Below are 43,021 nucleotides of genomic sequence, written 5' to 3' on the forward strand. Positions count from 1 at the left end.
CGGCGGAATGTCGACCGCCCGATCGACGACGGGGACTACGGCGAACAGGCCGAGGAGCAACCGGGGTTCACCGGCTCCGACCTGCCGGTCATGGACCGGGTCGTCCTGGACGAGCCATGGCGTGGGTTCGGCCCGGGGCCGGTTCCGGCCGCCTGGGCAAGGGACCGGTTGTACCCGGGCGCCCGGTCGATCGCCTGCATGCCAGGGATCTCCGATCGGGAGTCAGGGGGGTGTGTGAGCGGTCGTTGGTTGTGAGGTGTGAGATGCCCTGGGTCGTCACCTTCCGGACCGCGACCCGCGTGGGGTTGCAGGGAGCCGGAAGGACGAACCTGCTGACCGGCGATCCGCGTTCGGGCGTCCACCCACCGCCCCGATCGAGGCGGCACCGGGGGCGGTGTCCTTCGGAGAGCGCGTGCTCGGTTCCGGTTCCCGCGATCCGATTGCCCTTCCCCTTGCTCACCACCGCCTCGACACTCCCGCGCGGCACCTCCGGTTGGGGCCGACGTCGTGCAACCGCGCACCCCGGCATCCCTCACCGGCTCCGGCCGGGTACCCGGCCGCGCGGCCCACGTGCCGTGGCTGCGGGAGGGGGTCTCAGGCGGCGAGGGTGATGTGAAGGGCGTCGAGGCCGTCGCGGTAGATGGTGGTGAACAGGGCCACGGCCTCGGCCTCGGTGGCGCCGTCGGGGTTGAAGCGGCCGGACCACTGGACCTCGGCGGCATGCGCGGGCCAATGCAAATGCGGGCATTCGCTCACCGCCGATGATGGGCGAGGGCGGTGGACATGCGGACGCGGGTGGGATCCTGGATCGTGTCGGTCCGGATCCCACCCGCGCCGGTCGGGCGCCTCAGGCGGCGAAGCCGCCCTCGGGCCGGATGATCTCCAGGTTGGTGCCGTCCGGGTCGTTGAAGTAGGCGACCCTGGTGCCGAGCGCCGCCTCCGGCGTCACCTCGCCCGCGATGAACGTGTAGTCGTCGCCGAGGAAGCCGTAGCCGGCCTCCTTCATCCGCCGGTACACCGCGTCGAAGTCGTCCACCCGCAGGCACAGATGCATCGAGCCCGGACGGTTGGCGGCACCTCGGGTCGGCTCGCCCGGCGGGTTGCGGAACTCGATGAGGTCGATGCCGAGGCTGTTGTCGAGGTTGATCGTGGCGTAGCGCAGCTCCGCGGTGGACCGGATCGAGGCGCACATCGAGCGCGCCCTCCAGGCCGAGCACGACCTGAGCGTGCGCGAGTACTCGCTACTCGACGTGCTCAGCCGCCGGCACGACGGCGAGGGCGGCCACCTCCGGATGAAGCAGGTCGCCGACGCGGTCGTGCTCAGCCAGAGCGCCATCACCCGCCTCGTCACCCGCCTCGAGGAACGCGGCCTGCTCTCCCGCTACCTCTGCGCGACCGACCGCCGCGGCATCTACACCGACGTGACCGATTCCGGCCTGAAACTCCTGGAAGCGGCCAGGCCGACCAACGACGCCGCCCTCCGGGAGGCGCTGGACGAGGCCGCCAAGAACCCCGAGCCGGCACCGCTGGTCGCCACCGCCGAGGAGATGAACACGTCGCGACCGCTCCCGAAGCCCGCCGCCACGCGCCGAGTACGCCGAAGCCCCGGGACTCCGCCAGGCGGCCCCGGGGGCTTCGGCGGCGGACCACCGCCGCCCGTCCCCGATCGGGCCACACTCCTGCGGCGGACAGCCGACCTCGATGGCCAAGGGACGGACGCCCGACATCGGGAGGCAGCGCGGTCGCGCGACGCGCCGGACGCCCTCGGCGTGCCCCCGCGAGCCCCGAGGAACGCGCGGGAACAGCAACTGGTCCGGCCCGAGCACAGGTCCGGGCCACTCGCCGGCGCCCGGCGGCCACGACGACAAGGGGCAAGTCCGACCACCGGGCCGACTCGACGCTCGTATGGCGACGGTGGAGTCGCGGCTTTGTGTGGCCAATTCCCGGCGTGCAGGCGGTGACAGAAATCGATTGCACGGTTCGGAGTGTCCGCGTCGGTCCGCGCGTCCACGCGAAGGCGGGGGCGGGTTTTCGGCAGCGGCCGGCCAGGCAAGTGCAGTGGCGTCGGATCGAACCCGGCTGTTCGACGAATGGCGCGCCGACTGCGGCGTGAAGGGGCTTGTTCCGATTCCGTGGCCGTGTTCCCATCACACCGTGAACACCGTGAACATCGAGAACTCCGGGGTGCCCGACGAGCGGCCGGGCCATCGCGTCCGGTGGAGGGCGGATGGCGACATCGAGGAGTGCGTGCGCGTCCTCGCGGAGGTCCACGCCCGCGACGGCTATCCGGTGAACTGGCCCGATCAGCCCTGCGAGTGGCTGTCACTCGGTCCCTCGTTGGGCTCCTGGGTCACCGAACTCGATGGGCTCCTGGTCGGGCATGTCTGCTTGTCGCGGGCCGGCGACGGCGATCTGGCCCCAGGGCTGTGGAGCCGGCGAGAGGGGACGGCGCGGAGTACCACCGCCGTGGTCGGCAGACTCTTCGTCGCCCCGCGGGCGCGGGGACATCGGATCGGTGCGGCGCTGCTCGACCGGGCGGTGGAGGAGGCACGGCATCGCGGCCTGCACCCGGTGCTCGACGTCGTCACGTCCGACACCGCCGCGGCAGACCTGTACGAGCGACTGGGCTGGCAGCTGATGGACACGGTCGAGCAGCAGTGGAGCCCACACCAGACGGTGGCCATCCGCTGCTACGCGGCACCGACGTGACATGCGTCGGCCGGCCTCGAAGCGTCCACCCGGAGCACAGAGCGGGTCTCCGGCTGCTCGATCGGGTCGGGTGTACGCCGCCGGGTCCGCGGGCGTTCGGTCGTCGCGGTGCGGGATCCCTCGTATCGCGGCTGCGGGTCGTGGCGGCCGGCGCCGGGCGATGGGGTGTCATCGCCCGGTGGCCGGCGCGCCGGGGTTCAGGTCACCGGTTGGCACACGGCGTAGACCACGTAGGAGCCGGTGATCCCGGCCGAGTTGTTGAAGGACACGGTCCATGTGTCGGCGGCGGACGGGTAGGACTCGTACACCTGGGCGGTGAGGTTGTTGCCTCCGAGGGGCGTCTTGTATCCACCGCCCGTGATGGCCGTTCCCGAGGGGCAGGTCGCGGTTCCCGTGTTGAGCCCGGACGTCAGTGTGTGGGTCGTCTGGACGATCCGGGTCGGCCGGGTCGGCCCCGGGGGGCCGGCAGGACCCGCGGGCCCGGGAGGTCCCGGAGGGCCGGGTTCCCCGGCCGGGCAGTTGTGCGGGCAGTCCCCGCCTCCGCCGTGACCGTCCTCGTGGTCGGCCGCGGCAGGGTGCGCCACGACTCCCGTCACGGATGCCAGGGCTCCCAAGGCCCTCCCGGACCTCCCGGACCCCAAGGCCCTCCCGGCCAGAACGGCGTGTCCGGCCCCAGCATCACGGTGAACGGCCCATCCGTCCCCACCGACGGCACGAGCGTCGCCACGGCACTCTGCCCGACCGGCTACACCGTGGTCGGCGGCGGATACACCTCCGACGGCACGAACAGCTACCTCGGCCCCGGCGAAAAGGGACACCCCAACAGCACCAACACGGGCCGGCAGGTCCCCGCCCCGCTCGACAACACCCCCGGAGCCGCCATCCACGCCTGGGCGATCTGCCTACCGATCGGATAAGCCCCGGACCCACCCGGCCACGCCCCGGGATCCACACACACCGGGCCGGCGCCGTGCCTCGTACCGCGTGTCGCGCGAATCGAGTGGGGCGGTACCGCCCGACGACGGGTCGTGGACCCGGGGCGAGCGACTTTGGGAACCGTCCGGTGTGCGGGCTGTGCCCCACGACACGGACACCGAACGGCCCCGACCACACGTACGCGGTCGGGGCCGCGACCGTTGCCCGCGTGGGGGCCGCCGTCGCGGCGGCCGTGCGCTACGTCGAGGGTGGACAAGCCACCACACGAACCCGGTACCGGTGCCGACGACGGGTACTCGAGGCGGGTTCGGGGGAGCGATCTTCGCCTCGACGTGGGCTCGGTGAGTGTTGCGGGGCGGTCGGTATCACGGGCGGGTCACCGTCGGCGTAAGTGAACTCCGCGGCGGGGGCGATGGTCGGACGATGGGGGATGACGGCGAAGGCGCAGGCGTGGGTGGGCGGTGTGGTGGCGGGTGCGGCGCCGGCCGGACTGGCGGTGTCCCTAGCCGGGGCGCGACGCGAACGCCCTGCGTCGCGCGGGCAGTCGGTCCAAGGCAGCACGATCGGCGGCGGCATCGCACAGGTGTCCGGCGCTGGCGGCAACGTGCGAATCACCCGCCGCGGCACCGAACCGGTCGTCCCGCCGCCGATGATCCGGCCCGGGGCGTTGCCGCGGACTGCGCCGGCCGGATGGCTCGAGACGTCGGACGAAGCACGCGACGCCTGGGGGGCGGTGCCCGAGTGCGGGGCACCGTGCGGGCTTCGAGCGTTTCACCGTCGCCACAGCATCGGGCCGGACCCGACCACCGAGAACCGACGCACCGGCCTCGAACCACCCGGCTCCACACGTCGCACACCCCACCCGGCCCGCAAACCCATCCCGCTCACGACCGACGTCTACGCCCTGGACGCGGAATGGCAACGGGATGCAGTGGAGTACGGAAACGAACAGCGCTGCGACGGGGCACTCCAGGTCGAGGGTGGCGCGGAGGTCGCGGTGGTCGAGGAACTGCCGGATCCCGTGCTCGCGCGCCGGCATCCGGACCGCACGTCGTAGGAACGCGCGGTCGTTGAGCGCGAGGGCGCGGATGTGGGGGGCGACGCGCAGGAGTTTCGAGCAGGCGCGGCGGTCGGCGAGGTAGTTGTCGGTGCTGCCGAGGAGGTAGCCGTGCATGCGGGCGACGCTGGGGGTTTTCGTGTCGATCGGAAGTGGGCCGGAATCGGTGTCCTGGTCCAGGGTGTCCCCTCGACGTCCGCGCCACTCCCCCGCCGGGGTGACACGCCCCCAAGCTAGGGAACCGGGCATCCGGTGGTGGGCAACTCCTGTGGGTGAACGCGGGTTTCGGGGCCTGTTCGTGCGGCGCCGGCGCGGATTCGGGCGCACGAGGGCGCGCGGCGTCGCGTTCTCCGGTGATCGTCAGACCCGGTCGTGCAGGGTGCCTCGTGGTCGAAGGCAACGATGTGGCGCACGCGTTCGAGCCGGTCGACGTCGACCGGTACCGCCACCGCTCCGCCGATGAAAATATCACCCTTTCTTCTTAAAGAGGGCAACTCACAGGATGGATGGTGACAAGCTGATTTGGCATCGTAACGCCAGGTATTTCAGGGCGACTTGCATACTGCTCGTGCGCCCGGTGTTTCGTTGCGTTCGTGACGGGCCGGCCCGGTCCTCGTACAGCGGCGGCCCGCACGGACAGGACTTCGAGATGTCCCAGGGGAGGAACACCTTGCCCATCCGAATTCGACTGCCGCGCGGCTTCGCCGCCATAGGCACCGCCCTGCTCGCCACCCTGTTCGCCGCGGTCGCCGTTCCGCTGACGGCGTCAGACGCCGCAGCGGCATCCCCCATCTGCCTGAGTGGCAAACTCCAGTACGACTACCAGTCGGCCGAAGCCGGCACGAACAAGCCCACGATGACCAAGCCGGTCCGTAAGGCGAACGCCCAACTGTGGGGCAAGGAGAAGTCCACCGACGCCCCGCGCCAACTCACCCCCGACTACCAGTACACCGGCGTCGACGACGGCGGCTTCAACCTCTGCTACACCCCCACCTCCACCACCTCGATGAGCAGCATGTGGGTGCGGTTCCACACCGAGAGCACCAAGCTGTGGAAGGTCGGCAACACCACCGGAACCCCCTACACCCTGGACTCACCCACCCAGGCCGACATCTCCACCGGCGTCAACCTCGGCACCCTCAAGCCGACCGCCGGCACCGCGCGGGCCTGGCACGCGTTCGACACCGTCAACCTCCTGTGGTCGAGGCGCAACAACTCCGTCAGCGACTGCTGGTCCACCCACGAGGCGAACAACAACGCCTGCACCGAACTCAACATCCGGTGGACCGCCGACTCGGTCGACGGTCCGTTCTACGACCTGGCCAACACCGTCCACCTCTCCGCCGCCGACCCCGACTCCGAGCACACCGTGCTCCACGAGGGCGGCCACTTCCTCCTGCATCGCCTGTACGACGGGTGGTGGCCGAACGTAACCGGCTGCAACCCGCACTACATCGAGAAGGCCAGCTCCGGCACCTGCGCCTGGGTCGAGGGCTTCGCCGACTCCGCCGCCGCCTACCTCCTCGGGGACTACCGCTACGTGTGGCCCAACGGCGACAGCCGGAGCTTCACCTACTCCACCGGCTGGGACACCGGGGACCAGGTCCAGGGCAACGTGGACGGCTCGCTGCTCGACCTGTGGAACAACATCGACGGCGGCTGGAACGGCACGATCAGCGTGCTGACCACGCACACTCCCTCGACATTCGCCGACTACTTCAAGGCCGTTCGGCCCACCGCCAACCCCCCGCTCGCCACCACCGGAAGCGCGCTGACCCGCCTGGCCGCCCACGCCATCGACTACGGTCCCACGATCGTGGGCGACGGCCGAACCCACGCCCTCACCAACGGCGGCGGTCTGGCCATGGAACGCGTCGGGCAGTGCGGTGCGTCCGGCAGCGCCCCCGCCAACCTCTACACCTACGATCCCACCAGCACCAGACAGCAGTGGACGCTGAGGGCGAACGGGAACGGCACGGCGAAACTCATCGACGGCTGCCCGGACGCACTCGTGCTGACCGCGCCCTACAACGCCGGCGAACAGGCCACCCTGCGGGCCGTCAACTCCTCCAACGCCTGGCAGGAATGGCAGGTCACCCAGAACAGCAGCGGGACCTTCACGATCACCAACCCGGCCAGCGGATTCACCCTCGACAGCGCCTCCGTCACCATCGGCGCCGCCGTCATCACCAAGCCGACCGCCAACACCACCACCCAGAACTGGGCCGCGCTCAACTGACAGCCGACAACCCCCATGGCGCTCCTGCGGCCTCCGGCCGTCGGAGCGCCCCTCTTCGGTACGGCCCGACCCCGCCCACCGGCTCGACACGGCTCGCCCGGCAAGAGCGGAACCACGAGGTCTGGGCAGTCGCGCAACGGCGGCCAACTCCTCCGAGGCCCCCTCTCGGGTAAGTGCGCCTCGTGCACACCCGGTTGACCCGGCCGGGTCGCGTTCCGCCGGACGTCCCGGCAGGTCGACGCCCCGGGCGTCCCACGGTGTCCCAGCGGCGCGAACTTGGCGGGCCCGGCATCGAAATGGCCGGCCGGCTCCGTGGGGTGGGGGGAGCGGGACGGGGCAGACCTGAACGCATCGTCCTCCGCGCGAACGCACGAGGGGCGGGTCCGCCGCTCACGCGAACCGGAGCCGGAACCCCCACGCGGATGTCAGAGGCGAATCGCGGGATGGTCACCACGAGCACTCGAAGCCCGCCGAGATCGACCTCCCCGTCCTGCGGCCCGGGTCGGCGCAACTCGGGCACGGGAGGGTGACCGGTTCCGGGGTGACCGGGGCGTGTCTCGAGGCCCCGAGCGGATGGCGGCCGGCGGCAGCGCGCGTTCGGCCATGACCAGGTGCAGGGCGGCGGCGGGTACGTCCAGGCCCATCAGGCCGGCGGTGGTCAGCGTCATGCCCAGGCGGTAGTGCAGCACGACGGCGTCGGCCTGGTCGGGCGGCAGGGCCCGGTGCAGCGCGTCGCGGACGGCGTCGGGGGCGACGGCGGCGGCAAGGGTGGTGTGTGCAGGACGCGCCAGGCGCGTCCTGCCGGGTCGGCGGCGCGCAGGATCTCATCCCAGCACTCTCGGGCGACGGGGAGGATTCGGCCATCGCATGGCGAAATATCGCTTTGTGGTACCGGGTGATTGCGAAGTGTGATCTGATCGGGACCTGGCAGAGCCGTAAGCAGTGTCAGGTCACGCGCGTAGAGGGCGAGGGGCGTCTCGTGCCGTTGTCCGGGGTGGATCCGCTCGTCGGTCATGCGATGCGGAGGGGAATTCGTCCCGCGCCCGGATAGGGCCCGACTCCCGAGGCGCGCCCGGCCGTCGTGACCCGAGCCGCACTGCCCGGCCGCCGGGTCGCCCGGTCGACCTGTTGTCCAGCCGCTCCGCTGCTTTGCACATCCGAGATGTCTGGAGTCTGCGATGGCCATTCCCGTGCCACCCGGCCCCCACGCGAGGGTGATCTTCGTCGGTGTCGGTCAGGGTGACTGCACCCTGATCATCTTCCCCGACCCACCGCACGGCACCGGCGAGGTGGTGTTGATCGACTGCGGCTCCACCAAGGGCGCACGCTGCCTGATCACCACCCCCACGCAGGAGGTCGTGGACGCCCTCACCAATGTCAAGCGCCTCCTCGCCACCTTCGTGCCGAGGAAGACGATCGACTACCTGTTCATCTCGCACGCCGACGAGGACCACTACAACCTGCTGGTGCGCGCGCTCGACGGATTCACGGTGAAGTCCGCCTACTACACCGGGGTGCTGGAGGACTACCAGAACGGTCGCGACAAGTCCGGCGGTCTACCGAACGCCACCTACCGGTGGCTCCAGGCCAACCGCGCGCAACCACTGCCCAATTCCCTCGCGTTCAGCGGACCCCCGGCCGGCGGGGGCACCGGGGTGCCCTGGCAGTACGGTCAGCCGATCGTGCGCCTGGGCACCGACGAAGGGCTCTACGCCGTGGCGGCCAACGCCACCGGCACCTACGCGACGCGCAAGGCGAAGTGGGAGAAGTGCCTGGCCCCGGCGACGGATCCGCACGAGAAGACGCGCCTGCGGAAGGAACTGGAACGCTACGACCCGAACCCGGACAGCGCGGTGCTGGCGCTGGTCTACAAGAAGGCCGTGATGGTGTTCGCCGCGGACTCGACAGTGGTCACCGAGGACTTCATCCTCGCCAACTGGGCACCCCGGCTGCCCTCGGCGAACGTCACCCTCAAGATGGGGCACCACGGCAGCGACACCTCCTCCCGCGAGCGGTGGATCAAGCTGATCAAACCGCAGCGGCTCACCGTCAGTTCCGGGACCAAGTCCTTCAACGGCTCGGGTATCCCCAAGATCAGCCACCTGGAACAGGTGAAGACGTGGTCCGGCGTCGTCCAGCCCGCCGAACCGCACGAGTACACCTACTTCGACGACCGGGCCGCGCCGAACCCGTCGTTCCTGGTCGATCAAACCGACCGGGCCGTGTTCACCTCGCAGTTGATGGTCAACCCGGACTGGACGTCCACGACACCGGACGACGAGCGCTTCATCTGCGGCACGTGGCATCTGACGCTCGACGCCGCCGGCAACGTCATGATCGGCTACTGAGACCCGGAGGGACAACGCCATGGCGCTGACCACAGACGAACTCCGGCGCAGGTTTCCCACGATCGGCGGCGAATTCCGCCTGACCGCCGCGGAACTGGCCGTGCCGGGCACGGAAGACCTCTTCGGCACCTACCTCGGCGGCCCGCTGACCGTGACCGCAGTCACCGCCGTCGACCCGGAACACCTCACCCTCTCCGGGGCGGTGACCGTGCCCGGCCTGACCCCGGGCGCCGCGGCGACGGTCACCTTCACCGCGAACACGACGGCATCGCCGCCGGTGGTGGCCGGTCTGACCGTCGACGTCACCCTGACCACCGCGCCCGACCCGGGCGAGTGGGAGATCGACCTCCCCTACCTCCAGCTCGAAGCCGGCTTCCTGCGCGCCTACGGCTTCGACCGACTGTTGTTGGTGTTGTCCGCCGAACCCGGCGCCGACGACGTGGTATCCACGGTCGCGACCGTGGGCGGCGACCTGCCGTTCGCCGCCGGGGAAGCGGCGCTGCGGTTGCGCACGCTCGTGCAGACCGGGCCGGCCGCCAGTACGTACACGTTGCACGGCGCGTTCGCCGGAGTGGGCTTCACCACCCTCGGCGACCTCGGCCAACTCGTCCCGGGAGTACCCGCCGGCGGCTTCGTGCTGCCCGACCTGCCCGGCCTGCCGCTCCCGGCCACGCTCGAACTCCTGGAAGTGAGCGTCGTGTTCACTCCCGACGCGCAGCGCGCGGCGGCCGGGCTCGATCCCGTGCTCGGCGCGTCGGTGCGGGTGGGCATCCCGGCCCGCTGGGACCTGATCCCCGGCGTGTTCGACGTCGAGGAGATCGACGTCGAGTTCGGCATTGCGTCCCCGCGCAGCACCGGGGCGAACGTGCATGCCCGGCTCGGTGGCGTTCTGCGCATCGGTGATGCCTTCGTCGGCGTGTCCGTCTCCGTGCCCGAACTCGACCTCACCGCCGAGTTGCTCCAACCGCTCCCGCTCGCCGACGTGCTCGCCCTCTTCGTACCCGGCGCCCAGATCCCCACCGGGACGGTCGAGGCGTTCGGGGCGTGGCTCGACGCGCGGTCGAAGGACTTCGGCGTCGAACTGGACCTGGCGGGCGACTGGGAGATCGGCGACGTCTTCGCGCTCACCGGCATCACGCTGTCCGTCGAGGGCACCGGGACCGCCGGCCGCACCGTCGGGCTGAGCGCCGAGGCCGCCGTCGGCGGGACCCGGCTGAGCATCGCGGCCCGCTACGACAACGGTCTGTGGCGATTCTCCGGCATCGCCAACGATCTGGTCCCCGCCGACCTGTTTGCCCTCTTCGACGTGACGCCACCCGCTCTGCTCGCGGACCTGACGGTACGTGAGACCAGGGTCTCGTTCGACAGCGGCGGCCGGGAATTCGACCTCGGCTGCTCCTGTGTCTTCCCGCTCGGCGACGCCGACGCCGTGCTCGACCTGACCGCCCGGCTGACGCGTCGGGCGGCCGGCGGGTACGACAAGAACGTCGCCGGCACGCTGACCGTGCAGGTCCCCGACGGTCACGACGCCCCGCGCACACTGGTCTTCGCCGTCGAGTACCACGAACAGGGCCCGGCGGCGACGATCACCGGGACGTGGCACGCGGACGAAGGCGTCGCGCTGACCGACCTGGTGGCCGCGCTCGGTATCGAACTGCCCGACCTGCCTGCGGTGTTGCGGCCCGTGCTCACCGCACTGTCGGTGCGGTACGAGTCCGCGACGGGCCGGGTGCTGCTGACCGCCTCGACCGAACACACGGGCTGGGTCTACGCCGCCCGCCCCGGCACCGGTCCGGGCACGCCCCGGGTGCACGCGGCGGCGGTGCGCGCCCGGCTCGGGGCACGCGCCTCGGACCTGCCGCTGGTCGGCGAGGCGATCCCGCCCGGCGCGGACCTCGTCGTCGACGGCATCGCCTTCACCTCCACGCCCACCGGCTGGGACGCGCCGCAGGCCGCCGCGATCAACGACGCGTTGCACCGGATCGACTCCGGCCGCGAACGTCGACTGCCGCGCTTCGCCGGCGGCACCGCGGCCGGGCCCGGCTTCGCCGTGCAGATCGAGCTGAGCATCGGCGGGGTGGCGCAGGACCCGCTGCTGCTGCCGATCACCACCGGCCCCGGCGGCACGCTCGTGGCCGCCGCCCGAACCCCGCTCACGGTGCACGCGGCACCGGCGGACACGGGCGCGCGCGACCTCGACCTGACCTTCGGGGCGGTGCGGATCTCGCGAATCGGCGTCGGCCTCGCGGACGGGCGCATCCTCGTCGCGCTGGACGCCGTCCTGTCGGTGGGCCCGGTCCGGCTCGTGCTGATGGGCCTCGGCCTGGGCATCGACGGGGAGTTGACCGTCTCGCCCCGACTGCGCGGCGCCGGTGTGCAGTTGGACCGACCGCCACTGCGGATCAGCGGCATGGTCGAGCGCCGCACCGGCTCGGAGGTGGCCCCCGGCCTGACCGAACAGTTCATCGGACTCGCCTCCATCGAGACCGGATTCTTCGCCCTGCACGCCGCCGGCTCGTACGCCAAGGCCGCCGACGGCTGGTCGTCGATGTTCCTGTTCGGCGAACTCTCCGGCGGCGAGCGGGGGTTGTTCGGCCCACCCCCGTTCCGGGTGATCGCCCTCTCGCTCGGCTTCGGCGTCAACAGCACCGTCCGCACCCCGACCATCGCGGACGTCGGCACCTTCCCGCTGGTCAACCGCCTGGACGGGAGCGGCAGCGGCGACACCCCGGAACAGGTGCTGGAGAAACTCGCCGGTCCCGGCGGCTGGATCACCCCGCGCGAGGGCCGGTACTGGGGCGCGGGCGGCATCGAGTTCAGCTCGTTCGAGTTCATCCGCTCCCGGGCGTTGCTCCTGGTCGAGGGTGGCGAACAGTGGAAGGTGCTGCTGATCGGGCGCACCACGATCGACCTGCCGCGCAACAAGGCCGCCGCCAAACCGATCGCCCGCGTCGTGATCGACCTGGCCATCGGATACCACCACGACCACGGCCTGTTCTCGATGGACGCCGTCATCGCGCCCGGCTCCTACGTCATCGACCCGGCGGCCGAACTCACCGGCGGCCTGTCCCTGTACATCTGGGGCAAGGACCGCACCGCCGTCGGCGGCGGCAAGGGCTTCGTGTTCACCCTGGGCGGCTACCACCCGCGGTTCAAACGACCCGCGTACTACCCCAACCCGCCTCGCGTGGGCTGGCGTTGGGCGATCGGGCCGGTGGCCATCCGCGGCCAGGTGTACGCGGCGCTCACCGACGGCGCGTTCATGGCCGGCGGCGAGTTGTCCGCGAACTACGACAAGGGACACGGCATCAAGCTGCAAGCCTGGTTCACCGCCTGGCTGGACGCGCTCGTGCAGTGGAAACCCTTCTACTTCGACCTGTCGATGGGCCTGAGCATCGGCGTCGCGGCCACCGTCAAGGTGTTGTTCATCCGCGTGCGGGTGTCCCTGTCGGTCGGGGTGTCGCTGGACCTGTGGGGGCCGCCGATCGGCGGCCGGGCCCGGATCAAGGTGTGGTTCATCGGCTTCACCATCGGCTTCGGCACCGACCGCGCCGGTGTACCGGCGATCGAATGGCCCGAGTTTGCCGTGCAGTTGCCCGCGCCGCTGTCGATCGCCCCGCTGGCCGGACTGCTGGTCGACGTCGACCCGGAGGAGACCGCGAGCCGGTCCGCGGCGGGCGAGCCGCTGCTGGTCTCCGGCGACGGATTCACCGTACGCACCGAGTCCGCCGTGCCCGCGAGCCACATCACCCTCAACGGCAAGACCTTCGCCGGCAGCGCGGACGACACCATCGACATCCGGCCGATGGGCGCCAAGGGACAGGGCGTGGTCTCCGAACACCACGTCACGCTCGAGCGGTTCGACACCGAGTACACCCCCACCGGATGGCGCGTCACCGTGCACCGGCAGGACATGCCCAAGGGCATGTGGGGCGCGCCGTTGGGCAAGCCCACCGACGTGCTCGACGGCGACGGCCTGCTCACCGACCGCCCGGCCGGCATCACCTTCGAGATCCCCGAACCCGAACTGGGCCCCACCGTCGGCTGGGTCGACGGCAAGGCACTGAAGGCCGACGGACTCCCGGACGCCGAGATCCCACGACTGGGCGCCCACCCGGAGGGGCCGCCGTCGATCCCCGACGACGAGGGCGAAGGCAGTATCCGCGCCATCGTCGACCCGGAAACCGGCATCGCCGCGCGCACCACCGCCGAACGCCGCGCCTCGGTACACGCCGCCCTGGCCGCCCTCGGCCTCGCCCCCGGCACCGACGACCCGCCGACCCACTACGCCGACCTCGCCAGGAGCACGTTCACCACCGCGCCCATGACCACCACAGCCGAGAGGTGAACCGACGTTGAGCGGTACCGAAGACCTCCTCGTCGCCTTCCACGACTACCGTCGCCCGCTCGCCCCCGCCGGCGTCTACACACTCACGGCGGAGCACCACCTGACCAAGGGCGGCAACCGGGTCGACGCGAACCCGGCCATCCCGACCGCCACGCGGCAGTTCGAGATCCGCGCGGTCCGGTTCGTGCTCGACCCGGCGTCCGTGCACGCCCACTACCCCGCCGAGGGCGCCTCGGGCGACTTCCGCCGTACCCTGCCGCACATCACGCTGGACCGCTCCATCCTGCCCTGGGAACGGCTGACCAAGGGCCGCGCCGTACCCGAACAGGCGCCCTGGTCGGCGCTGATGGTCTTCCGGGCGGGCGAACTGCCCGACGACCCCGAGGGAATGGGCCGCACCACCACCCGTACCGTCGCCGAACTGCGCGACCCCGGCGCCGGCATCCTCGGCCCCGACCTCAGCGACGAGGGCATCACCCCGGGCGTCGCGGCGAGCCGCTGCCAGAGCATCGACGTGCCCGCCGCGCTGTTCACCGCGCTTGTACCCCGTGAGGAGGAACTGCACTACCTCGCCCACGTCCGCGACGTCGCCACCAAGCCGCGACTCCTCGACGACGGCGAGATCCCGACCGAGGGTCGGTACGCCGTCCTGGCCGCCAACCGGCTCCCCCGGCACACCGGCACCTACACCGCGCACCTGGTCTCCCTGGAGGGCTTCGACGGCAAACTCGACCCCGGCCGACTGGGCGCCGACATCCGGTTCGTGCGGCTGTGCGTACTGCACTCGTGGACGTTCACCAGCGACCCGGCCGGCACCCGCGACGCCGCCGCGCTGCTGGGCAACCTCGTCGCACCCGCCCGCACCGACCGGGAGAACCTGGCGCTGCGCCTGCGCCCGAACGGCGAGGTCGCGGCCCGATCCACCGGGGACGCCGAGGACTACACCCGTCGCCGACTGCACCTGGGCTATACCCCGGTGCCGTACCGGCTGCTGTCCGGGGAGACCACCTACGGCTGGTACCGCGGCCCGTTCGTCCCGGTGATCGCTGCCGAGACCCGCGACTTCGCCCGGGACGAGCCCAAGACCACCGCCGACCACGCGTTGATCTACGAACCCGAACACGGCCTGTTCGACGTCTCCTACGCCGCCGCCTGGACCCTCGGCCGCACTCTGGCGCTGAGCGACCCCGACTACAGCGAGGAGATCACCCGCGCCCGGCGCGAACTCGCCAACACCGCGGCGACCGTGATGGCCCGAGCCGCGGCCGGCCGGGCGCCCGCCGACGGCGACTCGGACGGGCGGACCCTGCGCGAGTTGGCCGATCCCGGCTTCGCCGCCCGCCTGCTCGACGCACTCGGCCGCCCGCCGGCCACGCCCGACCGGGCGGCCCCGACGCCGACGCGACGCCGCCGTACCCGCCCGACCCGGCAGGGCGCCCGCGCCGCACTCGCGGCCGAAGCCGCGACGGCGGCCCTGACCGCCGCCGCCGAACGACACACCCGTACCCTGCCGGCCTGGCTGGACGAACTGACCCTGCTGCGCCGCGTACCGTTCAACTACCTCGTCCCACACCCCGCGATGCTCCCCCCGGAATCGATCAGACTCTTCCGCATCGACGAGAACTGGATCGAGGCACTGCTCGCGGGCGCGCGCGACGTCGGCGTACACAGCTCCCTCGACGCCCTCGTCGACACCGCGCTCACCGCCGCCGTCGACCAACGCCGCACCCGCACCCGTACCGGGGCGGCCGGCCGCGCCGGACTGCTGATCCGCTCCGAACTCGTGCAAGCCTGGCCGGTGTTCGACCTCCTCGCGAGCATCGCCGGCGCCGACGTCGGCGAACTGCGCCGCGACCACCTCGCCCCCGACACCCTGCTGGTGCTCCTGGACGCCGTCCCCGACGAGATCGTCATCCGCGAACCCGGCCAGGGCATCCACTTCGGCATCGACAGCAAGGAGGGGGCCGGCGACAACAGCGTGATCAACCTGCGCGACCACCGGCCCGGCGACAACCTCGGCCACCCGCTGCGCCGCAACTACCCCGCCGAGGGCGGCCTGCTCACCCGCCACCTGCGCCTGCCGCACGAGGGCGACGTCCCGCAGGTACTGGCCCTGCGCGGCGACCGGGGCCTGGTGCCCGCGCTCGCCGCCGGGCTCGACCCCGCGCTGCGCGACCTCGCCCCCGGCGAGTTCGCCCTGCAACTCGTCAACGCCCCCGTCGAGCAGCGCCTGACCCTCGACCCCGCGCCGGACCGGGAGAGCGCCCGATGACCGACACCGACCCGAAGACCCACGCCGACGCCACGACCGGCGGCGCCTCGACGGCCGACACCGACCTGATCGTCCCCGTCGAGGTCCACGCGCTCCTCGCCACGCGTGACGTGGCCGCGTACGACGACTTTCGTCGCTGGAGCCCGCGCTACCCGTGGACGTTCGCCGAGGAGTTCCGCAGCAACGCCGAACCGCCCGTCCAGTACGCCGAGGGCAACCCCGAAGAGGGCATCCACGTGCAGTGGCAGTTGCCCGAGGCGCTGAGCACCGGCGTGATCGACGCCGCCACCGGTGTCAGCAAGTTCCCGCTCGTGCCCAACCGTTGGCTCGTGGTGCGCTACGCCGAGGTGCGGGGCACGCTGAAGGCCGCCGGGTTCCTGGTCCACTCCGACTACTTGGAGAAGGCCGACGGCGGGCCCGTGGAATCGGCCTTCACCCCGTTCGTGGACCCGGCCTCCCCCAAGGAGCGGCCCCGCGCCGACTACATCGGCCGGGTGCATGCGCTGAGCGAGGGGCCCTGGCGCGAACCGGCCGCCCGGCCGCTGTTCCTCACCGCCATCGGCAGCGGACTGCCCGCGTTCGCGGCGTTCGCGCCGTACCACGAGAACGTCTTCCTCTTCCACGACACCCTCGCCGACCTGAAGGCCAACGACAACTACCCACCGCCGTGCACCGTGAGCTACCAGGTGATCGGCTGGTACAGCCGGGACGACGCCGACATCCTCGCCACCGCCCGCGACATCGCCGGCCTGCTGCCCCCCGATGCCGACCCCGACGACCCGGCGGACGTGCTCCGGGCGCTGGGCTGGGCCGCACCCGACGGCATGCCGAGCACGATCACCCGCACCCGGTACGTCGGTACCGCCCTCGGCATCCCCTGGGACCGCGAGGGTGGACACCCCGAGTCCGACCGCCCCGCGAGCGGAAACGTCAACGTCGCCATCGGCCACAGCACCGCCGACGCCGTCGCCGCGCTCGCCGCGCAGCCGACCGGCGACACCGACCTCGCCGACCGGGTGCGCGCCCTGTTCCACGGCAACCCCGACGAACTCGACCACCCCGACGGGCAGGTCTCCCTGGACGAGATCACCCGCCGGTCGTGGTTCAGCGGACACGACGGCGGCGCCCGCTGGCAGGTGGTCAACCGGCCCGGCGGACAGACCGACAACCAGGCCCCACCGCCCGCGCAACCGGACTGGATCGCCGACCTCAACGGCGACCAGGACGACTACGACCGGGCCGGCCACGACCTCGCCGCAGCGCAGTGGCGGCTCTGGCGCCTGTGGTGGTTGCGCCACCTGCCCGAGACGCGCCGCCCGCTCGACTTCGACCTCGACGAAGCCGCCTGGGACGCGCGCATCCGGGACGCCGGCACGCGGGTGACGGACTGCCGGGCCGAACTCGAACGACTCGCCCCCAAGGTCCCGCACGGGCTCACCCCCGAAGCGCTCCAGGCCGCGATCGATCGCCACGCCGAAACCCGCGAACTGCCCGCCGAGTTGGAGCTCAAGCGCACACCTCGGCAGAGCTACCACAGCCCTGCCGACCCGGTCCTCGCGCTCACCGGCTCGGGTACGTCACAACCGCTCGGCCGGGACGAGGACGACCCGCTGCCCTGCCGATTGCCGTCCCGGCTGCTGACCCGGGTGAAGATCAACGGCGTCTGGGCGGACGTCTCCGCAACCCCGTTGCTGCCCGCCAACACCCCCGAACTCCCCGGCGACATCGCGGCGTTGGTGGCGGAGTTCGCACTGCTCGACCGGGCCGTGCGTACCCCGGCGGCCGGTGGCGAGCCCGCGCGCACGGCGCTGCACGCCGTCGTCGCCGACCGGGACGCCAACTCCGTGGGTCCGTGGCCCGAATACACCGGGGTGTGGCGGCAACCGTGGCTGCCGCTCTACCTCCAGTGGGAGGTCAAGTACTGCGCCACCCCGTACCGGAGTCCGGACACCACGCTCAACTGGGAGTTCGGCCCCGGCCGCGACGGCGACCCCGAACCCGACATCCACCGCTACCGCTGGAAGGGTACGAACGCGGCCGAGGGCGACGGGGACGGCGGCCGACGGTGGACCGCATTCGGCGCGCGTGCCTTCGTCACCCCCTCCACCCGCTACGTACTGCGCGAGCAGGCGCGCCGACTCGCCGGCCACGCGCCGCCGGAGCTTGCCCGGCAACTACGGGACATGCGCGAGGAGTTGGAGACCCTGGATGTGCTCTCCCAGAGCCTCGACGGCTTCCACGACTGGCTCCTCCAGCAGGACGGCGCCGCCCAGGCCGTCACCGACGAGTCCGTCCTGGCCCTGGCCGGCGAGACCAACCACGTCCCCGACGGCGCGGAGGGTCATGGCACGCGGCGTTTCCAGCCGGTACGGGCCGGCCAGTTCCACTTCATCGAACTGATCGTCGTCGACCGCTTCGGCCGGGTGTGCTCGCTGGTGCAGCCGGTCGGCAGCCAACCCATCCACTTTCCGCTCGTGCGGGCGGAGAGCGTGGTGCCGGATCGCGATCTGTTCCTCGACCCGCCCGGCCCGCAGCGCTTCGTGCAACTGCCGCCCCGGATCGGGCAACCGGCCCGGGTGCGGCTGGATCCCGTGCCGCTGCGGGTCGACGAGCCGCCTGCGGAGGTGGATGGGGCCGGGACCGGGGCCGTCGAGGTCGCGGGATCGGCCGGCGCCGAGACGCCGGTGGCCGGGTGGCTGCTGGTCAACCACCTCGACCGGACCCTCCTGGCGTACGGCCCCGACGGGGAGCCGTTGGGCGAACTGCGGGTGGTCCGCGACGTCGACAACATCCGTACCACTGCCTGGAATACGCTTCCGCACGCGCCGTTCCGCCACCCGGACGACGACGACTTCGCCGCCGCCTACCCGCACCTCGCGGCCTTCGCGCGCGGCCTGCTCCGCCACCAGCCGGCGGCGTTCGAGGCACTGACCGAGACGATCGACACCGCGCTCGACCACATCGTCGAGCCCGCGCCCGACGAGGACCGGTCCCCGGCACGGTTGATCGGTCGCCCCATCGCACTCGTCCGGGCCCGGCTCAACCTGGACCTGATGGGTGAGCCGCTGAGCGACCCGAGTTGGAAACGTGCGCTCGTGCCGGCGGGCGAGCCCTACCCCGACGAGCGTGAGTACCCCGACTACCGCGACTACCCGGACTATCGCTGGACCGTGCGCCTGGGCGATCCCGACCGGCTCTCCGACGGGCTCATCGGCTACTTCGCCGCCGACGACCACGACCTGCGCACCCGGTACCACCGCTTCCACGCCGTCGACCCGAACGGTCCGGCCAACACGTACGTCACGGCGATCGGCACCGGCGCCCACCTCACCGTGCCGGCGCGGCCCGCCGATCGTCCCGCCACCCATCACCTGACCCTGCTGGCCTGCCCGCACACCGCCGTGCACGCCACCACCGACATCCTGCCCGTCGCCGAGGTCGGGGTGGACGCCGACACCACGCATCGGGCCCTGGCCCGGATCCGCGCCTCGTTCCGGCTCAACCCCCTGCTCGCCCCCGACCGCTTCGGCCCGCCCACCGCCTCGGCTTCCGCCGAGGCCGGTGCCGGGCATCCCGCCCCCGCGATGGTCGACGGCGACCCGAGTACCTCCTACGAGAGCGCCGAACCGCCGGTCGCCGGCGACTGGGTCGGCCTCGACCTGCACGTGGAACGGGAGGTGGAGGGTGTCGACATCCTCCTCGGCAGGGCCGACGGCAGTGGTATTCCGGCGGCGACCGAACTGGAGGCATCCGCGGATGGCGAGCAGTGGACCGTGTTGCGGGGCTACGGCCGGGTGGCCGAGATCCACCACGATGTGGAACCCCCGCTCGCCGTGCGCTTCCTGCGGCTGCGGTACACCGCCGTTGCCGACGAGCCTTGTGCGGTCCGGGAGTTCGGCGTGCGGGCCGAGCCGCCGGACAGTTCCCTCGTGATGCCCCGTCCCGCCGCCTGGCACGGCGAGTGGACCTGGGCCGAGCCGATCGTGGTGGACGGCGCGGCACTGCCGCACTGGGACGAGCACGTCATCCACAACGCGGACCCGTTGTCCCACCCCGACGCGCCCTTGCCGGTGGCCCGTTCGGGCTACCTCCAACTGCAACCGGCCGGGTCGGTGCGCAGGCGCGCTGCGGCGGCGGGCGGCGGGGGTTCGCCGGCTCCGACGGTGGCCCCGACGGCCGCCCCGGTTGCACCGGTCGCCCCGGTCGAGGAAGGAAGTGCTTCGTGACCAGCCCCGATTCGGCGCTGCTGCTCCCGTACCGCTTGGAGCACACCCCGGCGCCGGCCACCCGACCCGAGGAGACGGCCCTCCACCGCGTCCGGCTCACCGTCGGCGACGACCCGGAGGGCCGCACCGCCTGGCCGGTGCGGTGCGCGCGGATCGCCCTCGCGCTCCCGACCGCCCCCGACGCGGTCGTACGGACCGGCGAACCCGTGATCCTGCGCACCCGACTGGACGTGCGACGCGGCCCCGGGCGCGGCCGACAGTGGCTGGTCGAAACCGGCACCACCGACCCGACCACCACCCTCCTCACCCTCACCCCCGCCGAACCGGCCGGTTTCGACGGCAGTTGGACCCTCACCCTCATCCTCGACATCAGCACCCCGCTCGGCACCCTGAGCCGGATCACCGAGGACACCGCGCCGGGTGACGGCCCCCCGCAGCGCCGCGCCGGGAACACCACCCTCACCACCGCCACCGCCACCGCCACGCCGTCCGAGAGAGTTGGAGAGCCGTGACCACCGCCGCCCTTCCCATGCTGCTCCCGCCCGCCATGGTGCCCGAGCCGGGGACGCCGAACGTCTCGACGTTCGCCAAACCGGAGTACGCCAAACTGACCCTCACCTACGGCAAGGTGAAGTCGGGCGGCACCTGGCCCGTGCACTGCAAGTGGTTCAAGGTCCGGATCCCGACCGGCCGTCAGGCATCCGCGCTGACCAGCGAACCGGGACTGATCAAGTACGAGTCGACCGTCCCCGCCGGCAAGCGGCAGTGGACCGTGGACCGCGACACCCGCGACCCGAACCAGGTGATCTTCACGTGTTCGCCGCCGCCGGACGAGCCCGCCGCGTTCGACGGAACCTGGAGCGTCGTCCTGGAGTTGTGGGGCATCGAGGTCAACGGCGGTGTCGGCCCGGTCGACATCGTCTGGGAGGAATCGACGTCGACCACCGGAGCGACCGGCCGCTTCGAGGAGCGCGAGGGCCGAGGCGAAGTGCGCAAGCGCGACGACTCGTTCTACCTGCACAGCTTCCGACCGGCCACCGTCGCCATCGCCCGCAACACCAAGGCCACCCTCCTGTGGGACGGCACCCCACACGCGACGTACACCATGTACTACCGCAAACCGGACGGCACCCAGGGCTCCGCCCCGGCGAGCAACGGCAGTTGGACCTCCCCGGTGGCCCTGGTCGACGACTCCAGCTTCACCCTCGAAGCCAAGATGGGCAACGAAGTCCGCTACCTCACCACATACATCAAGGTCAACACCCCGGACATCGCCGTCACCAGCGTGGCGGCCCCGACCACCGCAGGCACCATCGCCGTCAAGAACACCCTGGCACTCGAGGGCAAGGCCGGGCTGACCATCCCGCAGAACGGCGGCCAGATCACCGTCTTCGGCGCACTCACCGCGAAGGCCGGCCCGGCGGCAACCACGGGCGAGCTCACTGCCAACGGCCCGCTCACCACGAACAGCACCATCACGGCCAAGGGCAACGTCACCATCGAATCGGGCAAGTCCCTGACCGTCAACGGCAACGTCACCGTCGACCCCGGCGCCAACGGATACATCTGGCTCAAGACGGGCCGCCTGGACATCAAGGACACGGCCAACATGAACGTCTACGGCACCCTAGCCGTCATCAAGGTCAAGTCCACGATCAACGGCGCCTTCACGGTCGAGAACAGCATCAGCCAGACGTCGGGTTCGATCAGCACGACCGGCAACATCACCGCAGGCGGTCACCGGGTGCTTCGGGCGAATGACACGCTGCGCTTCATCAGCCACACGAACAGGCACCTCGAGGAGAGGGCAGGGGGTTCGCAGGAGTACCTGCCCGTCGAAACCTGCAAGACCCTCTACGCGAACTCCTACTGGAAGACGATCCACGTCTCCTCGTCCCGCGCAGCCGAAGGAACACCCGAGAACGACCAGGAACCCGTGGACATCGAGCAGGAGAAGGAGATGCCGACCGCCGACACGGAGACCTGACCCGCCGGGGTCGGAGGATACGACGCGGGCCCGTCGGGATGGCCCGACGGGCCCGGAAGGCGCCGTGCGGTCAGACGCGTTGCCGCTCGATGACCGTCCTCGGCGCGGCGAGCGGGTGGTCTCGGTCGCTATACCAGGCCGGTTGCTCGGCTGCGGCCGTGTCGGCGATGGTGGCGGTGAGGCCGAAGCCGTGGACGGTGGGGCGTTGTTGGCCATCCCACCAGTGCCAGGCCGTCTCGACCTCGTCCCACAGACGTCGTGGTCCGCCTGGGAGGTCGAGGTCGGTGGCGTTCGAGGCGAACCAGGAGTACAGCTCGCCCGGGTCCACCCGGTACGGGCCGGGCAGGGGTTCCACGGTGAGGTGGGGTGGGGTGCCTGGGTGTAGGCGCTGAGGGCGGCGGTTTCGATGTGGGCGCGGGCAGGAATTCGATCGTCGGTGTGCCGGGATGTCGTGTTCCGCCGCGACTGCCCACGCGGAGGTGGTCGGCCGCCGTCCGGGCGGGGACCGACTGCCGGGTCCACGCCGGCGCCGTCGATGCCCGACCGGTTCCTCGGTGTGGCGGACCCTCGGGTGGTCGGGGTTGTCGGCGCGTCGGCGGGTTTTGTTGTATCGAAGAGGACAAAATAGGGCGTGATTATTGGTTTTTGTATGTCCTTGTGCGTCTTTGTGGTCGCGGGTCGCTGTGTGGTGCCTCGTGTGCCGATTGCGTCCTGTCGGTAGGTGTGGAGGGAAGCGGCTTGTCCACCTATCTGTTCCGGCTGGGGAAATGGGCGTTTCGGCGTCGGCGGTGGGTCGTGGGATTCTGGCTCGCCGTCGCGGTGGCCGCCATCGTCCTGGCCATGGTCAGCGGTGGCCAGACCAACGACAGCTTCACCATCCCGGGTACCGAGTCGCAGCGGACGACGGACCTGTTGGAGCAGAAGTTGCCGGCGCTCGGCGGCGCGCAGACCCAGGTGGTGTTCGCCGTGAAGAGCCCGGCCAAGGTTACCGACCAGGGCCCTCGCGTCGGCATCGAGGCGGCCGTCGCGCAATTGCGGACCGTGCCGCAAGTGGCCTCCGTGTCGGACCCGTTCACCGATCAGGGGGTCGCGCCCGACCAGCAGGTCGCGTTGGGCTGGGTGCAGTACACGGCGCAGCCGGCGGACGTCGAGGATTCCACCCTGGACAAACTCGAGGATGCCGTGGCGCCGGCCAAGCAGGCAGGTGTCCAGGTCGAGTACTCGGGCAGTGTGTATCCGGGCTGGCGGATCACCCCCTCCGAACTGCCCGAGCTGATCGGGCTGGCGATCGCGCTGATCATCCTGCTGATCACCTTCGGCGCGGTGGTCGCCGCCGGCGTGCCGATCGTCAACGCGATCATCGGCGTGGTGATCGCGCTGATGGGGGTGACCGCGCTCGCGTCGGTGGTGGACATCGCGTCGGCGTCCACGACGGTGGCACTGATGCTCGGTCTGTCCTGCGGGATCGACTACGGGCTGTTCATCCTGTTCCGGCACCGCAACAACCTGATCGCCGGCATGACGCCGGAGGAGTCCGCATCGCTGGCCCTGGGCACCGCCGGGAGTTCGGTGGTCTTCGCCGGGCTCACCGTGATCATCGCCCTGTGCGGGCTGGCCGTCGTGGGCATCCCGTTCCTGACCCTGATGGGACTGTGCGCGGCGGCGGCGGTGTCGGTCGCGCTGCTGATCGCGCTCACCCTGCTGCCGGCGATCCTGGGCTTCGCCGGTCCCAAGGTCGCCAAGTTCATCGACACCCGGCTGCGGCCCGGGCACCACGAGGAGGTCGCGCGGATCACCGCGACCGAGCCGGCCCGGACGTTCGGCGCGACCTGGGCGCGCTTCGTGGTGCGTTTCCGGATCCCGGTCCTGGTCCTCGGCGTCGGCCTGTTGCTCGTGCTGGCGATCCCGGCGGCGAGCATGGACCTGGGGCTGCCCAGCGCCGCGTCGCAGCCCGAGTCCTCCACCCAGCGCAAGGCGTACGACCTGACCGCGGAGAGCTTCGGGCCCGGCTTCAACGGGCCCCTCCTGGTGGTCGCCGACGGACCCGTCGACCAGAGCGGCGTGCAGACGTTGGTGAACGCGCTGCGGCAACAACCGGACGTCGCGGCGGCGGGTCCGCTCGCCGTGAACAACGAGGTGGCCGTGGTGCGGGTGATCCCGACCACCGGACCCAACTCCGACACCACCGCCGACCTGGTGCACCACATCCGGGACAACCGCGCGGCGATCGAGAACGGCGTCGGCGCGCCGATCCTGGTCGGCGGCAGCACCGCCTCCAACATCGACGTGTCCACGAAACTCTCCGACGCGCTGCCGGTGTTCCTGCTGGTGGTGGTCGGGCTGGCCTTCGTGCTGCTGACCTTCGCGTTTCGGACCATCCTGGTGCCGATCAAGTCGATCCTCGGCTTCCTGCTGTCGATCGGCGCGGCCTTCGGCGCGGAGGTCGCGATGTTCCAGTGGGGCTGGGGCCAGGACATCTTCGACATCACCCCCACCGAGACGATCAGCTTCCTGCCGATCCTGATGCTCGCGATCATCTTCGGCCTGTCCAGCGACTACGAGGTGTTCGTCGTCTCGCGGATCAAGGAGGACTACACCACCACGGGCGATGCCCGAGGCGCGGTCGCGCGCGGCACCGGGTTGTCGGCGCGGGTGGTGACGGCGGCGGCGCTGATCATGTTCTCGATCTTCGTGGCGTTCATGTTCACCGACGACCCGACCATCAAGGTGATCGGCTTCAGCTTCGCGGTCGGTGTCTTCCTGGACGCCTTCGTGGTCCGGCTCACCCTGGTCCCGGCGACGATGGCGATCGTCCGGGCCAAACTCTGGTATCACCCGCAGTGGTTCGCGAAATACGTCCCCGACCCGGACATCGAGGGCAAACGCCTGGAGGAACGGCTGGCCGGCCCCGCGCCGACGGGCGGCGCGGGGCACTGATCCGGGTCGAAATCGGGGCGTCGGCGTGGGCCTCGGGTGCCGGGTGGCCGGGACGGTGATGCCGGTGCACCGGAGGAGGTCGAGCGGTGGACCGGGCGCCGTACCTGTACACGAGGGCCGGTGTCCCACCGCCGTTCGATTCGGCCGAACCGGCGTTTCGCGGCCGGGGGATGGAGTCCGGCCGGCGTTGTCGACGGGCGGTCCAGGACGTAGATGTCGCGGGTGGTGCGCGGGCATCGAGACGCGCCAGGAGGAGGCCGCCTTTGAGGACGAAGTGCTCGCGTCCCTCGGGCGTGAGACAGCGTGCGGTACGGGAAGCGTTTGGAGGGCGTGTACGACCACGACCTCGTCGGTCGACGCCCCGGGCGGCGCGTCGGCTCGTGGCCGGGGCGCCGCCCGGGGCGGCCGGTCTTGGTCAGGCCGAGCGCAGTGCGTCGGTGGGGGAGGCTTTCGCGGCGCGCAGTGCGGGGTAGATCCCGGCGATCGCGGCGACGACGACCGACACCGCGGGGCCCACGACAAGCGTGTAAAGGGGGATGGCCGCGGCCCAGTCCTGGGCGAGCGCGTACCCGTAGACGGCCAGGCTGCCGAGGAGCAGTCCGCCCATCCCGCCGAGGAAGCCCATCAGTACGGCTTCCAGGAGGAACTGCATGGCGATCTGGCCGCCGCGGGCGCCGAGGGCGCGGCGCAGGCCGATCTCGCCGCGGCGTTCCATCACGCCCACGACCATGGTGTTGGCGATGCCGACGCCGCCCACGAGCAGTGCCACGCCGGCGAGGGCGAGGACGAGCCCGGTGAGGGTGTTCTCCGTTTCGGCGCGGGCCGCGAGGAGGTCGGAGGGTCGGCTGACCGCGACTGTGTTCGGGCCGGCGGGGTTGGCGGTGGCCGCGGCCACGGACTGTACCTGCGGGACGCGTTCGGAGTACGACCGCAGGTAGACGGTGGCGGCGGTGCCGTCCGCGCCGAGGTGGGCGACCGCCTGTGGCCAGCCGACCAGTGCGCTGGTGCTCAGTTCGGGAGCGAGTTCGTCGGGGGCGAGGATGCCGGCGACCTTGTACCACTGGCCGCCCAGCCACACCCGCTCACCAGGACCGGTCACGGCGAGGCGTTGTGCGGCCTGGTCGCCGAGGACGGTGATCGGGAGGTTCTCGCTCGCGGCGTCGAGCCAGTGCCCGCTGGTGAGGGTGGCGCGCAGCACGTCGAGCAGGTTCAGGCGGGCGGCCAGCACCGTGATGCTGCCGGTCTGTTGCTCGGGCACCAGGTCGTTGCGGTAGATGTTCGCCTTGGTGGCGCCGGTGGCGGTGACCTGTTGTACCGGGCCGATGGTCGCGAGCATCTTCTCGGCGGTGGGCGGCAGCGGTACCGGTTTCTGGTCGGAGCCTTTGCCGGGGGCGACGGTGATCAGGTTGGAGCCGAGTTGGTCCAGTCGTTCCAGCAGGTGTTGTTGGTTGGAGTTGGAGATGCCGGTGACCGCGACGACGGCCGCGATGCCCAGCGCGATGCCGAGCGCCGACAGCGCGGAGCGCATCTTGCGGGTACGCGGGCCGATCATGCCCAGGCGCAGCAGGTCGGTGGGGCGTAGTCGGGTGCGGCGGCGTGGTGTGCTGTTCACAGGCCGGCTCCGGTGGGCTGGGGGGTGCGTTCGTCGAAGTCGATGCGGCCGTCGTGGATGCCGATCCGGCGGGGGAAGGAGGCGGCGAGTTCGCGGTCGTGGGTGATCACGACGACGGTGGTGCCGTCGGCGTTGAGGGTGCGGAGGAGGTCGACGACGGCGGTGCCGGAGACGCTGTCGAGTGCGCCGGTGGGTTCGTCGGCGAGCAGGAGTGCGGGGCGGCCGACGAGTGCGCGGGCGATCGCGACGCGTTGTTTCTCGCCGCCGGAGAGTTGGTCGGGGTGGTGGTCGAGGCGGTGGCCGAGTCCGACGGAGCGCAGTGCGTCGGCGGCCCGCGCGCGTCGTTCGGAGAATCCCGCGCCGCTGTAGAGGAGTCCGGTGGCGACGTTCTCGACGGTGCTGAGTCCGGCGAGGAGGAAGAACTGTTGGAAGACGAAGCCGATGCGGTGGGCGCGTAGTGCGGCGAGTTCGGCGTCGGACAGGTCCGACACGTCGCGGCCTTCGAAGCGCAGCGTTCCGGCGGTGGGTCGGTCGAGCGAGCCCAGCAGTGCGAGCAGGGTGGATTTGCCGGAGCCGGAGGGGCCGACGACGGCGAGGAGTTCGCCGGCGTCGATGGTCAGGTTCAGGCCGTGCAGGATGCGCAGCGGGGGTGAGCCGGGGTATTCCTTGACGATGCCGGAGAGTTCCAGGACGGGGGTGGGGGTTTCGGGTGGGGTGGGTGTCATGTGGGGATCGCCACCTGTGCCCCGGGTTGCACGTCGCCGGTGATCTGGGCTTTGGCGTCGGCGATCAGGCCGAGTCGGACCTTGACGAGTCGGGTGGTGGGGCCGTCGGCGACGCGGATGCCGTAGCCGCCGCCGTCCAGTGCCAGGAGCGCGGTGACCGGGACGATGAGCGCGTTGTCGGCGGTGTCGCCGACGACGTTGACGGTGACCGGGGACGGCCCGGCCTGTTGGGTCTTGTCCTGGCTGTCCAGCACGATCGTGACGGTGGTCTTGGTGTTCGGGCCGTCTGCGGAGCCACCGGACTTGTCGTCGCCGGCGGGGCCTCGGGCCAGGGAGCGGATGCGGCCCTCGACGGCGGTGCCGTCGGAGAGCTTGACGCGGACCTTTCCGTCGGGCTTGAAGCGGGAGACCTGGTTGTCCGCGGGTTGGGCGGTGACGACGAGGTCGGTGCGGGTGACGGTCATGATGGAGTCGCTGCCCACGGCCGAGCCGAGCTTGGCGCCGAGTTGCTGTATGCGCACGGACTCCTGGGCCAGCATGACGATGCCGCCCAGGGGGACGGTGCCGGTCTCCTTGACGCCCAGCGACTTCTGCCAGCGTTTGACGGCGATGACGGTGGCGGTGGTGAACTTTTGGTCGGCGGACAGGTCCAGGCCCTTGGCGTGGCCGAGTTTGATCAGGTTCTTCTTGAGTTGCTCGACGTCGGGGCCGTTGGGGACGTCGGGGCCCAGGTCGCGCCACATCGGGCGGTCGCCGGTCATCAGCACCACCGGTTGGCCGTCGACCTCGTACAGCTTGCCGCCGGTCTTGACGATCGCGCCGACGGCGGGCAGTGCGGTGATGGTGCCCTTGCCGGACGCCACGATGGGGGTGGGCGCGTCGAACGCGAGCGAGCCGGTGAGTTGGATGCTGGTGGACAACGATCCGTGTTCCACCGGAACGAAGTCGTGGCGGACAGCGGTCTGCTTCGTCGTTGCGTTGTCGTGGTCCCAGGGGTGGGCCACCGCGGCGACGCCGCCGCCGGCCAGCACGGCTACCACCAGCAGCGGGACGACGACCCTGCCGCGCCTGCGCGTGCGGCCGGGTCCGCGGTCGTCGCCGACCGGGGTGGGGGTGGGGGTTTCGGCGGTGTGGGTCACGGTCATTCGCCGATCGAGTAGCCGGCCATCGGGAACCGCGCGTCGCACGCGCGCGAGGCCGCGTCCCACTTGGTGGGGTCGAACACGGCGCGCGGGACGGTGACGATGGCGGTCTTGGGGTCGGGGTCGGGCATGTCGGTGTAGCCGTTCTTGCGGGCGCACTCGACCCACTTGCGGGACATCTCGACAAACTTGGTGTTGTCGGCCTGCTTGGCCTGTTTGATGCCGGGGACCTTCTCGTCACACAGCTTGGTCGCGGTCTCGAAGCCCGGTTCCAGGCCGGTGTCGGTCTTCGTGGCGGGGAAGGCGATGTTGCCGTCCTTGTCCTGCGTGACGCCGGCCTGGCCCTGCTTGTGCATGCAGTCCACCCACGCCTTGCGGACCGCGTTGTCGTCCTGCGGCTCGGCCCGGCCGGCCCCCTCGTCCCCGGCGACCTTGGGGGCCGAGTCGTCGGAGGAGCAGCCGGCCACGGTCAGGATCGTGCCCGCCGCGGCGGCGACCAGCCCGACTCGTATCGACCTGCGGCGCAGGATGGAAGTACGCATTCTCGATCTCCCTTGTGAACGTGGGGTGACGTGCACAGTTCTACGGAGGCCGCGGTTAACCGGCCGTGACCGCGCGCCTAACCGGCTGCTAACACCGCGCCGGGCAGGCTTGGCCCTCGGGCCCGTGTGGCACAGCGGCGGTGGAGTGAGCGGAGCGGGACACATGCGGGTGTTGATCGTGGAGGACGAGCGGGAGCTGGCGGCCATGCTCGCCGATGGGCTGCGCGGCGAGGGCATGGTCTGCGACGTGGCCCACGACGGCCTCGAAGCGCTCCAACGCACGGCCGCCGCCGACTACGACGTGGTGATCCTGGACCGGGACCTGCCCGCGCTCGGCGGCGACGCGGTGTGCCGGGCACTGGGCTCCACCGGATATCCGGCCAGAATCCTGATGCTCACCGCCGCCGACAGCCTCTCCGACGTCGTCGAGGGCCTCGGGCACGGCGCCGACGACTACATGGCCAAGCCGTTCTCCTACCTCGAACTCGTCGCCCGCCTGCGCGCCCTCGGACGTCGCTCCTCCGGGAACCGCGCCGCGGTCGTGATCGGCAGGCGCGGCGTCAGCCTGGATACCGCACGCCGCGCCGCCGAACGCGACGGTCGCCCACTGAACCTCACCCCCAAGGAACTGGGCGTCCTGGAACTGCTGTTGCTCGCCGACGGCGCGCCGGTGTCCACCGAGGAACTCCGCGACCGGCTGTGGGACACCGCCGTCGACCCCGCGACCACCGCGATCCGCGTGACGGTACACGCGCTGCGCCGCAAGCTCGGCGAACCACCGCTGATCGCGCACGACGCGGGCTACGGATACCGGCTGTGAGCCGGCCCGGACGCGCGTCCCGTCACCCGTTCCGTCTCCCGTCCCGCCTCGCCCCCGACCGGCTGCCGCTGCGCGGCCGGCTGACCCTGGTCACCATGACGGTGTTCGCGGTCCTGGGCTGCGGGATGCTCGCGCTGAACTGGCTCAGCGCGCGCCAGCTCATCCAAGCCAACCGCAGCCTCGTCACACCGGCCAGATCGCTCTCCCCCGCGACGCCGGCACCGGTCCTGGGCCGAACGCCGCCGCCGGACGGCACCGAGCAGGTTCCGACCACGCTCGCGCAAGGCTTCGGAGACTTTCGGGACACCATCCTCGGCGACCTGCTGACCCGCTCCGCGTTGCTGCTCGCCGCGTTCACCGCACTCGCCGCACTGCTCGCCTGGTGGGCGAGCCGCCGCTCGCTGGCCCGCCTCCACCAGGTGACCGCAACCGCCCGCCGGATCAGCGCCGACCGCAGCATGGACGAACGCCTGGCCCTGGACGGCCCGTACGACGAGATCCGCGAACTCGGCGACACCTTCGACGCCATGCTCGACCGCCTCGACCGAAGCTTCACCGCTCAACGACGCTTCACCGCGCACGCCTCACACGAACTGCGCACTCCCTTGACCATCCAACGCACCGCATTGGAGATCCCGCTCGCCCAGGGCCGCGTCCCGCCCGATCTACGCCCCGCCGTACAACGCGCGCTGGACGCCAACGCCCGCACCGAACGCCTGATCGCCGCACTGCTGACCCTGGCCCGCGGCGAGAGCGGCACGCTCAACCTGCGTCCGGTCGATCTGGCGGACGCCGCCGGGGCCGCGGTTCGGGATCTCGCCGACGAGGCCCGCGCGGCCGAAGTCCGGGTCACCCTCGCCACGATGGCCGCCCCGGTCGAGGGTGACCCCGCGCTGCTGCGGCAGGTCGCGCTCAACCTGCTGGCCAACGCGGTACGTCACAACCACCGCGACGGCACGGTGACGGTGACCACCGGCTCGGTGGGCGACACCGCCTTCCTGGAGGTCGCCAACACCGGACCGGTCCTGAACCCGGAAGAGATCCCGGCCCTGTTCGCGCCGTTCCACCAGGGCCGCGAACGCGGCACCGGATTCGGCCTCGGACTCGCCGTGGTCGAGGCCATCACCGCCACCCACCGCGGCGAGATCACCGCCACCGCCCGCACCGGCGGCGGACTGACCGTACGCGTGCGACTGCCCTCCTCACACGGGCCGGTCCGGTCGTGACCGGCTCTGTGGTCCGCCTCGCTCCGAGGGAAAAGGGCCGTCACCGGGACCTGTCGGAAACCCTCCCGATCGGCCGCGACGACACCTACCACGGACCGTGACGCGTATCCGGCGCCCAAGGCGAACGGCAAGCTTCGTCGTCTGGGGATCGCCTTCGCGCCGGACACTCGAAGAGGACGAGCACAGCGAGCGAACGGCCTACCAACCCCCGCCCGTCGGCTACGCCGCGTCCATGGACGACGAGCGCCTGTTCGGCAGGATTTCCTACTCGCCACCCCTGTCGGCGGCGGTGTCCGCCGGGCTGGTAGCGCCTTTTCGGATCGTGGTGGCGGAGGTGACCGCCCCGAGGTCCAGGCCGCCGCCGCGGCCGGCGGGAGCCGGCTCAACCGGCTCTCGACGCGGCCGGCGGACGTCGAGGCGTATCGGGGGGCGCGGTTGGCCGCGCTGCAAACCGGGCTGTTGAAACTCGCGTGGGAGCACGACCTGCGCCGCGTGTTGACGTTCCATCGGACGTGGCTCGCGAACCGACGCGCGCAGGACCGGCGCGGCGAACTCGCCGCCGGACGCAGCGCGGCGCCGGCGCGCTGGTCGACGGCGAGCCGGTGGTGTGGCAGCGGCACCTGACCCACGCGGCCGAGGCCGGGCCGGCCGGTGGGTGGATTGGGGTTGCTCACGATGAACCCCATATACAGCCTGCGCATGTTCGAGGGTGCATATCGGCCCCCGACCGGCCCGAACACCCGCGTGGACCCCGTGCGCCCGCCGACGTGTGGGCGACAGCGATGCGGCAGGCGGAGGTGATCCGGCCGCTCGCGGCGCGGGACACGGTGGGCCTGGTGGACGCGGACGCGGTATCTGACGTGGCAGCGTCGTTCGGTGGCGACGGTGTGCCGGGAGGTCGAGCGCCGGTGCCGGATCCGGGGTCTGCCGGTTCCGTCGCGGGGCGCGGCGGCGCGGCGGATCATCGGGCTGGATCCGGTCGCCGTGACGACGGCGCGGGAGGGCGGCGAGGCGGCGCGCCCGCTGCGGTCGGCGGGTGGCGAACCGCCGGTGGTCACCGGGTTGTTGGAGCAGGTCCAGGTCGACCACACGCCGGTGGATGTGATCGTGGTGGACGAGCGGCATCGGCTGCCGGTCGGTCGGCCGTATCCGACGGCGGCGATCGACGTGGCGAGCCGGTGCGTGGTGGGCTTGGTGGTGACGGCTGAAGCGCCGCGTGTGAGGGATGTTCCGCAGCGCGGGTCGTGTGTGCGTGGTTGGCTGAGCGGCCGGGACTGCGTGGTGGTGGCCACCTAGGGCGATAGGGCGATGCTTGTGCGGGTTGTGGCTGGTCGTTACGGGTTGGTGCGTTTCGTGGGTCGAGGAGGGATGGGTGAAGTCCGGGAGGCCCGTGACCAGTTGATCGGACGGCGGGTGGCGGTCAAACTGCTCCCACAGGACGGGCGCGGCACACCCGACTCCGCGTCGTCCTTCCGCGAAGCGCGCACGGCCGGGGCACTCAACCACCCCGGCGTGGTCACCGTGCACGACGTCGGTCAGGCCGAGGCCGACGGGTCGCTGTTCCTGGTGATGGAGTACCTCGACGGGCGGGACCTGGCAAGCGTGTTGCGCACGGACGGCCCGCCGCCGGTCGCGACCGGGGTCGACTGGGCCGCGCAGATCGCCGCCGCGCTCGCGCGCGCCCACGACGCCGGAATCGTCCACCGGGACCTGAAGCCCGCCAACCTGATGCTCACCGCCGAGGGGCGGATCAAGGTCCTCGACTTCGGCATCGCCCGGTTCGCGGAGTCGGCGGCGATGTCGAGCCAGGTGATGGGGACGCTCGCGTATGGCGCCCGAACGGTTCGACGGGAACCCCGGCGACGCCCGCTCCGACCTGTACTCGTTCGGCTGTGTGCTGTACGAACTGTTCACCGGCCGGCTCCCGTTCGAGGTGGCCGGCCCGGTGCCGATCATGAACGCCCACCTCAACACCAAGCCCGGTCCGCCCGGGGAGCACCGGCCCGGCGTACCTCCGGCAATCGACGACCTGGTCCTCGCGCTGCTCGCCAAGAACCCGGACAGGCGCCCCGGCAACGCGCAGGAAGTTCTGGAACGCCTGCGTTCACCGTCCGGCGCCGCCACGACCGTTCCGCGCATTCCGCAGAGGCGCCGCCCCCTGTCACGGCGCGGGTTCGTCGTAGGAGCGCTCGGGGTGGCCGGCGCCACGGCGGCCGGCCGCGCCGCCTGGAGCCTCTGGCCGCAGGCGGGCACCACGAGCGATGCACTGACCGACGACGTCACCACCGGAATCGCGTTCAGCGGCGACGGCCGCACGCTGGTGTCGATTCATCTCGGCGTGGTCCGGCTCTGGGACGTGGACTCCAGAAAGCTGCTGGCCAAGGTTGAGGGAGACCACGGCGACGAAGCCCGGCCGGTGGTTCTCCCTGACGGCCGGCAGTTCGCCATCCCCGCCGGGAGCCGCGACCGGATCACCCTGTGACATCCGCACCGGCAGCGTTGCGGACCCCGCCTACGGGATCTCCGACCACACGGACCTGTCGTCCTTCGCAGCCGACCCCGACATCTCGTGCCTGGCGGTCGGCCCGGACGGCGCGCTCATCGCCGTCGGCACGGTCGTCGACGGGCCCGTGCTCGCGGACACCACCAGCCGCAAGGTCATCGCCCACCTGGTTCCGCAAGAGCTCCCCGGCAACCGCGCGGTGCGCGGCGTGACCGAGCTGGTTCAGTCCGGACGGGAAGCGCCTTGCCGTCACGGGCCGCATGCCTCCTCGGGACAAGGACTGGATCACCATGCCGGAGTACGGCTGCGCGGTATGGGACGTCGCCGAACGCCGCCCGCTGCTCAAGCTCACCCCGGAAATATCGTACGCGGTGGCGTACAACCCGGGCGGGGACACCGTCACCACCGCGGGGGAGACGGGCGTGCGGCTGTGGGACGCAGACACCGGCGCCCTCAAGGCAACGATCATCGGAGAGCGGACCAACGCAGTGGCCTACAGCCCGGACGGCCAAGCCGTCGCGAGTGCCGCGTACGAATGCCGGCTGTGGCGGCTCGACGACGGTTCACGCGATGCCCGGTCGGCCGCGTCGCGAGCGTGAAGACCACACGCCAACCCGTGCGCAGCCGACTGTGGACATCCGTGCAGGCGACTGCGGAACCCGACAGTCGGGTCGGGGGGTTCGTGTTCGGTGGATGTGAGATTCGAAGTGAGATCGAGGGGGTGTCGGTGGAGGTGGCTGGGTCTGGTTGCCGGAGCCGAGACGGCTGAAGGCCCGGCGGAGCACTTCCTGGTCGGCGTGTTCGCGGCCGGTGCGTTCGAGGACGGTGTGGGTGTGGGCGGTCGGGCGGGCCCGGTTGCGGAAGTTGCCGTGGGCGCCGTGTTGGTCCGCGTATGCGATGTCGGCCGGGTCGGCGTCGGCCCGGATGGGGTGGTAGAGCGGGATGACGTCCTGGATCTCGTCGGGGGTGAGGCGGGTGAGGCGTTGCCGGATGAAGATCCCGGGGGACGGCATCGGCTGCTTGCGCAGGGTCTGGTGGCAGCCTTCTCCTCCCACGGGTCGTCCCGGAGGTAGCGGACGTATTCCGGCAGGGAGCCGCTGAGCCACTGTGCCTCGTCCAGGACGAGGGTGCGAGGTGGGTGGCGAGTTCGGTCTTGAGAACTTGGGCGAACTCGCCGGCGTAGCACGAGGGTTGGTCCGGGACTTCGAGGGCGGTGAACAGTTCCTGGCGCACCGTGCGGAGGGTGGAGCGGGCGTGGCAGGTGATGCGGCGGATGTCCTGGTCGGGTTCGAGTTCGCGCAGGCAACCGGTGACCGCCACCGTCTTGCCGAGGCCGGCTCCGTCGTGGATGCGGGTCATGGCGCGGGCGGCGATGGTGTCGGCGAGGCTCTCGCGCACGGTGAGCAGGGCGCGGGTGGTCACCAGACGCGCGTCGGGGAGGGCGACGTACTGGTCGGTGGGCGCGGGTGGCAGGCGGGGGTCATGGGGTGTCCTCTTGGGTGGGGCGGGTGCCGGGTCGCGGGTGCGGGCCTTGAGCGTGTCGGGGGTGGCCCGGTCGGCCGGGGGCGGTGCGGGTGGGATCAGGTCGGGCAGGGCCGGTGCGGCCGGGTCGCCCTCGTGGTGTTGGGCCGGTTCCCGGTCGCCCTCGTGGGTGGTGACGGCGTCCGGGCGGCGGGCGCTGGCGGGAAGCGTGGCGGGGGCGAAGCGCTCCCGGCGGAGCTGTTCGGCGGCTTTGGCCTCGGCACGCAGGCGGCGACCGCAACACCGCCGTATCCGAGGAACCCGCGGCAGGACGTACCGAAACCGAAGAACGATCCCTCGCCATACCGGCAACCACACCCGCACCACCGGGCCCCGACACAGGAACGGGCAACTCCATGACAGAACAACCCGCTTGGGCCGAGTACCCGACGTCAGTCGATGGTCACACCTGTGACAGTCGAAACGATCACGGTCATCCACACCCCGACCAGCAAACAAACACCCACACCACGCATCAACCCGACTGACGACCAACCACCGCCACCACGACGCACACTCACACGCTGGTTCACCCGGCCTCGAGTCCGCCCATGATCAGGCCGGTCAGCGCGTCGACCACTTGTTCCACCGAGGCCCGTCCGCGGTTCAGTTCGGTGGCGAGCGCCTCGGCCGCACCCAATACGCCGGCACAGCACAGCCGGAGGGCGTCGGGCTCGAGGTGTGTGTACGGCCGCAGCGCGGTGGCCATCAGGTCCGTGTAGTTGTCGGTCATCTCCTGTCCGCCCGTCTCCATGTCCGGATAGCCCTTCAGCGCCGCGGAAACGGCGTTGAGTTCCGGCATGTCGGTGGCGCAGGCGAAGTACGCGGCGCCGATGACGCGGGCGACCTCCTCGGCGACCGGCACTGCGTCCCGCAGTGCCCGGGTGACCGAGGCCCGGTGGCGTTCGTCGAGGCGCCGGTAGAGCGCGAGCAGCAGGCCGGGGCGGGTGCCGAAGTGGTCGTACACGATCGGCCTGCTGACGCCCGCGGCCTCGGCGAGGGTGACCAGCGTGAGCCCGTCGGCGCCCCGGGTGCGCACGATCGCCGCGGCGGTGTCGAGCAACTGTTCCCGCCTGGCCTGCTTTGACAGGCGGGTCGGTGTGGTCCCCATGGTCCTCCCTTGCCGTCTCCTCCCAGGCTATGCTACAAAACGTAGGCTACAAAATGTAGGTTAGCTGCTGTAAAGGAGACTCACCATGGGACGGCCCGACTCGGTTCTGATCCTGGGCGGTTCGGGGCAGGCGGGCGCGGGCGCCGCCGCCGTGCTGCGCCGATGGCACCCGGAACTGCCCCTGTCGATCGCGGGCCGCGACCTCGGCCGCGCACGGCGGGTCGCCGACGAACTCGGCGCGGCCACGGCCGTGACCGTCGACCTGCGGCGCGGGGATCTGGGTCTGCCGACCGACGGAGGATATCTGGCGGTCGTCGCCGCGCTGTGGGACAACCGATTGCAGGGGCTGCGGTTCGCGCAGGAGCGCGGGTTGCCCTACCTGAGCATCTCCAGCGGCCTGGTGGACATCGCACCGGAGATCGTTGCGAGCGCCCAACGGCCGGGCGGTACACCGGTTTTGGTAGCGAGTCACTTCTGCGCGGGGATCGGTGTTCTGGCGACGCTGTACGCCACCAGGGAGTTCGAACGGATCGACACGATCCGGATCGGTGCCGTCCTGGACGAGTCGGACGCCGGCGGCCCCGCGGGGCTGGCGGATCTGGAGCGATGGGCCATCGCCACCTCGGCCGGACTGGTACGCCGTGACGGCGTGTTCACGTGGGTGGCCGAACCCGATGCACGGACGGATGTACCGGGTACCGACGGGATCCTCGTGCCCGGCCAGAGCATTGCCATCCTCGACGTGCCGAGTCTCGCCCTGGCGACGGGAGCGCCGAACGTCCGCTTCGACCTCGCCATCGGCGAGTCCGCGCGTCGGCGACGCGGCGGCCCCGCCTCCGTCGAGGTCCGGATCGACGTCGAGGGAACCGGCCCAGGAGGGCAACCGCGCAGCCTGCACCGCTACCTCGTCCATCCGGAAGGGCAGCGACCGCTGACCGCGCTGGGCATCGCCCTCGGTGTCGAGCGACTGCTCGGGCTGCGCGGCGAAGCCGTAGTACCGCCGGGCGTCCACACCCCCGAGGCACTGCTCGACGCGTCCTACGCGGCCGAGCGTTTGGAGGAGATCGGCGCCGAGTTCGTCGACGCGCCCGGCGACGAATGAACGCCTGCCACCGCAGTGACGGATGCTCGGCGATGGCTGGTCCCGCCGGTCGGTCGATGCCTTCGATGATGCGGAAGTCGCGTTCACAGCCGTCAGGGAGGGCCGCCGGCGCCTCCCGGTATGCCTCGCTCTCGTATGCCGCGACGGCCTGACGGATCGCGGTCACCGCGATACCGGAAACCTACCAAGCCCGGCGCGCTCGGCCTTCTCTGCCGGGTTGGCGCCGTTCAGGTTCTTCTGGCCATTCCGCCCGAGATCAGGATGTGGGACGTTTCCAGATCCTGCGGGGCGATGGGGGTGGTGGGGCGCCACAGCGCGGTGGAGACCACTCCGGGATGGACCATCTCCATACCGTCGAAGTACCTTTCGATCTCCTGCTGTGTCCGGAAGCGTCCACTTCCCAGGCTCTCCTGCATGACGGCTTCCAGGCGGTCGATGCGTACATCCCCCGGACGCCTGAGGAAGTGGGACAGGAACAGGTAACTGCCGGGTGTCATGAGGGATTTGTACTTCTCGACGAGTGCGTCGGGGTGTTCCTCGTCGCCGAGGTGGTGGACGACGGAGAGCATCAACCAGGCCACAGGTTTCGAGAGGTCGATGAGCTTCGTGAACTCCGGTGCGGAGACAACGTCTTCCGGCGAGCGGAAGTCGGCCCGGACGACCGCGGTGCGTGGATGGTCGGCCAGGATGGCCCGTCCGTGGGCGAGGACGATGGGATCGTGGTCGACGTAGACAACCGAGCACCGGGGGTCGATCGTGTGGGCCACCTGGTGGGTGTTGTCGGCGGTGGGCAGTCCGGACCCCAGATCCACGAATTGCATGACCCCGGTCCCGGCCAGGAATCGCACTCCTCGCGCCAGGAACTCGCGGTGGATCGGGGCCGTGCGCGCGGTGTCCGGGGCGATGGCCAGGAGACGATTCCCCACCTCCCGATCCGAGGCGAAGTTGTCCTTGCCCCCCAGGAGATAGTCGTACACCCGGGCCACGCTCGGTACGGCGACGTCGATCTCGGAACTCCCCGCCGCATTTGCCTGGTTCGCCATCCATGGCCCCCGGACGATCGAGTGACACGCGCCGTGCACGGTCCGAACAATGTCCTACGGACGTTGCCCAACCTTCGGAAAGTTATCAGACGATCACGCAAATCACGGCCGGTCGAGCGCAACGCGCGCAGCAGCCCCTTCGTGCGTCACGGGCACGCCGCAGGCGACGTTTACGTGTCTGCTCGGCGGAAGACGCCGATCAATTCCCGTTGTCGAGCAGCCCGAACCCGTCGGGGAACCGCTCGATGAACTCGCGACGAGCCGGATCAGGGTCCGCATCGGCGATCGCAGCGATCACATCGAGCAATTCTGCTCGCTGATCCGCGGACAGTCGGCCGAGCAGGTGTCCCACGCCTTCCAACAGTTCCACGGCATCGTCCGGATCCATGCGTTCGTCGTCGCTGCCCTCCACGAAGCGAACAACGTCGATCAGCGCCTCGGTCAAGGCGCGCGTCAGGGACGGGTACGGGGGCATTCGATCGACTCCATCAGTGGGAAGGACAGCGCTTCCTGTCGGCGTGGCCGAACGTCGCTGCACCACAAACGCCGACGCCGCCGGCCGGCGCTGGTCACGGAGTGTCGGCGCACAGCGTCACGTGACGCAGCGTCGTGTAGGCGAGACAGCCATGCCATGGGTCCACCATCGAGACCCGGCGGGCGAACTGCACATAGGAAGAGTCCCCATCCAGCACTCCTCTGAGGATTTCGCCTTCTTCGCCTCCGGCCCGCTGAGCGGTGCGGGTGCAGGCCATCGGTGCGGCGCCGACCGCCGGGTGGGACGGGCCGTGGGAATCGGCGGGCCAGTCGATGGGTCGTACCACCTTCGGTCCCAGCCAGGCGGCCAGGACTTCCGCCTTGCGTGAAGCGGCCGGCGAGCTCGGCCGCAGCCGATCCCTCGTCGGGGGACCGGCTGCCCTCCCGCTCCAGGAACAGGGCGTGCGCAGGCCCCAGGCCGTAGAACACCTCGCTCAGTCGCCGATCGATCCCGCCTCCGGCATGGATGTCGACGTCGAGGATGCTCTGGTACTCCGGGCTCAGGAACAGTTCCCGGAACCCCCGCAGCTTGTAGCCCCGGTCGCGTGTCCAGAGGGAGATGAGCCGAGTGAGATGCTGGGCCACTCCGTCCGGTTTGACGACGATAAGGGCGAAACGGTCCGGTTCGCGCAAGGCGGATTCCAATGCGAGCACGATCCCTCGGGCCGCTCCGACTGTACCTGGGGCCCCGGCCAAGCCGATTCCGTCCCTCTGCGTGGCCACTTCACAGAAATGATGTTGTCGGTGATCTTCACTGGTGAGAGTGAAATTGCCGTTGATTGACGGTCATCGGCCTGAGTTCCTTGCTGTTTTGGCCTGGGGGTTCGGCCAACCGAAGGGTGGACAGCGATCGCGACGGGTTCTTGGTCCGGACGGGAGATCCCGGCGGCGCGGATTCGCACGGGTAGGCGATCCCCGTGGTATGGCAGGGTACGAGAACGGGAAGCTACAGGAATCCGCTCCCGTGTTCAGCCGATCTCGTGAGGCTCTTCCTCGCCGCCGGTGGCGGTGTAGACGTCCTCGTTCTGGATGCCCGCCAGGTGGTTTGTCACGGAGGGCTCGGCAGCTGCGGGCGGCTCCGGAGACCTTGTGACGAGGACGATCCGAACCCCGTCCCTCGAGGTGGCTGCGCCGGCGGGGCGGGGACCGGGGGTCGGGGCCGGCGACGCGAGGCCCCTGCCGGACAGCCGCGCGTTGGGAGGCGCAACGGGAGGGGTGCTCGGTGGGCGGTGTCCGGGTTGCGGTGGCGGGGGTGGTTCCGTCGGGGCGGGTGGTACGACGCCCAGGGCGGGCCAGGTGTCGCGGACCTCGTCCAGGAAGGCGCGGTGGTCGGTGCCGTGTGCGTACGCGGCCGCGTGCAGGGCGTCGAGGGCGGCCCGCAGGGAGTCCGGGTCGGCGGCACCGAGCAACGCCGGTAGGGCGCACGCCTGTTGGAGCGCGTTGTGGGTGGGGCCGTCCGGGAGGGTGATCGTGGTGTGTGGCACGTTCGGGTCCTCGAACAGGCGCCGCCACAGTTCGGCCGGGTCGTCGAACGGCGCGGGCAGCGGCGTACCCGCGTCGAGTGCCGCCAACGCGGGGGCGATCCAGTCGACGTCGGCGAGTCCCGCCAGGGCATAGGCGCGATGTGCCGCCCAGCGGGCGATCGCGCGTTGTGTCCCGTCGTCGACGCGCGCGATCGCGTGGACCAGGTGCACGTCGAGCATGCGCATCCCGTGTACGTTCCCGCTCACCCGCCGCAACCGCTCGGTCGGCAACCGGCCCGCCCACTGGCGCAGTTCGTACTCCCGGACACGCTCCGCACTCTCGCGGGCCCGTTCCTCGCGGGCCGCGCGCGCTGCCGCGGCCCGCTCGTCGGGCGTCGGCGGTGGCGGCCGGTCCCGGGCGATCCTGTTCCAGTAGGCCGCTTGGTCGCTGATCTGCCTGATCACGCGGTCCGGTTCCGCGGGCGCCGGCCAGAACTGCAGGAGGTAGTGGTCGACCGGCTGTTCGCCCGTGAAGACCACGCCGTGGGCGTTGGCCTCGTCCATCCCCGTCGCGCAGTAGCGCACGCGATGGTCGACCGGGTCGAGTTCGAACTCGCACGCGTCCGCGTCGCCCCACTGCGCGAGCCGCACGGTGCGGGTCTGCGGGGTGAACGGTGCCTCGACCACGTCCTCCCACCGCCCGTCGACCGCGGGTGGGCCGTCGTGGACCTCGATGGTCAGCCCTACGCTGCCGGTGTGCATACCGGTGGTCAGGAACAGATACCCCTCCACGGCGGCGCCGCACAGGCCGTTGACCTGCCCCGCCCGATGGTCCTCCTCGATCGCCGACCACTGTGCGCGGCTGTCGATGTACGTCTGCATGTACGCCACGTGCACCGAACCCTCGAACACCGTCCGCACGAACACTCCCCCTATACGTCACCCGTCGTGTGTCCCCGACCCGGGCCTCCGAGCGTCATGCTGCCGGATGGCACGGACAACACGAGCACGGCGTCCGTCACCGCATGACCGCCCGCAACCGCGTCCGGCGCGCCCGCCGCAACCTGTCCTCCCCACTGGGCCCCACCTACCTGGGCGTGGCGAAGGCTGCTTGTTGCTCCGGGAGCGGAGCGCACGGGTCGGGTCGGTCGGGTCGGGTCGGGTCGGGTCGGGTCAGGTCTCGTCGCCGAGCCGGAGGTCGAGGAGTGCGTCGAAGGGGGCGGTCTGGGCGGTGACCTCCGCCTCCGCGCAGGTAAGCGCATAGGCGACGTGGCGCGGGTCGCGGTCGGCGAAGCGCTGCATGCCGAGGTAGCGCCAGATGTCCCGTTCGGTCACCCCGGTCAGGATCCGGTGCAGCCGTACGTATTCGGCGAACTTGAGCTTGACTCGCCGGCCGGAGACGTGGCGCAGCACCCAGCCCTCGGCCGTCGTCCCGGTGATGGCCGTGCCGTCCGGCAGGCGGTTCTCGGCGGCGGCGCGGGCCAGTTCGGCGAGTGAGGCGACGGGCCGGGAACGAACCACGCGCCCGCCGAGGGCGATCCAGTCGTCCGCGTGCGCGGCGAGGGGCTGTTCGGTGCCGTCGGGGCCGAGTACGGCGAGCAGGACGAGGGTGCGCTCGGAGCCGTTGTCGACCACGATGCGGTTGTCGGGATGGATGATCTCGGTGACGTAGCCCAGCGCCGGCTCGAGCGCGTCGGTGTCCCGCTCGTCCAGCCACTCCTGGGCCCATCCGGCCTGCCGGGAGACGAACGCCCCCTTGGACGCGGCTCGCCAACGGCCGGCGTAGTGGAACACCTGGCCCAGCGAGCCGTCCTCCTTGTCGAACGCCTCGAATCCGTCGTCCGGCAGCGCGGGCGCGTAGGCCGCGCCGAGGTCGTGTTCCGCGAGGCCGAAGAACTTCGGCAGACAGGGCCCGATGATCCGAGCGGTGCCATCCTCCACGATCAGTCCGCGGCAGCGCAGCGTCACCGGTGTCCATCGCCGCTCGAACACGCAGGTCCGGGTGTAGGTGTAGATCGACAGCGGCAGTTGCGGATGCCGCCGACGTGCCACCAGACCACGCTCGACCGCACCGGCCAGGTCGTCGGGATGGAACAGGGCACTCACGGTGGCGGGTTCACTCATGCGGCGGCAGCGTAGCCGGAACCCACAAGTGACTTCGCCGGATTTTCCCGCCCTCGCGTCCGACGCTCGGGAAGCCCCGCCGAACTACGGGATGGGGCGGTGACACCACGTTCGCCGAGCTCACCCTCGCGGTCCTGCACGGGGCACAGGCCACCACCGTGACCTCGACCGAGGGCCGCATGGCCCAGGCAAAGGCGAACGGCCTTTCCACCGCGGACCGCAGACGGTTCCCTGACATCGCCTTCGACGAATGGCAAGGCGCGAACCCGTTTTACAGTCCCGTGGAATCTCACCCGCCGAATCCTCGACTCACTGGATGTGCGGAGCAGATGACCTGATGCCCGATACAGGCCGGTCCGGGAACGGCATGGCCGGTGGATGCCGGCGTGCCGGACGACCTGCCCGACGCCGGGGCGGGGCCGGGGGGGGGGCGCGCGGGGGGGGCGGGGGCGGGCGCCGCGGGGGGGGGGCCCGGGGGGGGCCGGGGGGAGGGC

At 71.1% G+C, this 43,021-nt stretch carries 30 protein-coding genes and 4 pseudogenes; 20 read left to right on the forward strand and 14 right to left on the reverse strand.

Annotated elements, in window-relative coordinates; genetic code table 11:
* Positions 1 to 594 precede the first annotated feature (594 nt).
* The gene (locus ACWGR4_RS40810; protein WP_380005673.1) at positions 595 to 756 is read right to left on the reverse strand and encodes an SRPBCC family protein; all 162 of its coding nucleotides are present in this window, start codon (positions 754 to 756) and stop codon (positions 595 to 597) included.
* A gap of 91 nt (positions 757 to 847) precedes the next feature.
* Entirely contained in the window at positions 848 to 1,192 is a 345-nt protein-coding gene (locus ACWGR4_RS40815) for a VOC family protein (RefSeq protein ID WP_452131396.1), read from the reverse strand.
* Between ACWGR4_RS40815 and ACWGR4_RS40820 the strand changes: the two are divergent.
* The 4 genes and pseudogenes from ACWGR4_RS40820 to ACWGR4_RS40835 all read left to right on the forward strand — a co-directional run.
* A pseudogene (locus tag ACWGR4_RS40820) lies at positions 1,176 to 1,565 on the forward strand (MarR family winged helix-turn-helix transcriptional regulator); the annotation flags it as partial. The gene ACWGR4_RS40815 and the pseudogene ACWGR4_RS40820 overlap by 17 nt on opposite strands.
* Positions 1,566 to 2,247: 682 nt before the next feature.
* Positions 2,248 to 2,709, forward strand: a complete 462-nt coding sequence (locus tag ACWGR4_RS40825; RefSeq protein ID WP_452131406.1) for a GNAT family N-acetyltransferase — start codon at positions 2,248 to 2,250, stop codon at positions 2,707 to 2,709.
* 683 nt (positions 2,710 to 3,392) lie between these two features.
* Entirely contained in the window at positions 3,393 to 3,626 is a 234-nt protein-coding gene (locus tag ACWGR4_RS40830) for a hypothetical protein (RefSeq protein ID WP_452131397.1), read from the forward strand.
* 449 nt (positions 3,627 to 4,075) lie between these two features.
* Positions 4,076 to 4,702, forward strand: a complete 627-nt coding sequence (locus tag ACWGR4_RS40835; RefSeq protein ID WP_452131407.1) for a hypothetical protein — start codon at positions 4,076 to 4,078, stop codon at positions 4,700 to 4,702.
* On the opposite strand, the pseudogene ACWGR4_RS40840 reads toward ACWGR4_RS40835, so the two are convergent.
* A pseudogene (locus ACWGR4_RS40840) lies at positions 4,703 to 4,951 on the reverse strand (SAM-dependent methyltransferase); the annotation flags it as partial.
* Positions 4,952 to 5,372: 421 nt separating this feature from the next.
* Here ACWGR4_RS40840 and ACWGR4_RS40845 point away from each other — a divergent pair.
* The 7 genes from ACWGR4_RS40845 to ACWGR4_RS40875 all read left to right on the forward strand — a co-directional run bounded on the left by ACWGR4_RS40845 (position 5,373) and on the right by ACWGR4_RS40875 (position 22,122).
* The gene (locus tag ACWGR4_RS40845; protein ID WP_380005681.1) at positions 5,373 to 6,941 is read left to right on the forward strand and encodes a hypothetical protein; all 1,569 of its coding nucleotides are present in this window, start codon (positions 5,373 to 5,375) and stop codon (positions 6,939 to 6,941) included.
* A 1,178-nt stretch (positions 6,942 to 8,119) separates the two neighbouring features.
* Positions 8,120 to 9,289, forward strand: a complete 1,170-nt coding sequence (locus ACWGR4_RS40850; protein WP_452131398.1) for a ComEC/Rec2 family competence protein — start codon at positions 8,120 to 8,122, stop codon at positions 9,287 to 9,289.
* Positions 9,290 to 9,308: 19 nt separating this feature from the next.
* Complete coding sequence (locus ACWGR4_RS40855; RefSeq protein WP_452131399.1) at positions 9,309 to 13,637, forward strand: DUF6603 domain-containing protein; 4,329 nt, start codon at positions 9,309 to 9,311, stop codon at positions 13,635 to 13,637.
* Between the two features lie 7 nt (positions 13,638 to 13,644).
* Complete coding sequence (locus ACWGR4_RS40860) at positions 13,645 to 15,909, forward strand: hypothetical protein (protein ID WP_452131400.1); 2,265 nt, start codon at positions 13,645 to 13,647, stop codon at positions 15,907 to 15,909.
* Positions 15,906 to 20,135: a discoidin domain-containing protein gene (locus ACWGR4_RS40865; RefSeq protein WP_452131401.1), complete on the forward strand. Its 4,230-nt coding sequence runs from the start codon at positions 15,906 to 15,908 to the stop codon at positions 20,133 to 20,135. Before ACWGR4_RS40860 ends, ACWGR4_RS40865 begins: the two co-directional genes overlap by 4 nt.
* A complete protein-coding gene (locus tag ACWGR4_RS40870) occupies positions 20,132 to 20,647 on the forward strand; it encodes a hypothetical protein (protein WP_452131402.1) in 516 nt (171 codons plus the stop codon). The genes ACWGR4_RS40865 and ACWGR4_RS40870 overlap by 4 nt, the downstream gene beginning before the upstream one ends.
* Positions 20,644 to 22,122 (forward strand): hypothetical protein, encoded by a 1,479-nt coding sequence (locus ACWGR4_RS40875; protein WP_452131403.1) that lies wholly within the window; start codon positions 20,644 to 20,646, stop codon positions 22,120 to 22,122. Before ACWGR4_RS40870 ends, ACWGR4_RS40875 begins: the two co-directional genes overlap by 4 nt.
* 70 nt (positions 22,123 to 22,192) lie before the next feature.
* Here the strand turns inward: ACWGR4_RS40875 and ACWGR4_RS40880 are convergent, their stop codons facing one another.
* Complete coding sequence (locus ACWGR4_RS40880) at positions 22,193 to 22,477, reverse strand: hypothetical protein (protein ID WP_452131404.1); 285 nt, start codon at positions 22,475 to 22,477, stop codon at positions 22,193 to 22,195.
* A gap of 383 nt (positions 22,478 to 22,860) precedes the next feature.
* On the opposite strand from ACWGR4_RS40880, the gene ACWGR4_RS40885 reads away from it, so the two are divergent.
* Positions 22,861 to 25,059, forward strand: a complete 2,199-nt coding sequence (locus tag ACWGR4_RS40885; RefSeq protein WP_452131405.1) for an MMPL family transporter — start codon at positions 22,861 to 22,863, stop codon at positions 25,057 to 25,059.
* A 415-nt stretch (positions 25,060 to 25,474) separates the two neighbouring features.
* Here the strand turns inward: ACWGR4_RS40885 and ACWGR4_RS40890 are convergent, their stop codons facing one another.
* From ACWGR4_RS40890 to ACWGR4_RS40905, 4 genes are read right to left on the reverse strand one after another with little or no spacing between them, the layout of a single operon-like run.
* The gene (locus tag ACWGR4_RS40890; RefSeq protein ID WP_452133400.1) at positions 25,475 to 26,671 is read right to left on the reverse strand and encodes an ABC transporter permease; all 1,197 of its coding nucleotides are present in this window, start codon (positions 26,669 to 26,671) and stop codon (positions 25,475 to 25,477) included.
* Entirely contained in the window at positions 26,668 to 27,396 is a 729-nt protein-coding gene (locus tag ACWGR4_RS40895; RefSeq protein WP_452133401.1) for an ABC transporter ATP-binding protein, read from the reverse strand. Before ACWGR4_RS40895 ends, ACWGR4_RS40890 begins: the two co-directional genes overlap by 4 nt.
* Positions 27,393 to 28,541: a peptidoglycan-binding protein gene (locus ACWGR4_RS40900; protein WP_452133402.1), complete on the reverse strand. Its 1,149-nt coding sequence runs from the start codon at positions 28,539 to 28,541 to the stop codon at positions 27,393 to 27,395. The genes ACWGR4_RS40895 and ACWGR4_RS40900 overlap by 4 nt, the downstream gene beginning before the upstream one ends.
* Entirely contained in the window at positions 28,538 to 29,080 is a 543-nt protein-coding gene (locus tag ACWGR4_RS40905; protein WP_452133403.1) for a hypothetical protein, read from the reverse strand. The genes ACWGR4_RS40900 and ACWGR4_RS40905 overlap by 4 nt, the downstream gene beginning before the upstream one ends.
* Before the next feature lie 163 nt (positions 29,081 to 29,243).
* Here ACWGR4_RS40905 and ACWGR4_RS40910 point away from each other — a divergent pair, with 163 nt between their 5' ends.
* From ACWGR4_RS40910 to ACWGR4_RS40935, 6 genes and pseudogenes are all read left to right on the forward strand, one after another.
* Positions 29,244 to 29,900 carry a response regulator transcription factor gene (locus ACWGR4_RS40910; protein ID WP_452133404.1) on the forward strand — a complete coding sequence of 219 codons (657 nt, stop codon included), beginning with the start codon at positions 29,244 to 29,246 and terminating at the stop codon, positions 29,898 to 29,900.
* On the forward strand, positions 29,897 to 31,126 hold the full coding sequence (locus tag ACWGR4_RS40915; RefSeq protein ID WP_452133405.1) for a sensor histidine kinase: 1,230 nt from the start codon (positions 29,897 to 29,899) through the stop codon (positions 31,124 to 31,126). Before ACWGR4_RS40910 ends, ACWGR4_RS40915 begins: the two co-directional genes overlap by 4 nt.
* 435 nt (positions 31,127 to 31,561) lie before the next feature.
* Positions 31,562 to 31,750 (forward strand): hypothetical protein, encoded by a 189-nt coding sequence (locus ACWGR4_RS40920; protein ID WP_452133406.1) that lies wholly within the window; start codon positions 31,562 to 31,564, stop codon positions 31,748 to 31,750.
* Between the two features lie 252 nt (positions 31,751 to 32,002).
* Positions 32,003 to 32,422, forward strand: coding sequence for a hypothetical protein (locus tag ACWGR4_RS40925; protein WP_452133407.1), 420 nt, complete (start codon positions 32,003 to 32,005; stop codon positions 32,420 to 32,422).
* A gap of 72 nt (positions 32,423 to 32,494) precedes the next feature.
* Positions 32,495 to 33,608: pseudogene (locus tag ACWGR4_RS40930) on the forward strand (protein kinase domain-containing protein).
* 281 nt (positions 33,609 to 33,889) lie between these two features.
* Positions 33,890 to 34,228, forward strand: a complete 339-nt coding sequence (locus ACWGR4_RS40935) for a WD40 repeat domain-containing protein (RefSeq protein ID WP_452133408.1) — start codon at positions 33,890 to 33,892, stop codon at positions 34,226 to 34,228.
* Between the two features lie 1,451 nt (positions 34,229 to 35,679).
* Here ACWGR4_RS40935 and ACWGR4_RS40940 read toward each other — a convergent pair.
* A complete protein-coding gene (locus ACWGR4_RS40940; protein WP_452133409.1) occupies positions 35,680 to 36,261 on the reverse strand; it encodes a TetR/AcrR family transcriptional regulator in 582 nt (193 codons plus the stop codon).
* Positions 36,262 to 36,346: 85 nt separating this feature from the next.
* On the opposite strand from ACWGR4_RS40940, the gene ACWGR4_RS40945 reads away from it, so the two are divergent.
* Complete coding sequence (locus ACWGR4_RS40945; RefSeq protein ID WP_380005721.1) at positions 36,347 to 37,363, forward strand: saccharopine dehydrogenase; 1,017 nt, start codon at positions 36,347 to 36,349, stop codon at positions 37,361 to 37,363.
* Between the two features lie 52 nt (positions 37,364 to 37,415).
* Here ACWGR4_RS40945 and ACWGR4_RS40950 read toward each other — a convergent pair.
* The 3 genes and pseudogenes from ACWGR4_RS40950 to ACWGR4_RS40960 all read right to left on the reverse strand — a co-directional run.
* A pseudogene (locus ACWGR4_RS40950) lies at positions 37,416 to 37,523 on the reverse strand (DUF1330 domain-containing protein); the annotation flags it as partial.
* A gap of 67 nt (positions 37,524 to 37,590) precedes the next feature.
* A complete protein-coding gene (locus ACWGR4_RS40955) occupies positions 37,591 to 38,406 on the reverse strand; it encodes an SAM-dependent methyltransferase (RefSeq protein WP_452133410.1) in 816 nt (271 codons plus the stop codon).
* 199 nt (positions 38,407 to 38,605) lie between these two features.
* Entirely contained in the window at positions 38,606 to 38,851 is a 246-nt protein-coding gene (locus ACWGR4_RS40960) for a hypothetical protein (RefSeq protein WP_452133411.1), read from the reverse strand.
* Positions 38,852 to 39,147: 296 nt separating this feature from the next.
* On the opposite strand from ACWGR4_RS40960, the gene ACWGR4_RS40965 reads away from it, so the two are divergent.
* Positions 39,148 to 39,723: a hypothetical protein gene (locus ACWGR4_RS40965; RefSeq protein ID WP_452133412.1), complete on the forward strand. Its 576-nt coding sequence runs from the start codon at positions 39,148 to 39,150 to the stop codon at positions 39,721 to 39,723.
* A 185-nt stretch (positions 39,724 to 39,908) separates the two neighbouring features.
* On the opposite strand, the gene ACWGR4_RS40970 is transcribed toward ACWGR4_RS40965, so the two are convergent.
* Together ACWGR4_RS40970 and ACWGR4_RS40975 are read right to left on the reverse strand one after the other, a co-directional pair.
* A complete protein-coding gene (locus ACWGR4_RS40970; RefSeq protein WP_452133413.1) occupies positions 39,909 to 41,324 on the reverse strand; it encodes a hypothetical protein in 1,416 nt (471 codons plus the stop codon).
* A 252-nt stretch (positions 41,325 to 41,576) separates the two neighbouring features.
* Entirely contained in the window at positions 41,577 to 42,527 is a 951-nt protein-coding gene (locus ACWGR4_RS40975; protein ID WP_452133414.1) for a polynucleotide kinase, read from the reverse strand.
* Positions 42,528 to 43,021: the final 494 nt, after the last annotated feature.

It is taken from the genome of Embleya sp. NPDC055664, from assembly GCF_053618075.1.

Bases quoted from the DNA above. Each gene is read 5' to 3' on its own strand.
- ACWGR4_RS40910 (WP_452133404.1), top strand. From the start codon at position 29,244: ATGCGGGTGTTGATCGTGGAGGACGAGCGGGAGCTGGCGGCCATGCTC.
- ACWGR4_RS40815 (WP_452131396.1), bottom strand. From the start codon at position 1,192: ATGTGCGCCTCGATCCGGTCCACCGCGGAGCTGCGCTACGCCACGATC.
- ACWGR4_RS40945 (WP_380005721.1), top strand. From the start codon at position 36,347: ATGGGACGGCCCGACTCGGTTCTGATCCTGGGCGGTTCGGGGCAGGCG.
- ACWGR4_RS40905 (WP_452133403.1), bottom strand. From the start codon at position 29,080: ATGCGTACTTCCATCCTGCGCCGCAGGTCGATACGAGTCGGGCTGGTC.
- ACWGR4_RS40865 (WP_452131401.1), top strand. From the start codon at position 15,906: ATGACCGACACCGACCCGAAGACCCACGCCGACGCCACGACCGGCGGC.
- ACWGR4_RS40835 (WP_452131407.1), top strand. From the start codon at position 4,076: ATGACGGCGAAGGCGCAGGCGTGGGTGGGCGGTGTGGTGGCGGGTGCG.
- ACWGR4_RS40900 (WP_452133402.1), bottom strand. From the start codon at position 28,541: ATGACCGTGACCCACACCGCCGAAACCCCCACCCCCACCCCGGTCGGC.
- ACWGR4_RS40940 (WP_452133409.1), bottom strand. From the start codon at position 36,261: ATGGGGACCACACCGACCCGCCTGTCAAAGCAGGCCAGGCGGGAACAG.
- ACWGR4_RS40955 (WP_452133410.1), bottom strand. From the start codon at position 38,406: ATGGCGAACCAGGCAAATGCGGCGGGGAGTTCCGAGATCGACGTCGCC.
- ACWGR4_RS40895 (WP_452133401.1), bottom strand. From the start codon at position 27,396: ATGACACCCACCCCACCCGAAACCCCCACCCCCGTCCTGGAACTCTCC.
- ACWGR4_RS40850 (WP_452131398.1), top strand. From the start codon at position 8,120: ATGGCCATTCCCGTGCCACCCGGCCCCCACGCGAGGGTGATCTTCGTC.
- ACWGR4_RS40855 (WP_452131399.1), top strand. From the start codon at position 9,309: ATGGCGCTGACCACAGACGAACTCCGGCGCAGGTTTCCCACGATCGGC.
- ACWGR4_RS40975 (WP_452133414.1), bottom strand. From the start codon at position 42,527: ATGAGTGAACCCGCCACCGTGAGTGCCCTGTTCCATCCCGACGACCTG.
- ACWGR4_RS40935 (WP_452133408.1), top strand. From the start codon at position 33,890: ATGCCTCCTCGGGACAAGGACTGGATCACCATGCCGGAGTACGGCTGC.